At 39.3% G+C, this 57,671-nt stretch carries 45 protein-coding genes, 1 tRNA gene and 5 pseudogenes (1 of these 51 cut by a window edge); 18 read left to right on the forward strand and 33 right to left on the reverse strand.

The window, feature by feature from the left end:
• The 6 genes and pseudogenes from C1721_RS04055 to C1721_RS04080 form a co-directional block, all read left to right on the forward strand.
• Positions 1 to 405: pseudogene (locus tag C1721_RS04055) on the forward strand (gfo/Idh/MocA family oxidoreductase); the annotation flags it as partial.
• 2 nt (positions 406 to 407) lie between these two features.
• Positions 408 to 656 carry a hypothetical protein gene (locus C1721_RS04060; RefSeq protein ID WP_102407266.1) on the forward strand — a complete coding sequence of 83 codons (249 nt, stop codon included), beginning with the start codon at positions 408 to 410 and terminating at the stop codon, positions 654 to 656.
• Positions 657 to 669: 13 nt separating this feature from the next.
• The gene (locus C1721_RS04065; RefSeq protein WP_102407267.1) at positions 670 to 1,863 is read left to right on the forward strand and encodes a glycoside hydrolase family protein; all 1,194 of its coding nucleotides are present in this window, start codon (positions 670 to 672) and stop codon (positions 1,861 to 1,863) included.
• A gap of 231 nt (positions 1,864 to 2,094) precedes the next feature.
• Complete coding sequence (locus C1721_RS04070; protein ID WP_159063530.1) at positions 2,095 to 4,644, forward strand: hypothetical protein; 2,550 nt, start codon at positions 2,095 to 2,097, stop codon at positions 4,642 to 4,644.
• A 324-nt stretch (positions 4,645 to 4,968) separates the two neighbouring features.
• A complete protein-coding gene (locus tag C1721_RS04075; protein WP_102407269.1) occupies positions 4,969 to 8,064 on the forward strand; it encodes a SusC/RagA family TonB-linked outer membrane protein in 3,096 nt (1,031 codons plus the stop codon).
• A gap of 11 nt (positions 8,065 to 8,075) precedes the next feature.
• Positions 8,076 to 9,680 (forward strand): RagB/SusD family nutrient uptake outer membrane protein, encoded by a 1,605-nt coding sequence (locus C1721_RS04080; protein WP_102407270.1) that lies wholly within the window; start codon positions 8,076 to 8,078, stop codon positions 9,678 to 9,680.
• Positions 9,681 to 10,069: 389 nt separating this feature from the next.
• Here the strand turns inward: C1721_RS04080 and C1721_RS04085 are convergent, their stop codons facing one another.
• Both C1721_RS04085 and C1721_RS04090 read right to left on the reverse strand, forming a co-directional pair.
• Positions 10,070 to 11,290 (reverse strand): DcaP family trimeric outer membrane transporter, encoded by a 1,221-nt coding sequence (locus C1721_RS04085; RefSeq protein WP_102409228.1) that lies wholly within the window; start codon positions 11,288 to 11,290, stop codon positions 10,070 to 10,072.
• A 21-nt stretch (positions 11,291 to 11,311) separates the two neighbouring features.
• Positions 11,312 to 12,538, reverse strand: coding sequence for a DcaP family trimeric outer membrane transporter (locus C1721_RS04090; RefSeq protein WP_102407271.1), 1,227 nt, complete (start codon positions 12,536 to 12,538; stop codon positions 11,312 to 11,314).
• A 155-nt stretch (positions 12,539 to 12,693) separates the two neighbouring features.
• On the opposite strand from C1721_RS04090, the gene C1721_RS04095 reads away from it, so the two are divergent.
• Positions 12,694 to 14,058: a TrpB-like pyridoxal phosphate-dependent enzyme gene (locus tag C1721_RS04095; protein WP_102407272.1), complete on the forward strand. Its 1,365-nt coding sequence runs from the start codon at positions 12,694 to 12,696 to the stop codon at positions 14,056 to 14,058.
• A 92-nt stretch (positions 14,059 to 14,150) separates the two neighbouring features.
• Here the strand turns inward: C1721_RS04095 and C1721_RS04100 are convergent, their stop codons facing one another.
• Complete coding sequence (locus tag C1721_RS04100; RefSeq protein WP_102407273.1) at positions 14,151 to 14,678, reverse strand: DJ-1/PfpI family protein; 528 nt, start codon at positions 14,676 to 14,678, stop codon at positions 14,151 to 14,153.
• Positions 14,679 to 14,843: 165 nt separating this feature from the next.
• Between C1721_RS04100 and C1721_RS04105 the strand changes: the two genes are divergently transcribed.
• Complete coding sequence (locus tag C1721_RS04105) at positions 14,844 to 15,194, forward strand: winged helix-turn-helix transcriptional regulator (RefSeq protein WP_102407274.1); 351 nt, start codon at positions 14,844 to 14,846, stop codon at positions 15,192 to 15,194.
• A 124-nt stretch (positions 15,195 to 15,318) separates the two neighbouring features.
• On the opposite strand, the gene C1721_RS04110 is transcribed toward C1721_RS04105, so the two are convergent.
• The 14 genes and pseudogenes from C1721_RS04110 to C1721_RS04175 form a co-directional block, all read right to left on the reverse strand.
• The gene (locus C1721_RS04110) at positions 15,319 to 15,726 is read right to left on the reverse strand and encodes a DUF3836 domain-containing protein (protein WP_102409229.1); all 408 of its coding nucleotides are present in this window, start codon (positions 15,724 to 15,726) and stop codon (positions 15,319 to 15,321) included.
• Between the two features lie 164 nt (positions 15,727 to 15,890).
• Positions 15,891 to 16,097: a helix-turn-helix domain-containing protein gene (locus C1721_RS04115; protein ID WP_102407275.1), complete on the reverse strand. Its 207-nt coding sequence runs from the start codon at positions 16,095 to 16,097 to the stop codon at positions 15,891 to 15,893.
• Between the two features lie 15 nt (positions 16,098 to 16,112).
• A complete protein-coding gene (locus tag C1721_RS04120) occupies positions 16,113 to 16,754 on the reverse strand; it encodes a DUF2975 domain-containing protein (protein WP_102407276.1) in 642 nt (213 codons plus the stop codon).
• Between the two features lie 10 nt (positions 16,755 to 16,764).
• Positions 16,765 to 17,424 carry a DUF2975 domain-containing protein gene (locus tag C1721_RS04125; RefSeq protein WP_102407277.1) on the reverse strand — a complete coding sequence of 220 codons (660 nt, stop codon included), beginning with the start codon at positions 17,422 to 17,424 and terminating at the stop codon, positions 16,765 to 16,767.
• Positions 17,425 to 17,443: 19 nt separating this feature from the next.
• Positions 17,444 to 19,216: a signal peptide peptidase SppA gene (gene sppA / locus C1721_RS04130; RefSeq protein ID WP_102407278.1), complete on the reverse strand. Its 1,773-nt coding sequence runs from the start codon at positions 19,214 to 19,216 to the stop codon at positions 17,444 to 17,446.
• A gap of 333 nt (positions 19,217 to 19,549) precedes the next feature.
• Positions 19,550 to 20,221, reverse strand: a complete 672-nt coding sequence (locus C1721_RS04135; RefSeq protein WP_102407279.1) for a DUF2461 domain-containing protein — start codon at positions 20,219 to 20,221, stop codon at positions 19,550 to 19,552.
• Between the two features lie 58 nt (positions 20,222 to 20,279).
• Positions 20,280 to 22,478 (reverse strand): patatin-like phospholipase family protein, encoded by a 2,199-nt coding sequence (locus C1721_RS04140; RefSeq protein ID WP_102407280.1) that lies wholly within the window; start codon positions 22,476 to 22,478, stop codon positions 20,280 to 20,282.
• Between the two features lie 73 nt (positions 22,479 to 22,551).
• Positions 22,552 to 23,952, reverse strand: coding sequence for a tetratricopeptide repeat protein (locus tag C1721_RS04145; protein ID WP_234347296.1), 1,401 nt, complete (start codon positions 23,950 to 23,952; stop codon positions 22,552 to 22,554).
• A 2-nt stretch (positions 23,953 to 23,954) separates the two neighbouring features.
• The gene (locus C1721_RS04150; protein WP_102407281.1) at positions 23,955 to 25,352 is read right to left on the reverse strand and encodes a M56 family metallopeptidase; all 1,398 of its coding nucleotides are present in this window, start codon (positions 25,350 to 25,352) and stop codon (positions 23,955 to 23,957) included.
• Between the two features lie 23 nt (positions 25,353 to 25,375).
• Complete coding sequence (locus C1721_RS04155; protein WP_102407282.1) at positions 25,376 to 25,738, reverse strand: BlaI/MecI/CopY family transcriptional regulator; 363 nt, start codon at positions 25,736 to 25,738, stop codon at positions 25,376 to 25,378.
• A gap of 167 nt (positions 25,739 to 25,905) precedes the next feature.
• A pseudogene (locus tag C1721_RS04160) lies at positions 25,906 to 26,343 on the reverse strand (putative quinol monooxygenase); the annotation flags it as partial.
• A 465-nt stretch (positions 26,344 to 26,808) separates the two neighbouring features.
• Positions 26,809 to 26,889: pseudogene (locus tag C1721_RS16265) on the reverse strand (AraC family transcriptional regulator); the annotation flags it as partial.
• Positions 26,890 to 27,026: 137 nt separating this feature from the next.
• A complete protein-coding gene (locus tag C1721_RS04170; protein ID WP_102407283.1) occupies positions 27,027 to 29,447 on the reverse strand; it encodes a TonB-dependent receptor in 2,421 nt (806 codons plus the stop codon).
• Positions 29,448 to 29,470: 23 nt separating this feature from the next.
• Complete coding sequence (locus C1721_RS04175) at positions 29,471 to 29,722, reverse strand: hypothetical protein (RefSeq protein ID WP_102407284.1); 252 nt, start codon at positions 29,720 to 29,722, stop codon at positions 29,471 to 29,473.
• 141 nt (positions 29,723 to 29,863) lie between these two features.
• Between C1721_RS04175 and C1721_RS04180 the strand changes: the two genes are divergently transcribed.
• From C1721_RS04180 to C1721_RS04210, 7 genes are all read left to right on the forward strand, one after another.
• Entirely contained in the window at positions 29,864 to 33,790 is a 3,927-nt protein-coding gene (locus tag C1721_RS04180) for a hybrid sensor histidine kinase/response regulator transcription factor (protein WP_102407285.1), read from the forward strand.
• Positions 33,791 to 34,130: 340 nt separating this feature from the next.
• The gene (locus tag C1721_RS04185; protein WP_199830397.1) at positions 34,131 to 34,511 is read left to right on the forward strand and encodes an ArsR/SmtB family transcription factor; all 381 of its coding nucleotides are present in this window, start codon (positions 34,131 to 34,133) and stop codon (positions 34,509 to 34,511) included.
• Between the two features lie 69 nt (positions 34,512 to 34,580).
• Positions 34,581 to 34,811, forward strand: a complete 231-nt coding sequence (locus tag C1721_RS04190) for a thioredoxin family protein (RefSeq protein ID WP_102407286.1) — start codon at positions 34,581 to 34,583, stop codon at positions 34,809 to 34,811.
• Positions 34,812 to 34,822: 11 nt separating this feature from the next.
• Positions 34,823 to 35,227 (forward strand): nitrophenyl compound nitroreductase subunit ArsF family protein, encoded by a 405-nt coding sequence (locus tag C1721_RS04195; RefSeq protein ID WP_102407287.1) that lies wholly within the window; start codon positions 34,823 to 34,825, stop codon positions 35,225 to 35,227.
• 9 nt (positions 35,228 to 35,236) lie between these two features.
• Positions 35,237 to 35,950 carry an aromatic aminobenezylarsenical efflux permease ArsG family transporter gene (locus C1721_RS04200; RefSeq protein WP_102407288.1) on the forward strand — a complete coding sequence of 238 codons (714 nt, stop codon included), beginning with the start codon at positions 35,237 to 35,239 and terminating at the stop codon, positions 35,948 to 35,950.
• Positions 35,947 to 36,396, forward strand: a complete 450-nt coding sequence (locus C1721_RS04205; RefSeq protein WP_102407289.1) for an arsenate reductase ArsC — start codon at positions 35,947 to 35,949, stop codon at positions 36,394 to 36,396. Before C1721_RS04200 ends, C1721_RS04205 begins: the two co-directional genes overlap by 4 nt.
• Positions 36,397 to 36,441: 45 nt before the next feature.
• Complete coding sequence (locus C1721_RS04210) at positions 36,442 to 37,410, forward strand: permease (protein WP_102407290.1); 969 nt, start codon at positions 36,442 to 36,444, stop codon at positions 37,408 to 37,410.
• 297 nt (positions 37,411 to 37,707) lie between these two features.
• Here C1721_RS04210 and C1721_RS04215 read toward each other — a convergent pair.
• From C1721_RS04215 to C1721_RS04230, 4 genes and pseudogenes are all read right to left on the reverse strand, one after another.
• Positions 37,708 to 37,902: pseudogene (locus C1721_RS04215) on the reverse strand (tyrosine-type recombinase/integrase); the annotation flags it as partial.
• Positions 37,884 to 38,375, reverse strand: a pseudogene (locus C1721_RS04220) (site-specific integrase); the annotation flags it as partial. The pseudogenes C1721_RS04215 and C1721_RS04220, both read right to left, overlap by 19 nt.
• Positions 38,376 to 38,615: 240 nt before the next feature.
• A tRNA-Lys gene (locus C1721_RS04225) sits at positions 38,616 to 38,688 on the reverse strand.
• Between the two features lie 76 nt (positions 38,689 to 38,764).
• Positions 38,765 to 39,910: an AI-2E family transporter gene (locus tag C1721_RS04230; protein WP_102407292.1), complete on the reverse strand. Its 1,146-nt coding sequence runs from the start codon at positions 39,908 to 39,910 to the stop codon at positions 38,765 to 38,767.
• Between the two features lie 52 nt (positions 39,911 to 39,962).
• Here C1721_RS04230 and dacB point away from each other — a divergent pair, with 52 nt between their 5' ends.
• On the forward strand, positions 39,963 to 41,459 hold the full coding sequence (dacB, locus tag C1721_RS04235; protein ID WP_102407293.1) for a D-alanyl-D-alanine carboxypeptidase/D-alanyl-D-alanine endopeptidase: 1,497 nt from the start codon (positions 39,963 to 39,965) through the stop codon (positions 41,457 to 41,459).
• Here dacB and C1721_RS04240 read toward each other — a convergent pair.
• From C1721_RS04240 to C1721_RS04295, 12 genes are all read right to left on the reverse strand, one after another.
• Entirely contained in the window at positions 41,422 to 42,162 is a 741-nt protein-coding gene (locus C1721_RS04240) for a LytR/AlgR family response regulator transcription factor (protein ID WP_102407294.1), read from the reverse strand. The genes dacB and C1721_RS04240 overlap by 38 nt on opposite strands.
• 1 nt (position 42,163) lies before the next feature.
• Positions 42,164 to 43,231 (reverse strand): sensor histidine kinase, encoded by a 1,068-nt coding sequence (locus C1721_RS04245; RefSeq protein WP_102407295.1) that lies wholly within the window; start codon positions 43,229 to 43,231, stop codon positions 42,164 to 42,166.
• Positions 43,232 to 43,298: 67 nt separating this feature from the next.
• On the reverse strand, positions 43,299 to 44,519 hold the full coding sequence (locus C1721_RS04250) for an ABC transporter permease (protein ID WP_102407296.1): 1,221 nt from the start codon (positions 44,517 to 44,519) through the stop codon (positions 43,299 to 43,301).
• Between the two features lie 102 nt (positions 44,520 to 44,621).
• Positions 44,622 to 45,362: an ABC transporter ATP-binding protein gene (locus tag C1721_RS04255; protein WP_102407297.1), complete on the reverse strand. Its 741-nt coding sequence runs from the start codon at positions 45,360 to 45,362 to the stop codon at positions 44,622 to 44,624.
• Positions 45,359 to 46,594: an efflux RND transporter periplasmic adaptor subunit gene (locus C1721_RS04260; protein WP_102407298.1), complete on the reverse strand. Its 1,236-nt coding sequence runs from the start codon at positions 46,592 to 46,594 to the stop codon at positions 45,359 to 45,361. Before C1721_RS04260 ends, C1721_RS04255 begins: the two co-directional genes overlap by 4 nt.
• Positions 46,595 to 46,712: 118 nt before the next feature.
• Positions 46,713 to 48,029 (reverse strand): TolC family protein, encoded by a 1,317-nt coding sequence (locus C1721_RS04265; RefSeq protein WP_102407299.1) that lies wholly within the window; start codon positions 48,027 to 48,029, stop codon positions 46,713 to 46,715.
• 114 nt (positions 48,030 to 48,143) lie between these two features.
• Positions 48,144 to 48,695 carry a chromate transporter gene (locus C1721_RS04270; protein WP_102407300.1) on the reverse strand — a complete coding sequence of 184 codons (552 nt, stop codon included), beginning with the start codon at positions 48,693 to 48,695 and terminating at the stop codon, positions 48,144 to 48,146.
• A gap of 1 nt (position 48,696) precedes the next feature.
• The gene (locus tag C1721_RS04275) at positions 48,697 to 49,227 is read right to left on the reverse strand and encodes a chromate transporter (protein ID WP_102407301.1); all 531 of its coding nucleotides are present in this window, start codon (positions 49,225 to 49,227) and stop codon (positions 48,697 to 48,699) included.
• A 6-nt stretch (positions 49,228 to 49,233) separates the two neighbouring features.
• Positions 49,234 to 50,823, reverse strand: a complete 1,590-nt coding sequence (locus tag C1721_RS04280) for a S41 family peptidase (protein ID WP_102409232.1) — start codon at positions 50,821 to 50,823, stop codon at positions 49,234 to 49,236.
• Between the two features lie 23 nt (positions 50,824 to 50,846).
• Positions 50,847 to 51,320, reverse strand: a complete 474-nt coding sequence (gene coaD / locus C1721_RS04285; protein ID WP_102407302.1) for a pantetheine-phosphate adenylyltransferase — start codon at positions 51,318 to 51,320, stop codon at positions 50,847 to 50,849.
• On the reverse strand, positions 51,307 to 53,172 hold the full coding sequence (locus C1721_RS04290; protein ID WP_102407303.1) for a DNA topoisomerase IV subunit B: 1,866 nt from the start codon (positions 53,170 to 53,172) through the stop codon (positions 51,307 to 51,309). Before C1721_RS04290 ends, coaD begins: the two co-directional genes overlap by 14 nt.
• Positions 53,173 to 53,177: 5 nt before the next feature.
• Entirely contained in the window at positions 53,178 to 54,305 is a 1,128-nt protein-coding gene (locus tag C1721_RS04295; RefSeq protein WP_102407304.1) for a hypothetical protein, read from the reverse strand.
• A gap of 155 nt (positions 54,306 to 54,460) precedes the next feature.
• Between C1721_RS04295 and C1721_RS04300 the strand changes: the two genes are divergently transcribed.
• Entirely contained in the window at positions 54,461 to 55,411 is a 951-nt protein-coding gene (locus C1721_RS04300; RefSeq protein ID WP_102407305.1) for an SMP-30/gluconolactonase/LRE family protein, read from the forward strand.
• A gap of 310 nt (positions 55,412 to 55,721) precedes the next feature.
• Positions 55,722 to 57,671: the 5' portion of a ribonuclease R gene (gene rnr / locus C1721_RS04305; RefSeq protein ID WP_102407306.1), read on the forward strand. The gene runs 222 nt beyond the window's last position; 1,950 of the gene's 2,172 nt are visible here — the first part of the coding sequence; the start codon lies at positions 55,722 to 55,724; its stop codon lies off the right edge, out of view.

Below are 57,671 nucleotides of genomic sequence, written 5' to 3' on the forward strand. Positions count from 1 at the left end.
ACTCTTGAGCTGGCACAGGGATTATTGTATATGGAAAACCCGAAACCCGCACCGGGCATACAGCAATTGATCAATCAAATTGAACATAAGGTATTTGATAATATCTCTTTTGCCGGTCCTAGCTGGGTTCCTGAAACTGCTTCTTCCGTAAAGGGTGAACCTATTATGGATCATATCCAGACACATGACGGTTCCAACACTACCGGAGCAACTGTTGACGATGGTTCATTAGGCCTTGTATCGGCTTATTGCTCATCCGTAATTACCGGAGAACCTATTCAGAATCTGGTAGAGGAAGCCTATTATTCATCCGTTCTGGCATTACTTGGCAACAAGGCAATGGAAGAAAGAGCTGTGATTGAATTCCCCGAAGAATACAAAATACCTTATTCATTTGATGCATAATTATGAAAGACATTAATATTACAATAACGACGAAAAGGCAACGCACCGAAATATTGATATGGGGTGTTTGTTTTGTACTTGCTTTCTTGCTGAATATAATTTCTATTATCGTATTCGATACTGAATGGAAAGAACTATTCACACAACTGCTTTGGGTACTTTCTTTAAGTATTGGATTCTATTTCCTAACACTGGCTCTTCGGATAATTTATTGGTTAATTCGTTGCGCTTTCAGCAAGAAACAAAAGTAAATACGGATAGAAAATGAGACAAATATTATTTGCCTTCCTGATCATTGTGTTTCAGTCTACTATATTATGTGCTGGAGAATTGCAGAGCGTTGAAAATAACGATTGTTCCGTTATCGTTAAACCTGAAGATTTTGAAGGGGAAAACATATCGGAACAAATCTCCAACGCTCTGGATTTCATAAAAGAATGTAATGGTGGTACTATTCTGTTCAAGGATTCGCCTATCTATCTTATATCGGAAGCTATAGCTTTACCATCCAACACGAAAATGATTGTTGACGGATGCAAGATAAAACTGGCCGATCAGGTATTTGACAATATCATCCGTTCCGGAAATTTGGATATAGACGATAAAGATCCCAATGGTTATGCCAAACAGTTATTGCCTGCCCAAAACATCAAAATTATAGGGATGAACGGAGCAATAATCGAAGGTGCGGAAAATTTCTATGAAGGTATAAATCCTAAAACCAAAGTAAAAGAAAAGTGGCTGGGCGATTACTGGGGTTGGAGAAACTTCACAATACTGTTTTCTTATGTAGATGGTTTTGAAATATCCGGATTAAAAGTTCAAAAGACTCATAGTTGGGGGATTGTATTGACAAATGGATGTAAAAACGGCCATGTTAATAATATAGACCTGCATACTACAGTTAAAAACGGAGATGGAGTAAGTATTATTCAAGGTGGTTCCGATATAGTAATCGAAAATATCACAGGTGAAACATCTGACGATACAATCATCCTGGCAGCTTTTGACGAAACACGGTGGAGTAACAATAAATACGTATTCCCTCTTCTTCCTGTAAGATATTCGGATTATTCTTACGGAGGCGACATACATGACATTACCTGTCGTAATATTGAGGCATCGGGAGTACATCACGTAATGATTCTGTTGCCTTCGCAACCTAAAATTTACAATATCTATTGCTCCAATATAAGTGACGGACCAAAAGGAGGAAAAAGGAAAGTAGTACGTATCTACGGAAACGGACAGTATGGACAAGGCTTTAAACCGGGAAACATATACAATATCTTCATGAATGATATTCGTTCTTACAAAGCAGATATAGCACTGGAATTCCTTGCTCCTGTATACAACTCCCATTTCAACAAGATTACACAACTTAATCCAAAAGGCAAGGATGTTCAGACTGATCCGGGGAATATAAATGTAAAGATCACCAATTCTGTAAAAAAATAAGATAAAGAATAAAGCTGAAAATTACAGTAAACAATGAATAAATGTAAAAACCACATATTGTTTTTTTTTGTTTCACTGATATTCACGTTATCAGTTCCAGCTCTATCTGCAAAGAATTATTCTTTGCAGAAGAGAGCTGCGAATAACGAAAAATATAGCGTAACATTAACTGTTGAGAATGCTAAGAGTAATAAGAAAACCACAAAAATAATACAGAAAACGTCCTCTAAAGTGAAATTATTGACTCTGAAAGAAGGAGTAAATGAAAGAGTCAGCAATGATACCGAAACCGATCCTGATATAATATACAAAATAACCGTTCCGGAAAACGGGCAATACAATCTATTTGCAGATGTCGTAAGACATGAAGAAATCAAATCCGGAATGAAAGTAGAAACGCGTTTGGCAAAACTCCAGATAGATAATCAACGTGTAACCAGACGTATTGTTTCTAATCTTCATGAATATACAGGACACAACCTTGGCATATTCAATCTGAAACCAGAACAGGAACTTAAAATCTGGTTACCGGAGGGAATTTCTTTCCAGGCAATCAGGATAGAAAAATACATTCCATTTGAGGTACCGACAGAAGCAGCCAATTATGTTCCCGCTGTCACCCCTTCGGTAGACAGACCTCGCTTATGGGTTAACAAGGATAATTTATCCGAAATAAAAGCAAGACTGACAAAAGGAGAGAACCTTCCTTTATGGCAGGAAGTAGAAAAAAAAGCCAAAGAGCCATATCCATTCAAATTTGATATACGAAAGGAAATATTCCATCAGGACAAACTGGAAGACATAGCAATTATCAAAGCATTTTATTATCTCATGACAGGTGACCGCACTGTTGGGAACGAAGTTGTCCGTCTGATGACAAACTATTTATCTGTTCTTGAGTTCGGTAATGTCAGATATGGAGATATTACAAGAGAAATCGGGAAATCAATATATACGGCAGCTATTACTTACGACTGGTGCTATAATCTTCTAAGCGAAAATGACAAGCAGGTCTTATACGACAATATGATGCGTTTAGCTCCGGAAATGGAAATAGGATGGCCTCCTTTCAAAGAGAATGTCGTAAACGGACATGCAAATGAAGCCCAGGTTAACCGGGATTTTCTGACAATGAGTATTGCCATATACGATAAAGACCCCGAACCTTATCGCTATATTTCCTATCTGCTCCTAGAGAAACTACTGCCAATGAGAGCATTTGAATACCAATCTCCCCGTCATAATCAAGGATTTGATTACGGAGCATATAGGCATGGCTGGGAAATGCATGCGGCATGGTTGTTTTACAGGATGACAGGAGTTCGCATATTTAACGATAATATTGCCGACTTACGAAAATACTGGTTATACATGCGTCTTCCCGATGGATTAAGATTTTATGACGGAGACAAATTCGGAGCTACTCATGTAGCCTTTCCGGAAACATTATTGCTAGACTATGCGTACGCTAACGATCCTGTTACAAAAGGAGAGTTTGAACGTCGTGGCGGATTTAAAAGAGCGATAGACAATCCTGTTCTTTTCTTATTGCTAAACAATCCTGATTTAAAACCGGATACTTGTTTGGATTCTCTTCCGCAATCTATAGATTTCGGTCCGGTGCTTGGCAGTATGATTGCAAGAACCGGTTGGAACATGGACAAAACAAGCAACGATGTCGTTGCTGAAATCAGAGGCGGCGGTTACCACTTCGGAAATCACCAGCATGCTAATGCCGGATCATTCCAAATTTACTATCGCGGGCCACAAATTGTCAATCTGGGAGTATATATGGCTTACGGTACTCCGTATGATTTTAACTTCTATAAAAGATCGGTATCTCATAATATGATGTTAGTTAAAGATCCTGATGAGAAACTGGCACCCAGAACAAATATGAATGACGGAGGAAGCAGGTTTAACCAAAAAACTCCAAGAACCCCTTATGAAGTACAGAACGATCCTTGGTTTGATTATGGCACAGTGTTATCCACTGATTTTGAAGAAAATACTCAGAAGCCATCGTACAGTTATTTCAAAGCAGACCTTACTGCTGCTTATTACAGCAAAGTAAGTAACTATACCCGCAGTTTCTGTTTTCTTAATTTAAACCGGGAAGATATTCCGGCTGCGGTAATATTAGCAGATGATATGATCACTTCGAAAGAAAACTTCGAAAAATACTGGAAAATAAATACATTCAATGAACCTGTTCGCTCCGGTTCGAACATTGTGTTGCATAACGGTAGTAATGGATTTACAGGTAATACTTATATTAATATGTTACTTCCGTTACCTGAGAACAGAGAAATTGAAATTTCCAGTTTAAAAGATTCATCAACTGTATTAGGACCTCAATATCAAATAAAATCGACACGTCCTGAAGCAGGAGGTTACCAGGTAGTTGCATATCCGAAGGAAAATAAAAAGCAGAATCGTTTTCTTACAGTTTTCCAAATGACAGCAGATGACACAAAACCTCTACCTGTAGATTTTTCGGAGAAGGACGGTAAATATATCATTCGTCTGCAAGATCGGATAGTATGTATGAGTTCCGGTTATGAACAAATACAGAAACCATTTACATTAACCGTTGATCAGGATTCTGAATTTCAAATTTTAATTGCTGATCTGAAACCCGGATTTTGGAATATACAAGACGAGAAGAATAAAATTAATTTAAATTTCAAAGTAAAAGTAGGAAAAAACACGATCTTCTTCAAAAGTGGAAAAGGGAAATATACTATTACTCCGGGCAGATCTTATGAATTCGGCAAATAATCCCATATCTATTTAATTATCACAAATTTTCACCTAAGACAATCGAAGTTAAAAATGACGTAATATGAGGTTTATTTGGCTTGATTATAGCATTATTAAGGTTGAATAATCAATATTTTTGTCAATACAATGATGTGTCACAAACATTACAAATGTTTTACAGAATCTATTGATAGTTAAAAAAGAATAAACATAATATAATTAATATGAGTAAAAAATAAACAAATGTATTCCTGAAAAATAATGTTTTATACATTATCTAATCTGTCGATATTAACGATATCAATAAAACCGTAATCTAATTATTTATAATTGTATGACAATATGAAAAACTGCAAGAATCTTATTCTAGGAGCATTTGTTTGCTCGGCAATGTTGGAGGCATCCAGCGTTCCTGTTTTTGCGACTAATAATGAAACAGCGCAAAGCAGTGTGATTGGAATATTATCATCCTCTCCGACACAACAGAAAAAACTGCAAGGAAGTGTCAAGGATGAGTACGGAACACCTCTTACAGGAGCAAGCGTTGCTGTAAAAGGAACCACTAATGGAACTATAACAGATATTGACGGAAACTTTTCTTTGATGGCCGATCCCGGTTCAATAATCGTTATTACTTATTTAGGTTACCACCCTCAGGAAATCAAAGTAGATTCAAAAAGCAATTACAACATTGTGCTGATCGAAAATTCACAAATGATTGACGACGTTGTGGTTGTTGGATACGGTACAATGAAAAAACAAAATTTGACCGGCGCCGTATCAGCTGTCAGATTCGACGAATCAATAACCAGTCGTCCTACAATGAATCTGTCTTCCGCTTTAACAGGATTAAGTGCAGGTTTGAACATCTCTCAAACATCAGCACAACCCGGATCAGAAGAAGTTAGTATTCTGGTAAGAGGTAAAGGAACAATGAACGACGCTTCACCTTTAGTTATTATTGATGGTGTACCCGGAGCACTGAACGATGTTAATCCAAACGATGTGGAAAGCGTGTCTGTACTTAAGGACGCATCATCTTCTGCTATTTACGGTTCCAGAGCAGCAAACGGTGTTATTCTGGTTACTACCAAAAGAGGAAAAGAAGGCAAAACCAGTGTTTCTTATAATGGTTACGTAGGTTGGCAAAGTGCTGCGAAAGACATCGACTTCATAAGCGACATGGCTACTCACATGAGCCTGGTAAATGAGGCAGAAGGCTTTGAGAAATATCCGAGCAGCACGATTGACCAATGGAGAAAAGAATCTGCAGCGGGTAATCCACTATATCCGAACACCGATTGGTACGATGAAATGCTAAAGACCTCTATTTTAACGGAACATAATCTGACTGTAAGAGGAGGTAGTGAGAAAATGAATTATTCATTATCTCTTGGTTACCTGGACAATCAGGGAATTATTGATAACTCAGGTTCTAAAAAGTATTCATTCCGCTTAAATGTAGATTCCAAGGTAAACAGTTGGTTGGATATGGGAGCAAACGTGTTTGGTTCATGGAAAGACACCAAACCTATTGATACAAATACGTTTTTCAGCTATATCAGAGGTACAACTCCTGGAGTTATTCCTCAATATGAAGACGGACGCTACGGTGGAACAATGTTTAAAGACATGGTAGAAGTAAGCAACCCGAGAGCTTATGTTGATAACATACGAGGCAATTACCAACGGCAAAAGTTAGGACTGAAGTTCTATGGCAAGGTGAAGTTCCTGAAATTCTTTGAATGGGAAAGCAGCTTTGGCTTTAACTATGACAACAGATATAATTGGGAATATACAAACCCCTACTCTTTATGGGATTTCCAATCAGGCTATGAATATCAGCCCAAATCCAACATAGATAAATTAATGAATGGAACAAGAAGAGATTATTCAACCATACTGAATACCCTTTTACGTTTCAACTATTCACTGAATAAAGAGCATAACTTTGCCGTGTTAGTTGGTTTCGACCAGCAATATAACCGCATGGATAAATTCGATGCAAAGAAAAGCGATATACTCGGAAATGATGCCATATACATCATGGATGCCGGTGTTGAAAACGAAGCTATAACAGGATCGGGAACGGATGATGCCCTTCGCTCTTATTTCGGACGTATTAATTACGATTACAAAGGAAAATATCTATTGGATATCAACGCCCGTTATGATGGTTCTTCCAGATTTTCGAGAGATAACAGATGGGGATTCTTCCCGTCATTCTCTGCAGGTTGGAGACTTAGCGAAGAGTCTTTTGCACAATCTCTGAAAACTGTTTTTGATGACATCAAGATCAGAGGTTCATGGGGTAAGCTAGGTAACAACAGAATCGGAGACTATGCCTACCAAATTGTGTATGGTTCACAACTATATCCCTTTGGCGGACAACTTCAACAAGGTGTAGCACCGAAAGATTTGGCTAACAGCAAGATCAAATGGGAAACAACAGCAATCACCAATATTGGTTTAGACTTGGTTCTATTAAACAACAGACTATCTGTTAGTGCTGAATATTACAGCAAAAAAACCAGCGACATCCTGACACGTATTCCTATTCCATTGACAATGGGTAACTTCCAACCACCTTGGCAGAATATAGCAGAAATGACTAATAAAGGTGTGGAATTACAAGCTACATACCACGGAAACGTAGGAAAAGATTTCTCATACAGCATCAGCGGTAACCTGTCTACTATAAAGAATGAGGTAACCAAATTCAATGGCGACAAATCCATTGATAAAGCAAATATCATCATGGAAGGCAAACCGTACAACAGCTTCTATGTACTTGAAGTAGATCATATCATACAAGACCAGGCTGAAATAGACCAGTTACTGGCCGATGGATACACATTTGGTAGCGATATAGGCAGTACACCCAAACCCGGTGATTTCTTATATAAGAATACGAATGACGACAAAGTCTTCAATTTGGACGACCGTGTAGTTAAAGACTATTCGGCACTTCCTAAACTAACCTATGGTATCAGCATCAGTGCTGCTTACAAGGATTTCGATTTCAACATTGTAGGACAAGGCATAGGTAACGTAAAAGGCTATTGGGGTAATGACGGATTTAACACGTTCAATATCAACGAAGGCTTCCTTATAAGAGAAAATGTATTGAACCATTGGACTCCGGAAAACAAATCAACCGCATATCCACGTTTGCAAACATCAGGTTCAGCACTGAACACAGTATATAGCGATTATTGGTTATACAACACTTCTTATTTCAGAATCAAGTCCATACAAATTGGATATACTCTACCAAGAAGACTGACATCCACCTTCCTGGTTGACAGACTGAGAGTATATACAAACCTTGAGAATTACTTTACCTTTACAAGTTTCGACGGATACAACCCTGAAAACACAGGCATAGCTTATCCGTTAATGAAGCAATGGGTAGTTGGTTTAAACGTAACTTTTTAAATGAATAAGATATGAAAAAGATAATAACATCAATCATAGCATCTGTATTCTTCCTGTCCTCTTGTAGTGATTTTCTGGACAGGAACTCATTGGTCGGGCTGTCGGAAGGTGACTTCTGGAAATCGCAGGAAGATGCAATAATGGGTGTGAACTCATTATATAATACCAACCGTGAATTTACGAACAGTATCGTAATATATGGCATGATGGACGACTTCACAGATATTGCGTACCAATCATGGGCCACCGGATTAACTACCGGTAATTTCCCTACCAATGCCGTATTCTACGAAACCTCATGGGGTATATTCTATAAAGGTATCTATCGTGCAAACACGGCTATCAAGCAGATACCGGGTATTGAGATGAACGAGACAATGAAAAACCGCACATTAGGAGAAGCTAAATTCTTCCGCGGTTACTTCTACTTCAAATTATGGGATTATTTCGGAGGAGTGCCTCTTTATGACTATCCGATGAACATTGACGAAGCATACGAACCTCGTAACAGTGAACAGGAAGTATATGAATTTATCGTGAAAGACATGACTGATGCCATCTCTCTATTGCCTGAAAGTTATGGACAGTCAGATAAAGGACGCGCTACAAAGTGGGCTGCTCTGGCTATGAGAGGTAAAGCACATTTATGGGCTAAGCAATATGCGAAAGCAGCTGCCGACTTCAAAGAACTTATGGAGAACAGCGACCGGAAATTAGTGGATGACTATCATACATTATTCCGTGTAGCAGGAAACAATAACAGTGAAGTGATTTTCGACGTTCAATATGTAGCCGAATCCGGTCATGGAATAGCCACAGACCGTAACTACGGTAATGCAGGAGGAGCAACAAGCGGTTCACAACGTACCCGTCCTACTCCGGAACTGGTAAATGCTTTCGAAATGATTGACGGTACTCCTTTCGACTTCAAGAATTATAAAAATGCACAAGGAACAACTTTCGATCCGAACAATCCGGAAGACTGGAATGATGAAGCTTCTGTTAGAAAATTATTTGAAAACAGAGATCCCCGTTTACATAAAGCAATAATAGTTCCCTGGTCTGAATTTGAAGGTAAATCAGGAACTCTTCTATACAAATTCCCTGTAGACAAAACAGACCCTAATGCTCTTGTTCCGGTTTGGGCAAACGGTAGCTATTCATGGAGAAAGTTTGTAGAAACAGGTTCCGTATATACATTACAAGACAATATGCCTCTGAACTTCCCACTTATTCGTTTAGCCGACGTTATGCTGATGTATGCAGAAGCTCAAAACGAAGCAGTCGGAGCCGACCAGTCTGTATATGACGCAGTAAATACCGTTCGTAAAAGAGCCGGCGTAAAGGAACTTCCTGCCGGATTGAGCCAAAGTCAAATGCGTGAAAGAATATATCATGAAAGAATGGTAGAACTTTGCGGTGAAGGACAAAGATATTCAGACATTCGCAGATGGAAAATAGCTAAAGATGTAGTAGACGGTGTTTGGATGACCGAATTTACAGGTGTAAAAATCCGCCAGAGAGGTTTCCCTGACAACTACTACTTATGGCCGATTCCTCAGAAAGAAATGGATTTGAATCCTAATCTGGTACAGAACCCGGGATGGAGTGAATAAACTATGTAATTAGACAGGATTAGCATACAAGGGAAAGACCGTACCGAGAAATTTCATTTCCGGTGCGGTTCTTTTTTATAAATAGAACGGATCAACATTCAGGGATATTACTATAATAATCAATCGTTTAACATCAAAACTGAAAGGTTGAAGAGTTTAATTAAAAAAACATATCAATCTATCTATTTAAAGGATATATCTTTTGAACTTAAAAGTCCCGTCTTAACATTTCAAAAGAGCTGACTTTTGAAATGTTAAGACGGGACTTTTCATATCAAAGGTCAGCTCTTTTAAAAACCGTCCTCTGCAGGATGAAAATAAAAGACAATAATTAACAAACAAGCCGGTTATTCGGCCTGTTATGCAAAGATTGTTAAATAAATTATTCCTTAGAACATGAAAATACAAACTCCTAACAGACGATGGTTAGTGACGGAGTGAGTATTATATATCTTTCCTCCATCCTGCATATCCACGTCTCCATACCAAGCTAAAGACGGACTATATTCAATTCCTATCTTCCAATGCGGAAGATTATATGACATTTGTATGTTTGCAGTAAAAACCTGATCTACATCCAAACCTACACCGTACGTCTTACCAACCAAAGACTCCCCGGCTCCCATATTTTTCAAATATCCCAGAAAAAGTCCCGGTTTCCATTTTTTACCGTAAACAATATTCAGCCAGGTCATAGAATGACGATAGGGTGCATACTCTTGTTCTCCGGTACGAGGATCTACCGAAGTAACGCCATATCCTCCTAACATACACGTCTGAGTCAGGTTGGATGCCAACAACGTTTTTGCCATAACCAGCCAATTATCATTCTGATATTTCACATGGGCTTCTGCCGAGAGGGAAGTCACGCGTTCGCTCACCTTATAAATCTTACCATTTATTTCGTTCTGAGTACGAGGAACCAATGACAGAAGCTCCACTCCGGCACCTACCATCCAGCCGGGTTTCTTATAATCTACACCGGCATAGAATTCAGGTACACAACTGTTCTTGATATATTCCTCACTCTTTCCATTCGGGCCGGCAGACAAATATTGCAATTGCCACACCGCAGCTCCGGTAAGTTGCCAATTTCCATTCTTATAACGATAACGCAATAACGGACTACGATTAAATGGCTGGAAAGGTGCTCCGGTAGAAAGATTCAGCATCTGAGGAAAAACTTCACCGAACAAAGGATGCCATGTCTGACCAATCAGTACCGAAGATTTCCCCCAATCCAGATTCACATAAGCATGGCGAACACGCAATACCGCCCAATTACTGCCTGCGCCTCGAAAATCGCCTTCTATCTTCACAGAGGTAGCTGCTTTACCAATATCAGGCCCTGTAATATCAATTCCCAACCGGGAATATAGCAGATAAAAACTACCGTTAGCCGTTGCATTCAAATCTTTTCCATCAGCGTCAGGAGCAATATCCTTCGGATATAAATGAAACAGGCCGTCTACAATTTCTGCATTTGCACGGGAGTTATAGAACAAATCTCCCCTCACCTGCCCATAGAACTTATATGTAAAGTCTTTCTTTTGCGCATATATTGCCGTAAAAACAAAAAATCCGAGAAAAAGAAGCAAATAATGTCTCATCATCATTAAATCATTATCATTCTAAAAATAATACATCACTAACCCCAAGATACGATGATTAGTGACAGAATGCGTATCTTTTACTTTGCCCGATCCGGAATCAATCGTACCATACCAGGCAACAGACGCCGAATATTCCAATCCGATCTGCCAATGCGGTAAATTATAAGACAGATTAATATTCGCAGACAGCAACTGGTCAATATCCAATCCCATGCCGTAAACAGTAGTTGGTGTAACTAGCGATTTATTTGTGCCCATATTCTTTGTGTAGCCAAGAAACAACGCTGGTTTCCATTTCTGTCCATACGTAAAATTAACCCACGTGGTGGAATGACGGAAAGGAGTATATTCCTGTTCCCCATTCGCCGGATTTATCGCGCTTATTCCATATCCGCCTATCAGAGCAGTATGATCCAGGCAGGAAGCCATCAGGCTTTTGGCTGCAAAAGTATAGTTTTTTCCGGTATATTTAAGATGAGCCTCATAAGATAATGCAGTCATTCGCTCGTTTACTTTATAGGTCTTGCCCTGCCACTCTGCAGATGTACGCGGCTTCAACGAAATCAAATGTCCACCGGCTCCCAGCAACCAGTTGTTAGCCGAATAATCGGCTCCTATATAAAACTCGGGCACACAGCTATTCTTTATATAGTCTTCACTCATCCCATTCGGTCCACTTGAAAGATATTGCAATTGCCATAAAGCGGAAGCTGTTAAATTCCAACCATTCGTACGATACTGATAACGTAACTGAGGACTCCGGTTAAAAGGTTGGAAAGGCGCTCCGGTAGACAAATTCAATATATCAGGAAACACAGCCCCGAACAAAGGATGCCATGTTTGTCCGATAGTCACATTGCTCTTTCCCCAATCTAATGCAACATAAGCCTGTCGAACACGAAGCACCGTAGTATTACCTGAGAACCCGCCAAAGTCTGTTTCAACTTTGGCAGAAGTACGCGCTTTGCCGATATCCGGTCCTGTTACATCTATGCCCAGACGAGTAGTAAAGGTATAAAAACTGCCATTGGGAACGGCATTCAGATCTTTTCCATCCGCATCCGGTTTAACATCCAATGGATACAGATAAAAGTTTCCATCTACCGGAGCCATATTTGCACGGGTGTTATAAAATAAATCACCTCGTACGAAGCCATAGAATTTATACGTAAAGTTTTTTCGTTGTGCCGATACAGAAAATAAAAATATTGATACTGTAATCAGTACAAGTATTAGCCGTTTCATTGCTTTTCAGTTTGCTATTTTTATCAGAATCAGGGCACAAAGATATATATTTTTGTTTATTCAATTTGAAGAATGAAATATTATTTGTTCCTTTGCTTCCAAGTTGTAAGGTTTTTGGCCCAATATGATTAATAATGTAAACTACATATAGAATTATGAGTACTAAGAAATTTTTACTGCAAGAAAAAGATATACCGACTGCATGGTATAACATCGTTGCCGACATGAAAAACAAACCTCTTCCTATTTTAAATCCGCAAACCAAACAACCATTGAAGGAAGAAGATCTGTATCCTTTATTTTCCAAAGGTGTTTCTCACCAGGAAATGAATACAACAGATACGTGGATTGAAATACCGGAAGAAGTTCGCGAATTATATAAAGTATGGCGTCCTACTCCATTAGTCCGTGCTTACGGATTGGAAAAGATGTTAGATACTCCCGCACATATTTATTTTAAGAATGAAAGCGTTAGTCCGATTGGATCGCATAAACTGAATTCAGCCATTGCACAAGCCTATTATTGTAAAAAGGAAGGTGTAACAAATATCACCACCGAAACAGGCGCAGGCCAATGGGGCGCAGCACTCTCATATGCGGCAAAAGCATTCGGTCTGGAACTGGCTGTATATATGGTAAAGGTTAGTTATCACCAAAAACCATACCGTCGCTCCATTATGCAAACATTCGGCGCACAGGTAATCGCTTCACCCAGCATGAGTACGAAAGCCGGCCGCAAAATATTAACCGATCATCCGAACTATCAAGGAAGTCTGGGTACGGCAATCTCCGAAGCTGTAGAACTGGCCATGCAAACACCCAACTGTAAATACACACTGGGAAGCGTACTAAATCATGTTATGTTGCACCAAACGGTTATTGGCCTTGAAGCCGAGAAACAAATGGAAATGGCGGGAGAATATCCGGATGTAGTTATCGGCTGTTTTGGCGGCGGTTCTAATTTTTCGGGAATTACTTTCCCATTCCTGCGTCATAAGTTGACAGAAGGCAAAAATATCCGTGTTATTGCCGCAGAGCCGGCATCCTGTCCGAAACTGACACGCGGGCAGTTCCAATACGATTTTGGAGATGAAGCCGGTTACACTCCGCTTATCCCGATGTTTACATTAGGACATAATTTTGCTCCGGCAAACATTCACGCAGGCGGTTTACGTTATCATGGAGCAGGATCTATTGTCAGCCAGCTGATGAAAGACGGCCTAATGAATGCGGCAGATGTCAAACAGTTAGATACATTTAAAGCTGCAACGATGTTCGCTCAGGCAGAAGGCATTATTCCGGCTCCGGAGTCTTCCCATGCCATTGCAGTTGCTATTCGCGAAGCCGAGCAAGCCAAGCAAGAAGGCAAGTCCCGCACGATACTGTTCAATCTATCCGGCCACGGACTAATCGACATGGCTGCTTATGACCAATATCTGGCTGGTGATTTAGGCAATTATGAAGTCACCGACGAAGAAGTAGCAAACAACTTGAAAGACTTGGAAAAGATTATTAAATAGTCTTTACTGAAAAGGTTAAATAAATTAGTCAATAGCACAAGCAACAAGGTTGGAAAACCTGTTTGCTTGTGCTATTTCTCCTTAATACCTGTTTATTTAAGCGCCTCTATTACTTGCGGCATCATTGTCCACACCGTATTTTCACTTTGCGCAGTATAGAAATTACCATCTATTTCAGACTTTTCATCTGTTGCCTTTCCATTCTGTATAGCTGGCTTTGCAAGCGGATGAACAGCCAAATTCTTTCCTTTTGTGATACCTGTAAAATCAAACATCATAGCGGCAGCGCAATGGCCGATCATTAACTTGCCTTTTTCACCAAATGCTTTGATCACTTCCATCAAATCAAGATTGTATTGCTTTCCGGCATTATCCTTAAATACAGGAACAGCATCACCACAGGCAAACACCAAAGCGTCATACTCATCCTCATGCCCTTTTAAATTGGCAATTACATCATCAGCAAACAAAGTGATTCCTGAATTTGTCTTGATTTCTTTATTCTCTGCTACTGCATACACTTTGTATGGAATATGATTCTCAAAAAACGCTTCCAAATACTGAAATAAACCGAATCCATTTACCGGATTTACTGCTAAAACTGCGACTTTCTTTGCCATAACTTTAATTATTAAATGAAACAATAGTTATTTTTCGTAAGTTTATTACTTTTGTAACGCAAATATATGGCTACTTGTTCACAAAAACAAGAACGAACCTCATAATAAGGAACTTACATAGAAGTAACTATTATTGAATTTCAACTGAATACAAAAACTTAAAAAATGAAAAACTTTCATCCTACAGGAAATTGCCCTATACGCGATGTGTTAAGCAGATTGGGAGACAAATGGTCAATGCTTATCTTGATTACTCTGAATGCAAACGGAACGATGCGCTTTAGTGACATTCATAAAACAATTGATGATATTTCGCAACGTATGCTCACTGTAACACTCCGGACATTAGAAACAGATGGTTTAGTGGAAAGAAAAGTTTATGCGGAAGTGCCTCCACGCGTAGAGTATCGTTTAACTGAAATAGGATACAGCCTCATTCCCCATATTGAGTCATTGGCCGGATGGGCATTGGATCACATGTCCGTTATATTGAAGAACAGAGGAATAGAAGCGTAAGTTATTGCTTAATTCTTCTCTCCGGCGATATACCCGACTAATAAAAAAACGGCACAAATAACGAAGACTCACGTCTTTTGCTATTTATGCCGTGTTGTGTGTTTATGAATAACTTATCAATCTATTATGAAAAAATTGTATCGTAACTGTTTTGTGATATACTCATGGATTGTACATTCAGACTGTAATCTTTCTTTTTCTTATTCCACATACCATATACAGTATTAATGTCGCCGTTATTATCATACTTGTAGGTTATTAAATAATAAGGTTCCCATTCTTCACTATTTTTGTTCCAGCGGTAAGCTTTCTTTTCAGCCACCTTGCCGGCGTCATTATAAGTGAATTCATATCTTACTTCTTTATTCAAAAGTCCGTCTTCCTGAGAGAAAATAACTTTTGAAATTACTTTTCCATTCTCTTCTTTCGTATCATAAAGATAATTACGTGGAGACACTGCACTAACAGTCAAGCTGCAAATAAATGTAACAGCTAAAACAATCAAACTTTTACTAATTACTAATGCTTTCATATTATTATTTTTAATAAGGTTAATATCAAATTGACGTGCAAATGAAAGTACTTTTTGGGAATCAACCAAATAATATCTGACAAATTGATAGCAAATATCAAACATTTAACAAATACAAACCATTAACAGATTCCATCAAACGCCTCAATACTTACAATTTATAACTAATCACATTTATATTCCAATATATCAGCAGGTTGACAGTCCAATTCCTTACATATTGCTTCGAGAGTGGAGAAACGAATAGCTTTTGCCTTTCCCGTCTTCAAGATGGAAAGATTAGCAGGTGTAATACCAATACGATCAGCCAGTTCACCCAAAGAAATCTTCCGTTTTGCCATCATCACATCCAAGTTTACTATTATAGACATAAATCTCCTCCTCTTTTAAATTGTAAGTTCTTGTTCTTCTTTCAATTTGACACCCAGAGCAAAAATCTCCGCAAAAAGGGCAAAGAACAAAGCAATAAAGAAAGTTTCATGCTGGAAATGGAAATTAGCAATCCGATAGCCGGGAACAGTGATTCCGCTATCTTTTACCAACAAGAAATAATCCAGACCAGATGTTACATTCTGCAGTACAGCAATAACGACCAGCAACCAACAGATTACCCATAATCGACGCACATTCAGAGGAATAAATATCTTTCCTTTTTGTACATCCAAAATAAAGCGAATAAAAGAAACGCCTCCCCAAATTATCAGTGCAAGCAACAACGGAGTTAAAATAAACACAACCGTCATTGATGCTATTGTGTACGCATTGGATTCTTCAAGTTTCATAGAAACCGTACTTGATTCATAAGGAATTTGTTTGCCTGACACCAAATGCAAAGTATCCGGGAAACTATAATTCACAAGCGGTTCCAAGTTTACTTCTACGCGATGCATTTCTACTTCCGACTTTTCTTCCTGATCAAGAGAAGCACTATTCCAGCCATCCCTAACGCCCCACATTCCATCCAGCAAAAAAAGCATAAAACAAACGGTTAGCAAAATGCTCAACACTGTTATACTACTCTTTCTCATTTTTTCATCTTTAAATCGTTAGCTCCTGTTCTTCCTTCATTTGCAAGCCAATCGCAAAAATACGGGCAACCAGTAAGGCAATCAAACCCATTATCAAACCCATCGATTGAAAGTCACACCAATAATTATGCTGATAACCTTCCAGTTCAAACAAATGGCTCGCCATCCAATAATTGGTAATCATATAGGCTTGCATTGCAACAAAAGAAATCAACAAATTGCGTCCTATCAGATTCAGGCGGCGTACATTTGCCCAGTCAAATATAACCTCATGATTAATTGCATTGATCAACTTATAAAACTGGATAATTGCTTTTGCTATAAAAAAGAGGCCTATCAAGGTCAGCAGACCGCCAAAACGTACCAATCCCATTTTCTTAGAGTCCACCCAAACCAATGTTTTTATTTGGGAGGAGGAATACCATTTCTGATCCTTTTGGTTAAACACTTTGTCGGAAGCGGAAGTTAAGGATTTAGGCCATAAATTGAGAGCCACCGGACTTAATATATCCATACTGTTTTCTCCTTGTTCGTGTGCCTTTTCCGTCTGCGATACGCCTGCCTTAAAACCATCCACAAAACCGTTGCACATCATATAGATAGTCGGGACTAAAGACAATCCGACAAAAAAGAATATCAATATACAAATCAAATTCAATTGCTTTTTCATAATTCACAGCCTTTATTTATTACAAACCGCTTATATCAAATGGCATACGGGCAATAATGCCGGATTCCGTTTTTGCTCTCTGAATAGACATGAACAAGTTGAATTGTTCTTCTCCCAACATAGATTTAACCATCGAAACTTTCGCTTCATCCATCTTTTTCTCAAGGAACTTAGTAATGAAATCTTTCGGGCCATCAGCTACCGTCACAGAATAATCAGTCAATTCGGCTAATGTTGCAGCCTCTTTAATGGCGACATCCATGCCACCAATCTGATCAACCAAGCCTCTCTCCAGAGCTTGTTCTCCGGTCCATACGCGTCCCTGCCCAATTGAATCAATTGCCGTTTTGCTAATTCCACGACCATCAGCACAACGAGTCAGGAATAAATCATAAGTATGCTCAACACTTCGTTGTACCAATGCTTTTTCATCTTCACGCATCGGACGGCTCATGTCGCCCAAATCGGCATAAGTATTCGTCTTTACAATATCAGTCGTGACACCTACTTTCTCAAACGTTCCGGTAAAATTACGGATCACACCGAACACACCGATTGAACCGGTCAGAGTTGTACGTTCAGCCACAATCTTATTGGCAGCACATGAAATATAGTATCCGCCGGAAGCCGCATAATTACCCATAGAAACCACTATCGGCTTTTTGGCTTTCAGTTCCACCACTTCCTTCCATATCTGTTCAGAGATATAAGCGCTTCCTCCGGGAGAATTTACACGGAATACTACAGCTTTTACATCATCGTCATTTTTCAGTTTACGCAATTGCTTTGCCATTTCTTCGGAGATTATTTGCTCATTGGCAGCAAATGGAGAAGAAGCATCCTCATCCTTAATTTCACCCTCAGCATAAAGTACGGCAATCTTATTTTTGCTATCTTTCTCTTTCACCTTAATAGAAGCAGCTTTAGATACATCAGCCGTTTTCAGTTTCTCTTTCACGTCCTGGCCAGCCATTTCTTTCACACAGTTCTCTACTTCATAACGATAACGAAGACCATCGGCCAGATTATATTCAATAGCATTAGACGCCTGTCCCAAAGCCAATCCTTTATCCAAATAGTCATTTAACCTGGCAGGAGAGATATTACGGCTTTCCGTAATAGCAGAAGTAACATTTCCCCAGATGCTATTCAAAAAAGAAGTAAGTTGTTCGCGGTTAGCATCACTGAATTTCTTCAGGAAATACGGTTCAACGGCACTTTTATAAGTTCCCACTTTAAAGATATAATGCTCAATGCCCAATTTCTCTGCCAGTCCTGTAAAGAACAGTCCCTGTGATGCAAGTCCTATAAGACCGACATCTCCCAGTGGATTCAGAAATACAGAGTCGGCCACGCTACAGAGATAATAATTTCCTTGCGAATAACTGTCGCCATAAGAAACAATAAACTTACCACTTTCTTTAAAGTCCAACAGTTCCCGGCGGATAGCTTCAAGACCGGCGAATCCTCCGCTAATAGAACCGGCCTCCATATAAATACCTTTAATATTATCATTCGTCTTCGCACTGCGGATAGCTTTAATTATATCCGATACTGCCAGCTGTTCATCAGCTTCTCCCATCAATCCCGCAAAAGGATTTTTAACCGCCTTATCTACCAAATTACCATTCAGTGTAAGTTTAAATACAGTGTTCTTTTCAGGCTTGTATTCAGAACTGTCGGCACTGGCAGCTATCCCTAAAATTATAAAGACAGAACCCAACATAAGGATTCCTGATGCAATCAATACACCTAATGTGGATGCAAATACTGTTTTGAAGAATTGTTTCATAATGTGTAGTATTTTGTTTTACATATAATATTTATCGTTTTTCGATATGCAAAAGAATATATTATTTTTTATTCCACCAAATATTTTTATCGTTTTTCGATAATTTTTTTTCGAATTACACATAGAACACTGTTGTAATGAGAATTCTCAAAATAAGTTCCATTCGGAAGAAAATAAAATTCCTCTCGAGAGAAATTCAAATTTCTTCCGAAAGGAACTTATTTTACATATAGAGCGAATCTAAAACATTTAGCGGACCATCCTGATGTTTTAGAAAAAAGATCGGGATGATTTAGTAAAACCATCCCGATCATATTTTAATAAGAATATATTTTAAATACGTCCTAAATATTCATCTACCGTATAATTTAAGAAACGATTAAAAGGCAATAGCAGTTTAAAACATTCCACCGATTTATTCAACCAATCTTTACTCTTGAAAAAACTATCCGGCTTCACCGAAACAACACTAAAATCTTTATGCTTCAAAATATATCCATAAGGAGAATCCATTGGATAACCCACAGGCATACGTTTCAGCATTTCGCCTTCCAGTACGGGAAAAGTATTTTTAAATACCGGTTCTTCCAAGATAGCTGTAAATTCTTCAATATGGTCATATATATCCTGACGCAATTTCTTAAGCAACGCAGGCGGAGGACACCAAACGCCTCCCGACAACAGACAATTACCCGGTTCCAGATGTATATAATAACCACCACGTTCGCTAGCCCTTCCACCTAAAGCTATGTAAGCCGCAAAATGTGCCTTATAGGGAGTTTTATCCGGAGAAAAGCGAATATCCCGGTAAATACGGAAAAGGCATTCTTTGGCTTCAACTCCGGCCACTTCGGGATCAAACAATGCAATCTGGTTTATCAGCATTTGCACTTCATCAATGAAACCCTGGCGCAAAACGTCATAACGTTCTTTATTGTTTTGAAACCAAACCCGATTATTATTCAGTTTGAGTTCTTCCAGAAACTGTAATATCTCTGCATTCATATTCTTAATTCTTTTACATGACTAATCTAAACGGCTCGAATACAAATGTAAGAGAAAATCAGAAATAATATCCCAAGCTCATATAGAATTGCAAATTATTATTCCGGTTAGACATACTGAAATTTGCGCTTAACGGACCTGCAAAACTATTATATGCATATCCCAGACTGCCGCCAAAAATATGTTGTCCTTTAAAGAGATTGAAAAAGTTATCGTCGGTTATCCCATAATTCGCTATTAAAGAAATATAGTTGTTCTGGCTAATCCGTTGGCGGAAATGCAAACGGGCAAACGTAACGGTGTTATCGAATATCTCTATGTGCGAGATGCCGGCAAACGGAAGTTGCTGAGCCAAATAACGATCCGAAACTTCACCTCCCACCACATTTTTGAAAGGATAAGCAATATTGCGCCCAATCATAACGCGTCCATATACCGACGGAATCAAACTAAAATGGGAAGTGACGGGCAATACTGCCTGAAACTGTAATCCTAATGCAGAAAAGGGCGTATGTCCTTTATAATTAACGAAATTACTTGTGTAAATTGAATAATCCGCCTTTAATGAAACGCCTTTGGAAGGGAAATACTGACGATCCAACGTTTCGAGATGGGCTAAAGCAAAATAACTTATAAAACCTTCCGGCCTGATTTCATACCGTTGATCTTCACCTGTGTATAAAAAAGAATTGTAATCAAAATAGTCATAGCGCACTCCGGCTTGGAATTTAAAGTTCAACCAGTTCACATCCGTATAGCCAAACTCCGCCCAATGATGCCGATATGATGTATTAAATATTTTCTCGCCCCGGTTATATATATCCAGATCCTGATAAGTAAACATATAAGCAAGATCAAAATGGCGGAGCGGACTCCGTTCTATTGTATAATCCAGTTTGGCATAAGACTTTTTCCCAACCCGCCCGGTAAAAGCCAGCTTGGAATGATAACGCGCCCGATAGTCTAGAGTTGCATTCAGTAGCACCGCCACAATTTCTTCGGTATCAAAACGCAATCCGACATTTATAGAGCTAATGGATTTCTCCTGTACTGTAAATACTAAATTGTCTTGTCTTTCTCCGGTTAGTTTATAACTCACATTAGAATAAGCGTTCGTACCTACCAATATGGCCATAGCCTGCTGCAACTGCTGTATAGTAATCGTACTATTCTCTTTCAGGCGCGTAATGTCGGTCAACCATTTTTGATCCCGGGGATCAATTCCTTCAAAATGAATATGACGGATGTATAAAGTATCGGATGGCGACACTGGATATGTATTGGTATTTGCCCGGTAGTTTGGTTTTTCAGTAATTCCTATTTCCTGTTTCAGGGCCATCAGCTTATCCCACTGTTTCCGGGCGGCTTGTTCTCCACGATCTATTAACGTGTCTAACGCTGCCGGGCTAAAACTTGCCGAGTTATACGGTACCGTATTCGGGCGAATCAATATATCCGTACTATCTTTATTTGCCTTATATTTATCGAAGCCATAAAGTCCGACAATTTGTCCTACTACGTCACTTGGCGTATTAATGCCGTTAAAATCTTTCAAATCGCTGGTACCTAAATCGACTCCGATAATAATATCGGCCCCCATATTACGCGCTACGTCCGCCGGATAATTATTCAGCAACCCGCCGTCCACCAGCACCATGCTATCTAAACGTACCGGAGTAAACACAGCCGGTATCGCCATACTGGCGCGCATAGCAGTGGGCAAACTGCCACGGTGAAACACCTGCTCATGTCCATCCACAATATCTAAAGCGACACAAGCAAAAGGAATATGAAATGAATTAAAATCGACCGAATCATGATAACCGATAGTGAGGTTTGAAAATAGATTCTGGAGGTTTTGCCCTTTAATCACGCCGCTTATATAACGGCCTTTTTTTTCTTTTCCGAAAGGAAGGGAAATAATATAACGTTCGGCATTTTCCTTTTCCGGAAATGACAAATTACTTCGTTTCACTTTATCACTCAGCAACATCTGCCAGTCAAGCGAGCTAACCATGCTATCTATCTCCGCCGGAGCATATCCTATAGCATACAATCCTCCAACAATAGCGCCCATACTGGTGCCTGCTATATAGTCAACAGGAATACCCGCTTCCTCCAGCACCTTCAAAACACCAATATGAGATACTCCTTTCGCACCGCCGCCGCCTAAAACCAGACCTACCTTTTTACGTTCCGTCGCCATCGACGGCAGAGCAAAAAGCATCAATAACAAAAAGATAAGACATTTCTTCATCTACGCGATCTTTGCAACAAATGTAACTGCTTTACGCGAGATCTACAAGGTCTGTTTGACTACAATATGTTTCCTAAAGCAAACCGTCCGGATTTTCCGGTATCTTATTTATCAGTTCACGAATATCGAAAATGGAAATCGTAGATTTCTTTCCGTCGGGAGACAGCATTGTTTCCTCATTTGCATTCCGGAAAAACATATCTTCATAAACAGATTGCAACGCCTTTCGATAGAAGAAAAGCCCAACGACATCTTTTCCACTTTCCAGATACTTATTTACATAAAGTACTAATATAAACAATCCTTGTTGACGTTCTTTCGGCCCCGGATAATCTTTTACATCCAGACTTACATACATAGTGGCAATCTTAAACAATATATCCAATTTATCCGGATTATCTTTCCAGTAACGATAATACAATTGTACCGCTTCTTTATACCGTTTATCCTTTTGAAGCGTTTCTCCCCGGTAAAGAAGCAACTTAGTAGCGAGTAACGGATCGGGCGCTAACCCTTCTTCTGCTTTATCCAACAAAACATATGCCCTTTTACGATCATAGGTTTTGCCCAGTGACGAACCAAGCAGCAGATTCACTTCCACCGAAGTAGTATCTTTACTATAGGCAAGCTCCAAAGGCCCTATCGCATCCATATACCTGCCGGCATAATAACGGGAAGCGCCTCCGTATTTCAACGTGAAATAAGAAGAATCTCCTGCCGCAAGCAAGTTGGCATATAACGTATCGGCATCGGCATATTTTTTATTCATATATAATGTCATTGCTTTATTTTGCAGCAGTAAGCGGTTCTCCGGATTATAATATAAAGCCGTATCACAAATAGCCAATGCCTCACTTACATACGGATCACCCAAGCGCAACATCGTATTGATTAAAGCGCTTGCCAGACCGGCATTTTCACGATTCAGATTATATGCCTGGAAATAACATATGGCTGCAGCGGGATATTTCTCCATTCGTGTATAACAGTCCGCCACATTACGATACAACGCAGAGCTCTCACCGTCATTATCCATCAACTGATGATATTTATCTATCGCCTGCTCATAGTCGCCCAACTGATAGTACAAGCGGGCAAGCTGATAATTGGCATAAAAGTTCGTACTGTCACTAGCCAAAACTTTGCCATAATAAAGTTTCGCATCTGTTACCCTTCCCAAACTAACGGCAGTGCGTGCCAATGCATTCAACATATCAATATTTGTAGTATCCATGTCAAAGCAATACTTATAATAGGTGTAAGCCCGGTTATATTTCAACAAACCCTCGTAGGCTTGTCCTATTGCAGACATTACCGCAAAATCGGCAGAGTCGGCAGGTGTAAGACTATCCGCATGCGCCACTACGGCAGTAAACTGTTTTCTGTTCACCAGCTCCTGTAAAGACAAAGACTGGGCTTGTCCTGCCTGGAAGAATCCGCAAAGCAGAACAAATAAAGATACAAACCGATTCATAATTATGATAATCTAAAGGTTATAGGAACTGTATATTTAACCCGCACCGGACGGCCGCGTTGATGCCCCGGTCTCCAGGTGGGGAATGCGTTGATTACGCGCATTGCTTCTCTGTCCAGTAACGGATCTATTCCGCGGACAACTTCCGCATCGCATATTGAACCATCTTTATTTACTACAAAAGAAACTATCACGCGTCCCTGCATCCCGCTTGCTTGTGCTTCTACCGGATATTTTATGCTTTTCCCTATATATTGCAACAGAGCCGCATCTCCTCCGGGAAATCTTGGCATTTCTTCCACCACAGTAAAAACCTGATTGTTCACATTGTTTTCATTTTTTTCAGTTGCCAGAGCAAAAGGAGGAAGTACTGTAGGTATCTTTTTCTCATTCAGTCCGGGAAACAATTCTTCCATACGGCTCACCAGTCGTAATGCATCCATATTTGAGTATAGCTGCGGAGAAGATTCATTCATGCCCCTTTTATTCAATATCTCAGCTAAAGAAAAATTACGTGCTACCATTTCAATATTGCTCAGCAGCATAAGCATGCCGGCCAGTGGTATAAACATCACGTATTTAGTACGATTTATACCATGCGAACGTTGCTTGTTCATCATGCTGATACGATTCTTCAGATGCAACACATTAAAACTGTTATATAAGTCTGACGATTGCCGGTGGCTATGCGCCAATCCCAACAAATGATACTGATAACTTTTGCTATCGTAACCGGATTGTATCACTTTATTGTCGGCCAGATATTCCAGATTATGGCGCACTTCCCTTTTTAAGAGCCATACAAAAGGATTTACCCAACAAAAAATCACCATCAACTCACTTATCATAACATCTATCGAATGCCATTGAAAAACATGAGTACGTTCATGCGTCAGTATCTCATCCGTTTCTTTTTCCGAAAGGCTGTCGGGACACAGAAAAATCCAGCGGAAGAAAGAGAAAGGTCCGGCATTATTATCCAACTGCCTTACATCTACATTATGAATCCTAACCTTCGGACTTGAATAAGCCAACCATAATATACTGGACAGTTGTACCAAAAAGCGGATTAATAAAACAAACACGCCAACTGCATACATTCCCAATCCACACGTACACAGTACCTTTCCCCAATCTACGGCAACATTGGAAGCCTTAACAGTAGTTTCCGGCAGTATAACCGAATTATACAAGTAAATTACGTCTGCAATCGGAGCTTGATCCTTCAACCACTCTTGAATATTCAGCAACGGATGCAACAAAGCCAGAGCAAAGAAAGCCAACAAAGTAGTTCTCCGTAGCTTAAAGAAAGTATCTTTATAAAAAAACAAACGATAGAAGGCGTAAAAGAGTATGACCGCTACATTCACCTTCATAAAGTAGGCAAATTCCAGATTCATGGTATGTAAGATGTATTTAAGGTTTATTCCTTTTCGTTCTCAATCATATCGATAATATCTTTCAGGTCGTCCCTGGAAATCTTCTGTTCTTTGGCGAAGAAAGATACCATCTCCTTATAAGAGTTTTTGAAATAGTTACCCACCACACCGCTCATAAACACGCGCTTGTATTCGCTCTGTTCAATTTTCGGAGTGTATTCATACGTGTTACCGTATTGTTTTTTCTTCACATATTTCTTCCGTTCCAAATTCTTGATAATAGAAGCCAATGTAGTATAAGGAGGCTTCGGTTCAGGATACAATGCCAAAACATCCTTCACAAAGCAAGGCCCCAATTTCCAAATACAGCGCATGGCTTCTTCTTCTTGATGTGTTAATTTCTCCATGATTATTATTCTTTTACGATAATATTTCAAATCTACGATTTATACGTAAAACAAACAACTATAAGGAGATTAATTAGAATTAATTAACAGGGAAGGAAGATTTTAATGACGCTGCGCAACAATAAAGCCAAAAGCAAATTAGTGATTTAGCCATTATTAATAGTTGTTTATTGAATGAAGTTATTGATTCGGTTCGCAGGATTAAGTTCCAGCTGATCGGAGAGTGTCAGCTCTTTGACCATGTGCAGCGTTCCCTGTTTATATTTTTGAAAATGTTCCGATGCGATATGTGATTCATAAGCTTCTCTGCTCGCGTAAGTTTCAAGGATGGTTATCCTGCACGGATTCTCTTTCTCACAGACGGCATACATAGTTAGCACACCAGGTTCGGTTCGCAGAGAAACTTCGCCCACTTCTACTGCATATTTCATATATGCTTCGAGATATTCCGGATAGACCTCTATTTTCGACAGGCGCACAATACCGTCAGCTGTCATCGGTAGTTTGGCACACATGCCGGGCTGCTTATCCAGATTCAGGCATTTACCGGTTACCTCACCCGTCGCAAGGTAGGAATAAGTCGGAAATTCAAACAGCACAGGACTGCCGTTTTCACCGATATGGTAATCGAAAACGACCGACTTATCGACCACCGTACTGCATGAGAATAGGAGAACCGATAGCATCCAGGCAATCAATAATAACTTTTTCATAACGTCATCCTTTTATTTGTCGATTGGCTTTAAGAAAATAAATCGGCAGGCAGCTCAAACCAATCCATGATAATTCCAACTTGTCTAAACGATGGCAATTCCATAGAATCCTCGTTGTTTGTACTTTCGTCAAAATCTTTGAATGCAAATGTGTTTTTGGAGACAAACACATCGGGATTACTTGTATCTTCATCATAGTTTCATATCTTTTATCATTTAATTAATGATGTGAACAAAGGTAGTACAGCTTATCTGTTATGACATTAGATAAATTACCGATAAAACTACCAATTTTACAGATTTTCAATACCCTACCTGTTTCTGCTGCTCTGCATTGTATCGATCGCCAACGACTGGAATAACAGAATTTTGAGGAGTCAAATCACTCACTTTAGCAAAATTTCGTTTGAAAGTGGCCAGACTATGTCCTGTGTAACTTGTATAGGTTCAGATAATAAGCTGATTAACCTCTCTCTTGCTAATTCTTTCACAAGTATAAAATTTAAAAGTGAATATTGATAACCAGGCCGAAGCCTTGTTTGATTCTATATGCTGTTACTTTTTTATTTTCTGTTTTAAAAATTCGTTCCTTCAAACAAATCTCTATTATCTCTTGATTGTTGCTGACTCTTCTTATAATTGTTAAATGTATAACTAATAGATAATGTAATTACCGGATAATGCGGGCGAATACGGGTTATGGAATTCAAATCTGATGTCAGAATAGTATTTCTGTAACGGGCAGAATTGAATATATCGCGAAACGACAGTGTGGATTGCAGGTTAGGACTGAACAGTTGTTGTCGTACTGCTAAATTTACAAACCAGAAAGATTCGGACCTGCCTTGCGTGTTCACAGTAGGCCCAACAAAATTACCATCTAATTGAATACGGGTGTTTTTATGAATACGGAAAAGGTTATTGATAGTAATATCATAGTTTGTACTGGTTTCTTTTTTGCCTCCGGAAAGCAGATTGTTTACGACCTTATAATAGTAAATATTGCCATTCACATTGAGATCCCACCATTTATTCAATTTGAGTTGGGCATTGAGTTCAAGCCCTAAAGCATAATCGTTTCCGACATTAGCCATCGAGTCTAACGTTACTCCGGCCTCATACGGCACACGAAGCCGTTCGATCTTGTCTGTACGGGAACGATAAAACAAACTGGATTGCAATATATGTTCCTTCAGATTTTTTTTATAAGTGAGTTCAAAAGAGTTTATATATTCGGGGCGAATATCAGGATTTCCAATTTCAGCTGTATAAAAATCACGGTAGGTAATGTAAGGTTCCATAAAAAACAGTTCGGGGCGATTGGTACGATAGGAGTATGCAAATGTAAGTTTTTGGTCTTTTGGCATATTATATCCTATATGTACTGAAGGAAATATCTCAAATTTATTTACTGTGCGATTTGCTCCTTTGATAGAGCTGCGCAAAACACGATGGGTATGTTCTCCTCGAACACCAACTTGAGCATCAAATGTTTTATAACTATCTGAGCCGATCAGATAAACAGAATGGATTCCTTGTTGAAAATAGAATGTATTGTAGATATCGTTGCGCCAATAGAATTCTTGCTTTTCCGGATTCCAAAATTGCATGCTATAGTCCCCGTCTTCCAGATAGGAATGATATTGATAACCGCTTTCAAGTCGCCCAGTTTCACTATATGGTAGCGTATAGTCTATATTTCCATGTACTGTCCAACGTATTTCGTCTTCCCAGGCACGATGTCCATGCTCACGTTGATTATCCTTATTGAAAAGATCACTCTGGAAGTATTCAAGAGGATCGCCTTCGTATCCGACCATAAAACTCCCGGAAAGTTGATGTCCATCGTTGCTAAATTTATGTAAAAAACCGGCTTTAGCATTGTTTACGGTCGAATGAAGATCAAAGTCATCATGACTGTTATAACTATAAGAATAAGTATTTCCGTTAGAGTGAGTACTGGTTTCGGCATAATTTAAATTCCCTTCGCGAGTAAACTTGTCATATACAATTTGTAATTCTGCATTAATAGAAGTCTTAGGCGTGAAAGCATAAATAAAACCTCCACGCAAACCATAATGATAATTTTTGCTTTTTCGAGGGCCATCAGATATAGAGACGGTGGAGACTTCGTTCACCATAGTCCCTTTACTTTGATAGAAATCACTTTCACGAATTGGCTGATTCCAATGCCCCGCTAAAAACCACTGAAATTTATTATATTGTTGTGATAACAAAAAGTCGGCTCCATTGGAAAGAGCTGTACTTCCATAAATATTAACCATTCCGTTCATGCCTTGTTGTGTATTTCTTTTAGTAATGATATTAATCATACCGACTTCTCCATCAGTGTCATAACGGGATGAAGGAGTGGTGATTACTTCTATATTTTCAATTTGTCCTGCAGGAATTTGTTGTAAAGCTTGAGTTCCGGAATAAAAACTCGGTTTCCCGTCGATATAGACTTTAAAGCCACTACTGCCCCTGAAAGTAACTTCACCATCTACTCCTACGCGAATGGAAGGCGTATTTTCGAGAATATCAACAGCTGTCCCTCCGCTTCCCATCAGATTATTTGAAGCTTCAATAATTTTTTTGTCTAATTTATAAATGATTTGTTTTTTCGAAGCTTCGATTACAACTTCCGCTAGGCCTATTTCCAAAGGCTGTAACTCAATAACTCCCATATCCAATCTCGTTGTCGAAGTATCGACAAGAATTGACTCTTTTTTTAAAATATCATACCCGATTAATCGGATCATCAAAGAATATTCTCCTTTTTTTATGTCCTTAAAATGGAAATGACCATCCGGTTCGGAATAAACATGGCTTACGACCATAGTAGTACTTTTATCCATCAGGATAACATCAGCCATGTCAATAGGGCTACTTGTAATCTTCTCTTGAACTATGCCTTCAATTTGTGCAGCAGTTATATTAAAGACGTTTATACAAAGAACAAGCACGATGAGTGTCAGAATATTAGCACGTTTCATATTCTTGATATTTAATAATGTTTCTAATAATTTTTGCCAACAGGAATATGCACATCAGATACAGAAAGATTGCATTCACGATTACCTTGTTTTCCTGATTGGGCATCCGGATGATGGTCATTACCTAAAATCTGATATTCGGGAACAGATATATTCGTATTGGCAGAAAATAAGACTTCATATTCTAAGGCAATTGTTGTTTGATCTGTATTCTTGTTTCTATTTATACATGCGCAAAATATTGTGCAAATAAGAAGTAAGACTATATTTTCCATATTTTAATTATTTGATGCAAATATAGAGGACCTTATAACACCTCAAAAACACTTAAAGCAAAGTGATTAAATATGGCACAAAATGAGACAGTATTGTCATTGTTTGTTTATATTTGTATGGCATAAACATCTGTTAATATTATGACAAGATTCTATACGCTCTTGAGCTGCCTTTTACTGCTTGTTCCTAATTCGTCTGCATTTAATTTACGAAAAGCTGCGTTAAGGAATGGAGGTGGTGTGATTAACTCGGTGTTTCAGGATAAAGATGGACTGATATGGATAGGTACGAACAGCGGGCTAAATACATATGATGGCAAAGATGTGATTTCATTAAATGGATATAAAGGAATTCAAAAAATAGATGGGAGCCCAAAAGGAGATGTTTTTGTGGAAACACTCTATGGATTGTATGTTATAAATACCGCTTCAAACACAAAAACGGCTTTCGAGATGTTTAATAATGTATCTTTTTCAGCCGTTGATAGTAAAAGTACTAGTTTTATTATTCAGGGTAATGGATTTGTATATTATAAACCTCATCTTCAAGAAAATTATGATAACGTTATCATTCCAGAACTAATAGCTACAAAAATAAAAATCTTTTTTGTTGATGATAATGATATACTGAGAATTCTGACAGATGATGGATGTTTGAGAAGTTTTGAAATATCATATAATAATGAACTTGTATATCTGAAAGAGAAACCAGAAGTAAGGTTGTCTTCAAATGTATCATTCTGTTTTACGGATGAGGGTACCATTTTCTTTATTGATGAAGAATATATTTTTTACAAGTTTGATATAAAGAACAATAGCACTTCCTATATTTCTAATGTAAAATCTTTGCTTGCTGATAAAGGGAAGATAACTGCAGGTGTTGTTTTCAAAAATGAGTTTTATTTTGGAACGGAATCAGGACTTTTTCAAATAATAAATAATCATGTAAAACAAATTCCAATAAAAGGCGGAGTAAGCAGTATTGTAAAAGATCGTTTTCAGGATTTAATATGGATAAATACTTTAGGAGATGGTCTTTATACCTATTCTTTTGAACCATACTTTATTAAATCATATCTATTCTCAGATTTGTGTCCTGAGATGTTAAGACCTTCAACTGCAATTTGCTTGGATAACCAAGGTGCTCTCTGGATAGGAACAGAAGGGACGGGTGTTGTCTTATTGCCAGACTATAGTCTTGATAAAGAAATAAACGTTGTAAAAAAAATATCGAAAAACAACGGATTACCCGACAATAATATCTATTCATTCCACGAGTCAAGACAAGGGCTTTGGATCGGCTGTCAATCAGGACTAGCATTTTATTCATATAAGAACAAAAATATATCTGTACTACACAATGTCTTAGCCACCGACATCCGTGCTATTTATGAACAAGACTCTACTCTATGGTTAGCTTGTTATGAGAAAGGAATTGTGAAAACGTCAGTGGAATATAAAGATGGAGTACCTCAAATCCGGCATATACAATTATATTCAGCGAGCAACCAAGATGATGCTTCCAACCGTTTTTCATCCATATATGCAAATAGAGAAAAGATGTTATTTACCAATACTGGCAATGGCGTTTTTGAAATGAAGGATGACAAACTTAAAAAAGTCAAACTAACAGACAAAAGACTTAAAGCTACTAATCAGATTACATCTATAAACGAGTTTGATTATATGGCCGCTACTGATTTCGGTTGTTTTCGGTTTTCTCTAAATGATGATTCGATAAACAATATATCTATTTTAAATGACATAACAAGCAAGGATATACTTTCCGGTAATTGGGGAGACTACTGGTTAAGTACGGATAATGGCTTGATTATATATAATTTGAAAAAAAACAGTATTCAGTCTATTGACTACTCCTATGGATTTCCCGTTTTTGAATATAATAATGGGGCATCGTTTAAAGATATAAAAAACAACAAGTTGTTTTTTGGAGGAATCAATGGGTTTACAGCTATTCAATATAATGATTACGATGAGGCAATGGATTACATGCCAAGGCTTTCTCTTGAAAGATTGTCTTTGTTTGGAATTAATAAGAGTATCAATGATTTCAGAAAAAAAGGATCGGATCGACTGATCTTCAAATCAGATGAAAATGTATTTTCTCTATCCTTTAGAGCATTAGATTATGTCAATGGGAACAATTACATCTATTATTACAAAATAGGAAATGGACCTTGGGTAAATAATGAAAATTCAGGAACGATTTCTTTTACGGATATTTCTCCGGGCACTTATGATCTCTATATAAAGTACTATAATAAAATGCTAAATAAAGAGAGTTATGCTCAAAGTATTTCCATAAAGGTACTTCCCCCTTGGTACAAATCTGTTTATGCTTATATTGTTTATTTCTTGTTGGGATTATTGCTGGTGTACCTTTTTGTGTATGTTTTATCAAAACGAAGAAAGAAAGCAAAGAAAGAAGAAATTGCCCAAGCAGAACAACGGCGGAAAGAAGATATCTATGAAGCTAAATTGGACTTTTTCATTGATATAGCCCATGAATTTTGCACTCCTTTGACTTTGATTTCGGGACCATGTAATCTTATTCTCAATCAGAAGAACATTTCTCCATCGGTTCAGAAATATGCAGATATAATAAAACGAAACGCCAAACGTATGAATTCACTGATAAGCGATTTGATGGAGTTTAAACGAATGGAGATTGGATACAAATTACCAGAAATAACAGAACTGAATGTCTCGGCTGTCGCTAATCGCGTGATTGGAGCATTTAAAATAAACGTGCAGGGACACAATATTCGAATAGAAAAACGATATGCTGTAGATCTTAACTGGAATACAGATGAAAAATTCCTGACTACTATCTTGATAAACCTGATATCAAATGCTGTGAAATACTCAAATGATGATGCAGTTCTAGTCGAAATGAACGTTGAGAATGAATCGCTTATTCTTAAAGTTACCAATAAGGGGAAAGGTATAGTAAAGGAAGATATGGATCGCATCTTTAATCGTTTTTTAATCTCTTCCAATGAAAAACAAAGAGGTTGGAAACAGAACGGATTAGGGCTTACTGTTACAGGGAGTATGGTGAAACTATTGTCTGGAAGCATAAGCGTTATTAGTATTCCTGATGAATATACAACATTTGTTGTAAATTTACCTTTCTTGGAAATCAAGAGCAAGACATCCCGTAACACGGATTTTAATGAAGGTTTAGATGATGTGATTATACCAGAATTTGGAATCCTACAACCAAAGTATACATATAAAGACGGAAGGTTTACAGTTGCAATTATAGATGATGATCCCGAGATGCTTTGGCTCATATGCGATATACTTTCTGATGAATTTAATGTGTTACCGGTAAGAAATTCGTCAAAAGCAGTCGACATTCTTACCCAAAAACATAGCGACATTATCCTGTGTGACATGATGATGGACGATATAGATGGTATTAAGTTGGCTAAAATTTTAAAAGCAGATAAAACCACTTCCCACATCCCTTTGATTATTGTATCTGCGGCTCATGATATTGAAATACAAACGAAAGCCTTAAATGCAGGAGCTGAAATATATATAACAAAGCCTTTTGATCCTAAACACCTAAAAACAACTATAAAACGGCTTTTAGGAAGGAAAGAAGACTTAAAAAATTATTTCAATTCTCCATTAAGTGCATATGAACTGGATATGGGGAAACTACAGCATACAGAACATCGCAAGTTTTTGAGAAAGGTGTACGGAATAATCAGTAAGAATATACAAAACAAAGAATTATCCCCTGACTTTATTGCCTCCGAATTAGGAATGAGCCTCCGCACCCTCTATCGCAAGTTAAAGGAAGTAACAGATAAAGGATTATTAGAGATTATCCGGGAAGGCAAATTAGTAGAAGCGGAAAATTTGTTGCTTAAATCGAAATTTACAATTGACGAGATCGTATTCAAATCCGGATTCTCAAGCAGAGCCAGCTTTTATAGGGCATTTACCAATAAATATGGTTGTACTCCGACAGAGTTTGTCGAGAAAAATCGATTAAAAAATACCTACGAATCAAATATCAGGCTTAGTTTTTGACATAATAGATGAAAAACACTTGCTTTTTACCTATCGACAGAAAAAGGAAATCCCTGATTTCTAAACGAGATCAGGGATTTACATTGAATTTCTTCTCTTTCTTAGCTTCTCTTGTGATCCGCTTGGGTTATGAACCAAACGTTATTTTTTCCTCAATATCAGTACTTTCAAAAATTTTGGCTTTGCAACCGTCACGTTTTAGCCCTTAAAAACGGTTTGCTGTTATCCAGTGTCTGTCTGCCAACATCTTGGTTCAAATGTACGCATTATTTTTGAATTTTGCAAGTGATTGATAATGAATATATATATACGCTTGCACCTTGCACTGAAAAAAAATATAATGAAATTTGCCATCTTGAATATTGTTCGTATATTTGCGAACAATATTCAAGATATGGAAGAAAAGAAAGATTATACGGTTACGCAAGAACAGTTGGCGAGATTTGCTAAAGCATTGGGACATCCTGCTCGAATTGCCATTATGCACTTTTTAGTAAAGCAGAAAACGTGTTATTTTGGGGATATTCACGAAGAACTTCCTATTGCTAAAGCAACGGTGTCCCAACATTTGAAAGAGTTGAAAGATGCAGGGCTTATACAAGGAGAGGTGGAAACGCCTAAAGTAAAATATTGTATCAACCGAGAGAATTGGCAACTGGCTCGTGAACTCTTTAAGGAGTTTTTCGGGCAATGTATCTGTAAATCGGGGGAGTGTTGCTGATAATCCCCTTTTTTAATATCAATGTTCGTTGTTTTGCGAATTACGTTTAATATAATAAATTTATAAATTATGGAGATTAAAGTATTAGGAACAGGTTGCGCAGGTTGTAAGGCTCTGTATGCAACAGTTGAGCAAGTAGTAAAAGAATTAGCTTTGGAAGCAATAATAACCAAAGAAGAAGATTTGATGAAGATTATGGAATACAATGTAATGACACTTCCGGCTCTTGTCGTGGACGGTAAGGTAGTGGCAAAAGGCAAACTTTCTGCCAAAGAGGTAAAAGATGTATTAACCAAGTAAATCAGAGTGTGATGAAACGCTTTTTATTCCTTACTATTGCTTGTTTGTTTTCTATTTGGGGAATGGCTCAGATTGCGACAGACACCTATATGGAAGTTCTTTATTTTCATGGAAAACAACGTTGTGTAACTTGCAAAACCATTGAGAGATATACGAAAGAAGTAGTTGATACAGATTTGGCGGAATTGGTCAGAAATGGTAAACTTCGTTTCAAAGAAGTAGATATTTCAACACCTGAAGGCGAAAGACTGGCAGAGAAATATCGTGTAAGCTGGTCATCTCTCTATGTAAATAAATGGAAAAACGGCAAAGAAGAACGCAACGATATGACACGTTTCGGTTTTCAAAATGCCCGAAACAATACAGCGGCATTCAAGAAAGAATTAAAACAGAAAATCAACCAGTTGCTAAAATAACACAGTTTTATGGAATACTTACAAACATGGTTGGATAATAGTGAAATACCTATTATCACCGTTTTTCTACTCGGTCTGTTGACTGCTGTAAGCCCTTGCCCATTGGCAACCAACATTACCGCTATCGGATTTATCAGTAAGGATATAAATAACCGCAACCGAATATTTACAAATGGTATTCTATACACTTTAGGGCGTGTATTGGCTTATTCTGCATTAGGCGCAATACTTATCGCAATACTCCGAAAGGGTGCAGATATGTTTGCCATACAAAAAGGTATCAGCGAATGGGGAGAACTGCTACTTGCTCCTGCTTTGATGTTAATAGGGTTGTTTATGCTATTCGGTGATAAATTGCAATTACCAAAGTTCGGATTTTCCGCTACTGAAAAGACAGAAAAACTAAAAGGCTCATGGGGTAGTTTGTTGCTGGGGATATTGTTTGCCATGGCATTTTGTCCTACCAGTGGATTATTTTATTTTGGCATGCTTATTCCCATGTCGGCTATGGAAAGTGAGGGGTATTTGCTACCTGTCATTTTTGCATTGGCAACAGGGCTTCCGGTTATGCTTGTTGCTTGGATTTTGGCATACAGTGTAGCAGGGATAGGAAAGTTTTATAATCGTGTGCAAACTTTTCAGAAGTGGTTTAATTATATGGCAGCTATACTGTTTATCTTGGTTGGCATTTATTATGGATTGATAAATTTGGGTATAATATGAAAATTTTGATTTTATGCACAGGAAATAGTTGTCGCAGCCAAATGGCGCATGGCTTCCTGCAATCGCTTGATAAGAATATACAAGTGTTTTCGGCTGGTACACATCCGGCAGAGAAAGTTAATCCTTTGGCTGTTGAAGCAATGGCAGAAGTTGGTATTGACATAAGTAGACATATTCCTACCAATGTAACTGCTTATTTAAGTGATACATGGGATTATGTGATAACAGTATGCGGTAGTGCTAACGAAACGTGTCCAGCTTTTGAGGGTAATGTAGGGAAACGGTTGCATATTGGTTTTGATGACCCCTCGGAAGCAATAGGAACAACGGACTTTATCAGAAGTGAATTTGAAAGAGTGCGTAATGAAATCAAGAATGAATTTGCCAAATTCTACATTACAGAGATAAAAAAACAAGAACTGCCTAAATGTGCTTGTAACCGCTAATTTTTTAGGTAGCTTGTTCGTATTATTACAAACAATAATAGGATTATGATACAAAGATTTGCAGATTGGCTGGTGTATGGCATCTTTGGCTTAGATGCTTCGACAGCTTTAGGAGAAGCTATTAACTTCTTTTTTTATGATACGATAAAGATTTTGATATTATTATTTTTTATCAGCGTGATAATGGGCATTATAAATGCCTATTTCCCGATAGAACGTTTGCGCAATTATTTGACCTCTCGTAAACTATATGGATTGCAATATTTCTTTGCTGCCTTATTTGGTGCTATTACCCCATTCTGTTCCTGTTCTTCCATACCGTTGTTTATCGGATTTGTGAAAGGGGGCATTCCTTTGGGGGTAACATTTGCCTATCTGATAACCTCGCCTTTGGTGAATGAGGTTGCTGTTGCCATGTTTATCGGTACTTTTGGGCTGCGCATTACTACTATCTATGTGATTAGCGGTATTCTGTTGGGTATGGTAGGCGGATTTATTTTGGGCAAGATGAAATTGGAACCTTATTTGAGTGATTGGGTAAAACAAATTCAGCAAAATTCAACTTCCGACTCTGGAACATGGGAAAAAGAGCATACTCCGTTCTTTAGACGATTACCGATTATCATGCAAGAAGCATGGGGCATTGTCAGAGGTGTACTTCTGTATATACTTATCGGTATCGGTATCGGTGCATTTATGCACGGCTATGTGCCGGAAGGATTTTTTGAGCAGTATATGTCTAAGGATAATTGGTTTGCAGTTCCTTTATCAGTAGTGTTTGCAGTTCCAATGTATGCCAATGCTGCCGGAATAGTACCGGTAATTGAAGTTTTTGTAGCTAAGGGTATCCCCATAGGAACTGCGCTTGCTTTTATGATGGCAGTTGTTGGGCTGTCATTGCCCGAAGCTACGCTGTTGAAAAAAGTAATGACTTGGCGGCTGATAGGGATATTCTTTGGATTGATAACCTTATTTATTATTGTATTAGGTTATCTTTATAACATTGTGTTATAGCGCAATATGTTGTGAGTATGGAGTATGCAGCAATTAAAAGCTACGTTAGTAAATTACTCTTTCAGATACAGACCGAAATAAATATTTCTAATTCTGACGAATGTATAGGGATTGACAGGGCATTACACATGATGCGAGTTTTATTTTCTTTCCGCAAGTAATTATGCGCTTATAATAAATAAACCATTCAGTATTTCAATCAATATTGAATGGCTTATTGTTTTCATTCAATCCTGCTATATTGAAATCTTACTTTCAATCAATCAAGCCTTGCTGTTATCTGACGATAACATGGTTTCAACGGCTGGCTGTCCAGTGTGGAGTGTCCAACTTTTGAGTCAACATTTCCATGTCGTTATTTACCTTTAAGTCAGTAATCCTCGCATAAGTTTGAGTGGTTCGGACATTGGTATGACCTAAAATCTTAGATACTGTTTCAATGGGTACACCATTGGCGAGCAGCACCAAAGTAGCGCACGAATGTCGTTTAAAGGAATATCTGATAATTGATATTCTTTCTTAATAAATTCTACTAAATATCGAATAGTGGTTTCATACCGTTGAACAGTTTTACTAACAAAGTCTTTGCCTATCAACTTGCGACTTTGTTCGTTATGCTCCCTGAATACCTGTAATAGTGTTTTGCTATCTTCGTCCACACCATAAAACAACTTTCTTACGAGATCGACAGTAATAACCTTGCCAGAAGTTTCCAGTTCTCTATAAATTTGGTGAATGCGTGAACGTGTGATTTCTAAATAGTGATTCAGTTCTACCGACATACGGTCTTTTCCTTTTGAATTTTCTTTTGCCTGATTCCACAGGTTTACAGGACCGCTTCTTTTGATAGAAACATCTACCATACAGCCGTTTACGGTGATTCTCACGCACACAGGTGTTTCTCCGTTCTTTAATAATTTGGCTTTCTTGATAAAGAACAAAACAGAAAATGATTTTCTAGCCATTTATACACCGTTTTTAGAGTTACAAAACTATGTATTTTCTTCCAAAGAATCACTATTCAAAGCACTATTAATCTGCGAGAAAGATACAAACTCATGGGACTTTTTCGAACTAAATTTAGTCCCACGATTTATCCACCGATAATATGCTTGAAACGGCTATTTTCTGCTACCTGCTAGAAAAAAGAAATCCCCGATAACGTTTTATTATCAGGGATTTGCTTGATTATTCTTTTTATTTAGTGATCCGCCTGGGGTTCGAACCCAGGACCCCATCCTTAAAAGGGATGTGCTCTACCAGCTGAGCTAGCGAATCAGCCTATGCGTTACTTTCGTAATGCGGGTGCAAAGGTAGGTGTTTTTTTTATATATGCAATATTTCATGCGTTTTTTTACGTATCATCTCTCTTGTTTTTTCCCAAGTCGGAGTGTTTTTCAGGTTTATCGTCTACAATTATATCATTTTCCATTAGAATAAAACGTTTATAATAAGAGAGAAAAAGCGTAGTAAGCGGTAAGGCAATAATCAAGCCTATAAATCCTAACAATGTTCCCCAAATAGATAAAGATAATAATATAATGGCCGGATTCAAACCCATCGCTTTCCCCATGATACGGGGAGTAAGGTATAAATCTTGTATACATTGAACGATTCCTAACACTAAAATACCCAATCCGAATATTACCCAGAAATTTTCTCCCGTCTCGGCTGCCTTAAGTAAACTTAGCAATATCATCGGAATAATACCGATAGTTTGCAGATAAGGTATAAGGTTCAATACTCCAATGAACAGCCCCAAGACAACTGCCAGCGGAAAACCGACAATCTTAAATCCGATAGCCAGCAAAACGCCTACACACAGTGCTATTAATGACTGCCCCCGAAAATAGCGGTTCATACTGTATTCTACATCATCCGCCAGGCCTTGTATAAAAGGACGATAGCGGGAAGGTATCAAATGTATCCAGCCATTGGCTATTCGTTCGTAGTCTAACAGGATAAAAATAAAATACAGGAATATAACAAAGACGATCGTTATACTAAACAGTACGGAGAATGTGTTGGTAAGCAGCAGCCACATCTTGGGTGCTATCTGTTTAACTGCATTCTCTATGTTCTCTTTGCTTAATAATTGTGCCAGTTGTTCAGGATCAATATTCTTTTCAATAAATTCAGTCCAAGCACGGGGAATCATTGGAATATGATCGTATGTGTTATGCTCTTGTATTAATTCCATCGTGCGGTTTATCTCTTGCGTGATGGAAGGAACGAGGATCACAAATAACAAAGTTGCAACCAAGAGCGTGGAAACCAACACGGCTATGATCGAAAGGATACGGCTTTTCAGCTTTATCTTATACTGGAAAAAACGGACAAACGGTTGCATCATATAGGCTAACAGCCATGCGATTAAAAAGGGCAACAGGGCATTGCGCAACAAAGCTATCAGGTAAATAATGCCGGCAATAATCAATATGCTGAATACTATGCGTACTACTCTGTCAAATGTAAATGGTTTATCAAACAAGGGATTCATATTTAATTTTTATCTTTGTTGGCAAAGATAAAATAAAGTAATCTAGATTGACATGATACACAATAAAATATTAACTCTTTGCTTATTAATTTGTTTCCAAATATTGGCAAAGGCTCAAGTTCCTTATCCCGTTAAGGAGCTTCTGAAAGCGCCATATATGCAAGGAGCTTCTTTCTCCCTTGTCATGAAAGAAGTACAAACCGGTAAAACAATCTATGCGTATAATGAAGACCTTCATATATCTCCAGCGTCTGTATTGAAAACGGTATCTACAGCTACCGCTCTTGAGGTTCTGGGTGAAGATTTCCGTTTTCCTACCACACTGGAATATGACGGTTTTATTGAAAACGGTGTACTAAAAGGCAATTTATATATAAAAGGAAGCGGCGATCCTTCTCTTGGCTCTTCACATTGTGGGCCGGAAGCTAATTCTTTCCTTTCTTCGTGGATAGATGCTATTCATAAAGCCGGAATCAAAAAAATAGAAGGAGCCGTTATTTCCAACGAAAGTATTTTCGATTCAGAAGGTTCTTCCATTAAATGGTTACGCGAAGATATGGGGAATTATTATGCGCCGGGAAGCTATGGCTTGTCGGTGTTTGATAATATGTACAAGCTATCGTTCAAGACCGGCAAGGCAGGAAGTCGCCCCGAAATAACAGGCAGCACACCCGACGTTTCTTTTATCCGTTTCCATAATTACCTAACAACCATGCCCATATCTTCCGATAGCGCCTATATAGTTGGAACTCCTCTTTCGCCGGAACGTTATTTATATGGCACGCTTCCTGCAAACCGGGAAAATTATTCATTAAAGGGCGATATTCCGGACCCAGCTTTATTCCTTGCTTCTTATCTGACCGACTCGCTTAACAGGGCGGGTATTCCGGTTTCCGGTTCACCATCCTGCTATCGCATAGAAAAAGAAGAAGGAAGATGGAATGACGATGCAAAAACAACAACAATCGTAACAACTTATTCGCCTACTTTAAAAGAAATAGCCGGCATAACAAACCACGTTAGCCATAACCTGTTTGCCGACGCTCTTATAAAAACAGTAGGATTACAATACGTACCCAAAAAGGATGAAGTGATTTCTTCTTTTGAACGGGGCATACGCGTTACAAAGGAATATTGGGAGAAAGCCGGATTAGACACTTTCCCGTTATGGATATACGACGGCAGCGGATTAGCTCCCGGCGATAAAGTATCTGCCCGTTTCATAGGGGATATGCTGGTTTATATGGCTACAAAATCAAAAGCACCGGAGGCTTTTATCGCATCTCTGCCTCAACCGGGATTGGAAGGTTCTGTCCGTAATTTCCTGAAGGGGACAAAGCTACAAGGGAATTGCCGCCTGAAAAGTGGCGGAATGACACGTGTAAGAAGCTTTGCCGGCTACATCTCGATGAATGGAAAGATGTATGCTGTTGCGGTCTTTTCCAACAACTATTCGTGCAGCATGGCCAAAATGACTAAAGGGCTGGAGAAGTTGTTTCTACAGTTAACAATTACGGCAACAACGACCTCTGCCCCAAAAACTCCATAAATTTCTGTTTATAATTATCGGAAATCGGAATATATTCTTTACCAAAAACAATGCGGTTTCGTTCTATCACCTTTATTTTCTCCGGCTGGACGATAAATGAGCGGTGTACCCGGATGAAATGATCGGCAGGCAACATCTCTTCCATTGATTTCATACTCATAAGCGAAAGAACAGGGCGCGGCTCATCTTCCACAAATATTTTAATATAATCCTTTAATCCTTCTATATAAAGAATTTTACAGAGTTCTATCTGTACCAGTTTATACTCTGTCTTGACAAAGATAGATTTAATGGAGGGCGGAACTGTTTGCGGAGCGTCTTTTCCGGCTTCATTACTATTTAAAAGTTCATACCATTGCAAAGCTTTGTTTGCTGATTTCAGGAAATCCGGATAACTGATAGGTTTCAACAGGTAGTCGAGTGCATTTACCTTATAGCTGTCTAAGGCATATTGCTCAAAAGCCGTTGTAAAGATGACCCGTGTATTTCCTTCCAGCATTCGTGAAAACTCCATGCCGCTCAGTTCCGGCATCTGAATATCCAGAAACAGCAAATCGACCGGTTGTTTATTCAGCTCCGGCAATGCGTTAACCGCACTATTATATTTACCGGCCAGCTCCAGAAACGGAGTCTTGTTGACATAACTTTCAAGTAAACTAATTGCCAACGGTTCATCATCTATAATTGCACAGGTCAGTTTCATATCATAATTGCAATTCTAAGGTACAACAATATATCTCTCCTTCTTGCCCATACGTAAATACATGACGGGCAGGATAAAGCAAATCCAGACGACGCCGGAGATTCTGCAAACCGATACCCGAGCCGCTTTTATCCTTCGTTGAGTCTTTCGGGAAGTAACTATTACAGATAATTCCTACAATACGTCCTTCTTTCGGATGTATATCTATATGGATAAAAGAGGGCTTACTGTTGCTAACACCGTGTTTAAAAGCATTCTCTATCAAAGAAATAAACAGCAAGGGGGCAACAAGTGTATCCGTCGTTCCTTCCCGGATATCTGTTTTCAGCTCCACATGTTCCGGCAAGCGTATACGCATCAGTTCCACATAATTACGGACGAAATCCAAATCTTTCTCCAAGGGGACTAACGGCTGACTGCTCTCATAAAGCACATAGCGAAGCAAACGGCTCAGATCGTGGACTGCTCCTTGTGCCCGTTCCGGGCTGAAAGCGATCAGGCTGTAAATATTATTCAGCGTATTAAACAGGAAATGCGGGTTCAACTGGCTTTTCAGATTTTGCAATTCGGCCTCAGCACGGCTCTTTTCCAACTCTTGCCGCATAGATTCTATTTCATACCATCCTCCGGTCATCTTTATGGCAACACTCAATCCGGCTACCAGCATATAGAATATGGCATTGATAAAGAAGAAGCCTACCATTTCTTGCAAAGCGCGTTCTCTGGGAGGATGAGACATTAGCGGAGGTGGAAGCAGATGCATTAATATATGTACGGCTATCATCACGGCAGCTATAAGCAATACGTTACTTATAAAAAATTTCCACATCTGCCGGGTAAACAGAAAGCGTTTCACCAACAAAAAGTAATTTACATAGAAAACAACCATAAATGACAAAGGAGGAATTATGGAGCGAATGTAATTCACGACAGTAAGTTCCTGTTGCTCTTTACCCGTAAAAAAGAAAGGCAGGCCAAAAAGTATCGCCCATGCAACCACATGGATAATTAACCCTACGCGTTTAAAAGGCGGGCGTGACGGAATTGATATGTTGTCTATTGTATTCATACGAACAAAGATAATTAAATACCTTTTAGATATGACCGGGAACTAAATAAAATGCTGTATATTCCCTTTATTCATAGCGTATTGCTTCTATAGGATCAAGTTGTGCCGCTTTCTTTGCCGGATACCAGCCAAAGAATACTCCGGTAACCGTACACACGGCAAATGAAAGTATAACGCTCCATGGCTGAATATAGATGGAGAAATGGGCAACCCCGTTCACAACCAGGGCTGCCCCAACGCCCAAGACTACACCTATTAATCCTCCTGTTACACTTATCAGGATTGACTCTATAAGAAATTGCGCAAGGATGTCAATGCCTTTGGCTCCGATACTCATGCGAAGACCTATTTCACGGGTACGCTCCGTTACACTGACATACATTATATTCATAATTCCAATTCCACCTACAAGTAATGAAATACCCGCCACAGCCGCCAACAACACGGTCATCATATCCGTAGTGCTTGTCAACATCGTACTCAACTCCTGCTGGCTACGGATGGTAAAGTCATCTTCATCGCTATCCTTCAACTTATGGTTGCGACGGAGTATTTCAGTAATCTCGTCAATTGCCTGATCGGTGTAATCTTCCTTAAGGGCCGAACAGGTTATGCCTTGCAAATGGGTAATGGCCAGGATCTTTTTTTGAATAGTTGTGTATGGAGCTAATATTAAATCGTCCTGGTCCATTCCCATGCTATTATATCCTTTGCTTTCCAGTACACCAACAATACGGAAAGGAAGTTTTTGAAATCGTATCACCTTGCCCACCGGATTCTCTCCGTTGGTAAAAAGGTTATCTATAACAGTTTTTCCCACCACACACACTTTGGCGGCTGTTTGTATATCTTGTTCGGTAAACATATCGCCATCTTGTATTTTATAGCGGCGTATATCCAGATAATCCGGACTAACGCCATATACCGTAGTAGGTGTGTTATTAGCGCCATAAATAGCCTGCCCGCTACTGTTTACCGATGGAGAAGTATAAGAAATGAAACGGGTTTCATCTACAATATCTTCATAATCTTTAAGTTTCAAGGTTTCCATGGCAGAGGCGTCCTGACGAACACCGCCACGCATATCGGCTCCGGGTTGAATCATAATCATATTGGAACCCATCTCACTGATTTGTGCCTGTATGCTGCGTTTTGAACCTTGTCCGATAGCAAGCATTGTAATAACGGAGGCAACACCAATGATGATCCCGAGCATAGTCAGGAAACCACGCAATTTATTGTTGGCTAATGCCCTGAGTGCTATCTTTATCAAATTCGTTCCGTTCATTATAAAAATATGCTAATATGTTAATATGCCAATGCGCCAATTTAATATGTTACTGCCGTACAGCCTCATTTCTTATTGGCCTATTTGCACATTGAATAATTATTAATCATCGTTCTTCGGCAACCGGGCCAAAGCTTCCGCTGCACTTAATATATTGTTATTTTCCACATCGGAAGTGACATGCCCGTCACGCAAGGTTATATTACGACTGCTGTACTGAGCAATTTCCGGGTTGTGTGTCACAAAAATGATAGTGCGTCCTTCGGCATGCAATCTCTGAAAAAGTACCAATATCTCGTAACTTGTACGGGTATCCAGATTTCCGGTAGCTTCGTCGGCAAGAATCACGGCGGGATCGTTCACCAAAGCACGGGCGATAGCTACACGCTGCATTTGCCCTCCGGACATCTGGTTGCTTTTATGTTCCAGGCGGTCGCCCAATCCAACGGCTATCAAGGCATTTATCGCCTTCTCTCTCCGGGCTGTAGCATTGTAGGACGGATTATACATTAATGGAAGTTCTACATTCTCCACAGCTGTGGTTTTGGGCAACAGATTATAGTTCTGGAATACAAAACCTATCTTCCGGTTACGCAACGTAGCACGGGCATTTTTTCCCATCGTACGAACTGATACGCCATCCAGATAATACTCGCCTTTCGTGGGAGTATCAAGGCAGCCCAACGTATTAAGCAAAGTACTTTTACCAGAGCCGGATGTTCCCATGATAGTAACGAACTCTCCTTCACAGATAGTAAAGGAAACGCCACGCAGAGCATGCACAGTTTCATCGCCGACCTGAAAGTCCCGCTTTATATTATCCAGTTTTATAATTTCTTTCATTTCGCTTTATTATTCTTCTTGTTGCTTCCCGGAGGGCCTGGCATAAACGGGCTCTTTTCTGTAGTTTCGGCAACCACAGGAACATTTGCTACAGAAGCGAAGTCTACAACTACATCTTCCCCTTCTTGTACGCCGTCCGTTATTTCCGTATTATTACCGCTGGCCGAACCAATTGTAACAGCGCGAGGTTCCAGGTTTTGTCCATTCTTCACCCACACCAGACGTTTACCCGCCGAAGCTTCCATATTCGCATTCGTTACTGTAATGTCCATCGGTGTTAACAGGCTCTCGTCGGGAATAAAACGGAGTGATTTTGTCGGAACGGTCAACACATTCTCCCGTTCCATCGTATAAATAGTGATATTAGCCGTAAGACGGGGTTTTAACTTCAAATCCGGATTATCGGCAGTGATAACCACTTCGTAAGTTACAACCGTGGATGTAGACGAAGTTGTACTGCTTCCGCTACTGCTGCTACTGTCTCCCAAACGAACCTGTTTTACATTGCCTTCAAATACATCATTCGGGTAAGCATCCACCGTGAAGCTTACACGTTGTCCGTCTTCAACCATACCTATATCGGCTTCATCAACATCGGCAATAACCTGCATTTTAGTCAGGTCTGCCGCGATAGTAAACAATGTCGGCGTTTCAAATCCTGCGGCAACAGTTTGCCCCTCTTCAACGGCTCGATTGATAACAACGCCATCTATCGGACTGGTAATAGTTGCATATTCCAGATTACGGTTTACTTTTACCATAGAAGCCTGGCTCTGCTCATAAGCAGCTTTTGCCTTTTCGTAATTGTAAGTTGCCGTTTCATAGTCGGAATCACTTATAAGTTGTTTCTCATAAAGGACTTTACTACGCGAATAATTCTTTTGCTGATATTCAAATTCGCTTTTGCTACTGGCAAGTTGAGCCTGTGCAGAGGCTAGTTCCGCTTTCAGGTTCACTTTATCCATTTCAGCAATTAATTGCCCGGCTTTTACAACATCGTTGTAGTCTGCATACAGCTTGTCGATAATACCGGACACCTGTGTACCGACTTCAACTTCGGTAACCGGCTCTACAGTGCCTGTTGCTGTCACTGTATTCGTGATAGAGCCACGGCTCACTTTAGCCGTTTCCAGCTTGATACCACCTTTCGACGACTTGCCTGTAAAGAAATAAACGCCTCCTGCTACAAGCAATATAACGGCAATACAGATAATCAGTTTCTTCTTATTCATATATAATTCGTTTTATTTCCATTTAATAATGACCGCTTCTTTAAAAAGGCCCCTGCAGCCTGAACTGCAGGGAATCCTTAAAACAAAGAGAGTGGAGTGTATATGATAATAAGTGGTTTTAATAACTATCATCAACAGGCTTCTTTTGATAAATATTCAACAGCTGAATACTCATCACTGCCATATATTTTGATTGCAGCACTTCTTGTTGAGCCGTTAGATAGTTGTTCTTCTCCGTCAACAATTCTACTGTATTTTTCATCCCCAAAAAGAATTGTTCTTCTGTTAGCTTATAGCTTTCAGACACATATCTAAGGCGTTCCGAAGCAGAAGTATATTGATTCTGCGCCGATGTAGCATCCAGATAAATGCCTTCAACGGTCTTCAACAGTTCTTTTTGCGTATTAAGCAATTCCAATTGACTGCTGGTAATGGCAAGCTTTGCTTTATTATACGCTGTTTTATTCTCACGGTTGCTGAAAATAGGAATGCTTAAGGTCAGTCCTACACTTTCATTGAATTTATTCCAGATTTGACTGCCGAAAGCATAATCTGTTCCGGATAAGTGCCCGGTTCCAATGCCGGCATTCATCGAAAGAGAAGGAAGATAACCGGCACGGGCTTTCTTCTTTTCCAGCTCGGCTATATCAATGGCGAACTGACTGCTCTTTATTTCCGGCATTACTGCCAAAGAGGTGTTATATATGGTTTGCTTCTCCGGTAATGGAAACATGACCTCTTTGTCCGTTATTTCGGGAGCAGCCAACTCAATATCTGCATTAATATCTAATTCCAGTAATTGTTTCAATTGCAACTTATAATTATCCAGATTGGTCTGCGCTACTACCAATTGGTACTTATCCGTACTATATTGGCTCTCCAACTGGGCAAAGTCCACACGTGATATAGAGCCGGCTTTCAATAACTCTTCCGCACGGTCACGTTGGGCTTTGGAAACTTCCACCGTGTTCTCGTTGATGCGTATAGCCTCCATTGCATAAAGCACTTGCATATAAGTTTGCACAAGCGAGATTTGAATGTCGTCTTCACTCTGTTCAATAGTAAGTTCATCTACTTCATTCTGTATCTTCTGTTGCTTAACCGCATTCGTGCGGCGTCCACCGTCAAACAATGTCCAGTTTGCATTAACACTATAGTTTCCGGTATAACTATTATTGCTTACAGCATCCGACGAAGGGTAATTAACGTATCCTTGAGTAACAGAAGCAGAGAGAGAAGGAAACATTTGCGCTTTCGCCTGTTTTGTGTCTTCTATTCCGGAAAGATGGGATACTTTACTCTTTTTCACCTGAATATTATGTTCAAGGGCGTAATTCAGGCAATCGCGGAGTGTCCATTTTCCGGATAAGTCTTGCGCATTCATTCCGGCAGAAAGAAGCAACAGAGACATGAATATGATTGTGAATGATTTCATACGCTTCGTTTTGCAATTTTGTACACTGCAAAACTACATTCACCTATTTTCTCTTGAAAATGGAATAGAAGAAAGGGTAACTTTCACCGATTAAGAGGCGCTTTCTGTCGATATCTACCAATAAAGCACAATTCCGGCAACACCGGCAAGCAGAATCATAAGGATCGGATTTACTTTAAATTTCCAGGTAAGCAGAAAAGCTGCGCCAAAAATAAGGAAGCTCTTATAATCAATGAAGTTTTCATGGTTCATTAACAATAAGGCGGCAGCGGCAATCAAGCCGACAGTAGCCGGACGCAATCCCAGAAAGGCGGCAGATACATATTTATTGTTTCTGAACTTGGCGAAAAAGTAAGATATTATTAATACCAGAATAAATGACGGCAAACAGACGGCGAATGTCGTCAGACAAGATCCCAATATACTCATGGCCGGCGAATATCCTGCATTATGAATAGCCGTATATCCGATATATGTAGCGCTGTTAATGCCGATAGGGCCGGGAGTCATCTGTGAAATGGCAACAATGTCAGTAAATTCCTGGGATGAAATCCAGCCATATCTGTCTACTACATCCGACTGGATCAGCGAAAGCATTGCATATCCTCCACCAAAACCGAATATACCGATTTTCAAGTACACATAGAATAACTGTAGCCAAATCATATCAACCCTTTTTAATCTTTAATCCGTAATACAGACCACCGATAATAGCAGCCAGAATAATCCATACAGGTGAAACGCCTGCAAGCCAAATCAGTAAAGCTGCTCCAATAGGAATAATAAGCTGCACATAGCTCAGTTTTATGGAACGGGCTGTTGTAAGACAAGGAACAGCGATTAAAGCTACTACTGCCGGACGCAACCCCTTAAAAGCCTTCTCTACCCAGATATTGTCTTTCACTCCCGTAAAAAACAAAGCAATAAGCAACATAATAAAAAAAGAAGGAAGAATGGACCCTAAAGCACAGACAATGCTGCCTCCGGTTTTCTTAAGTTTATATCCGACAAAGATGGAAATATTTACGGCAAATATGCCGGGAAGAGATTGAGCCACAGAAAAAATATCTATAAAATCTTCTTTTGACAGCCAACCTTTGTCCACAACCTCACGCTGGATCAGCGGCAGCATGGCATAACCACCGCCTATCGTGAATGATCCGATCTTTACGAATGTAATAAAAAGAGTCCAATACATTGTTGCCTATTTAGTCAGTGTTTTATTATACACATCCGGATCATTAATGATACGAAGCGCCTCCTGATAACTGTTATTATCATCATTTATAATCTGGAAATATTGTGACATATCATATAAGTCTCTTGCGATAAGCGCTTTTATCTGGAGCATAATCAAGGGCTTTGAGCGATTATACTGTTCCTCATTAAACTCTATATTCTCTTCTTTCGCCATATTTAAAAGCTCTTGCATGATTTCTTCCGTAATATCAAAATCTTGTTTGTACTGTTGGAACTTATGATAGCGTTTATTTAACTCCGACCTGTTCTGATCCAGATAATTCATAGCAACACGATTCACCAGGCCGGAAGCAACAAGTTTCCGATGGTAATCGGTGTAGCGTGTCGTATCCACCGGAATAAACAAATCCGGCATGATGCCTCCACCTCCATATACAATTCGCTTATTAAGCAAAGTATTATATTTCATTGAATCCGGGAAATGAATACTGTCCGCGCTCATCAATTCCCCACGGTTATAACGATCTATCAGATCATGGTGATATTGTTCCAGTTTTCCGTTCTCGTATGGCTTCTGGATACAACGTCCTGTCGGTGTATAATAGCGGGCAACGGTTAAACGAATCATAGAGCCATCAGGTAGCGGAATAGGTTTTTGCACCAGACCTTTGCCAAAGGTACGGCGTCCAACGATAACACCTCTGTCCCAATCCTGAATAGCACCGGATACAATTTCACTGGCAGAAGCAGAAGCCTCATCTACCAGCACAACCAGACGTCCTTCTTCAAAGCCGCCACGAGCAGAGGCTTTCGCTTCTTCACGAGCCTGTTTGTTTCCTTCGGTATAAACAATCAGCTTGTTATTGCCAAGGAACTCATCAGCCAATTCAATTGCGATATTCAGATATCCTCCGCCATTACCTTGCAAGTCCAATATAAGATTCTTCATACCTTGTTTCTTGAGCTTAGCCAGAGCATCGCGAAACTCATCTGCCGATGAAGCGGCGAAACGGTTCAATTTTATATAACCGGTATTCTTATCTGCCATGTATGCAGCATCCAGACTATATACGGGGATTTTTCCACGTGTAATTTTAAACTCAATCAATTCCGGATTTTTATCACGAAGAACCTTCACCCGCACGTCAGTACCTTTCGGTCCGCGAAGACGCTTCATAATATCAGTCGTCTTCATCTTTACCCCTGCAATCAAGGTATCATCCACCATAATAATACGGTCGCCCGCCATCAATCCAACTTTCTCAGAAGGGCCGCCGGGAATTACCTGAATGACATACAATGTATCTGTCAGCATATTAAACTGGATGCCTACACCATCGAAATTGCCTTGTAACGGTTCATTCATCTCTTTGGTTTCTTCGGGATCCATATAGTTGGAATGAGGGTCAAGCTTATTCAACATGCCTACAATAGCATCTTCCACCAATTTACTATCATTTACCGGATCTACATACAAATTAGAGATAGCGTATAATGCAATTGATAATTTCCGGGCCTCCTGATTTGCATTTTGAGCTCCGGCAGAAGTAAAAACAACAGCTGCTATGAGCAGAGAGAATATAAATTGCTTCATTTGTTTAATAATTTCCTGATTCATTAATATAATTCTGTTTCTTTAGGGACAAATTGAGAGATATCTTTGCCATATCGCAATAGTTCACGTACAATACTAGAACTAATATGCGTATGTTCCGGTTCTGTAAAAAGAATAAAAGTTTCAATGCCTGTAAGTTTACGATTCACATCGGCAATTGTCTTTTCATATTCAAAATCGTTCACCGTACGGATACCACGTAATATGAATTGCGCACCTACTTCGCTAGCAAAGTCCACTGTCAACGAATTATATGACATTACAGTTACCCGGGATTCATTCTTATATAAATTACGAATCGCTTCCAACCTTTTCTCAAGAGAAAAATAGGTCAACTTCTTATCATTTATGCCAACAGATATGATTATTTCATCTACCAACGATAATCCCCGTGCCACTAAAGACTGATGTCCTATGGTGAAAGGATCAAATGTTCCGGGGAATAGCGCAATGCGCTTATTTTCAGCTGATGACATCTTCTTCTACAACTAGATTATCTATAATGAAATTCTGCCGTTCCATTGTATTCTTTCCCATATAGAACTCAAGCATTTCTTTTACCGCATCTTCCTTCTTCATGGTAACCGGGTCTAAACGTATGTCTTTCCCGATAAAATGCCTGAACTCATCAGGAGATATCTCTCCCAGACCTTTGAATCGGGTAATTTCGGGATTTTTGCCTGCATTTCTAATTGCAGCCAAACGTTCTTCTTCCGTATAGCAATACCAAGTCTTCTGCTTATTCCGCACACGGAAAAGCGGAGTCTGCAAAATATACACATGATTCCGCTTTATCAGGTCAGGGAAGAATTGCAAAAAGAATGTAATTAAAAGCAGGCGGATGTGCATGCCGTCCACATCAGCATCGGTAGCAATAATCACTTTATTATAGCGCAAACCTTCCAAGCCGTCTTCTATATTTAAAGCGGCCTGTAACAGATTGAACTCTTCGTTTTCATAAACAATCTTTTTGGTAAGCCCGTAACTATTCAAAGGTTTTCCACGAAGGCTGAACACCGCCTGGAAATTCGGGTCACGGCTTTTGGTAATAGAACCGCTTGCCGAATCGCCCTCCGTAATGAAAATACAGCTATCCTCCGTGCGGTCGCCTTTAGGGTCATTAAGATGAATACGGCAATCCCGGAGTTTCCTATTATGCAAATTCGCCTTCTTAGCACGTTCACGAGCCAATTTGGTGACACCGGCAATCGCTTTGCGCTCTTTCTCCGCTTCTAGAATCTTATGCAACAAAGCATCCGAAGTTTCGGCATTCTTATGCAGATAATTATCCAGCTCTTTCTTTATAAAATCTCCAATAAACTTAGCAACAGTAGGGCCTTCCGGTCCCATATCCTTAGAGCCTAATTTGGTCTTTGTCTGACTTTCAAACACAGGCTCTTCCACTTTGATACTGATAGCGGCAACGATGCCCGCACGAATATCGGAGTATTCAAAATTCTTATTATAATATTCTTTAATAACGCGTCCTACAGCTTCGCGGAACGCGGAAAGATGTGTACCTCCCTGTGTTGTGTGCTGCCCGTTCACAAAAGAATAATATTCTTCACCGTACTGGTTACTATGGGTAATAACCAATTCTATATCCTCACCGGTCAAATGGATAATAGGATACAAAGGCTCGGTTGTCATATTTTCGTTCAGCAAATCAACTAAACCGTTACGGGAATAAAATTTCTTACCATTATAAATAATAGTAAGGCCTGAGTTCAGGAAGACATAATTCTTAATCAGGCTTTCTATGAACTCATCTTTATACTGATAGTCCGTAAAAATCTTCCTGTCCGGAATAAAATAGACAGACGTGCCGTTCGGTTCATCGGTAGGTTGTATTCCTGATTCTTCGGTAATGATCGCCTTGCTATATTCCACGCGCTTGCATTCACCGTCACGATAGCTTGTAATTAAAAAATAACTGCTTAAAGCATTCACCGCTTTTATGCCGACCCCGTTTAATCCTACAGACTTTTTAAATGCCTTGCTGTCATATTTAGCTCCTGTATTCATTTTGCTGGATACATCAACCACCTTTCCTAGAGGAACTCCGCGTCCATAATCACGAACAGCCACAGAGCCTTCTTCTACAGTAACCTCTATCGTTTTACCATATCCCATCATATATTCATCGATAGAGTTATCCAGCACCTCCTTCAACAACACATAAATACCATCATCCGCATAACTTCCGTCTCCCAGTTTTCCGATATACATACCCGGGCGACGACGGATATGCTCCATCCAATCCAGGGTTTTAATATCGTCATCGTTATACTCCGTAGGTTGTTGTATTGTCGAATTCAGCTCATTCATAATTATTATAAGTTTTTAATATACGCTCTTCTCGATTTATGATGTTCCCTTTTAAAATAATCCCATTGGGCTTGTACGGCATTGTTTGTTTCCAATTCAGGATTACTTTCCGCATAAACAGCGCCCACTTTCTTATATACGGGTATCAAGTCATTAAACAATAACGCATTCACACCTTTGCTTTGATATTCAGGAAGTACGCCGGTCAGATACAAGTCTATTACCTTTGGTTTACTCTTTAATGCCCTTAACAAATAAATCCATCCAAACGGGAACATATGCCCTCTTGCCTTTTGTAATGCTTTCGACAGGTTCGGCAACGAAATTCCAAAGCCCACTACCGAGTCATCTTCTTCCTTCACGATAAGAGTGACCAGATCGAAACGGAGCATCGGGATATACATTTTGATATAATAATCTATTTGTTTCTCTGTAAGCGGCGCGAAACCATATAAAGGAGCAAATGCCGCATTTAACGTATGGAACACCGGACGAGCATAAGGCATGATTTCTTTCGCATTCTTAAACTTCATCACCTTTAGCCCATACTTCTTCTTTACAATCTCTCCGATACGCAGATGTTTCTCCGGCACACCCTCGGGGATATAAATCTTAAACTCATGCCAATCCTGGTCTTTCCTGAATCCGATACGTTCTATTTGTTTCGGGTAATAAGGATAATTATAAATGGTTGCCATTGTTCCGACCTGATCGAAACCTTCTATCAACATCCCTTCATGATCCATGTCTGTAAATCCCATTGGTCCGTGAAGTTCATTCATTCCTTGCTCCCGTGCCCATTTTTCTACCGCACCAAACAAGGCATCCACCACTTCGTCATCATCAATAAAATCTACAAATCCGAAACGAGCTCGTTTTTGTCCCCAAGTTTCATTACTTGGCCTATTTATCATTCCGGCAATACGTCCTACAATTTTACCCCCTTTGTAAGCTAAAAAATAGATCGCATCACAAACCTCAAAAGCCGGATTCTTCTTTTTGTCCAACGTAACCATCTCTTCTTCTATCAAGCCTGGTACGTGATAAGGATTGTTTTTATATAAATCTATATTGAACTTAACAAACTTCTTAAGTTCGCTCTTTTTAGTTACTTCTTTTATTATTATGTCCATCCATATTCTAATTTGAACGGCAAATTTACATAAATAAATTGATTGTGTAAATAAATAATGCCCGTTCGATGTTAAACAAAACTATAAGTTTTAGTATGTTTGCAGAACAAAATCAAGGCAGGCAATAGTATCTTATACAAACATTACTTACTTATATGAGACATCTACTATGTTTTTTATTACTTTCTTTTTTTATATTCTCAGGTAGTTCATGTATAGACCATCCTCAAATTTACACAGCCGAGAAAGTTTTTGAAATAGATGCCACCACAAGCGGAAGTTCTATCTGGCATCCTGACCGTCGCAGCCTTTTCTGGATAGACATGCAGGAAGAAACTCTTTATGAATATCTTCCGGAAACGAAAGATTGCAATACCTGGAAGTTTAACCGGACGCTTTCAACCATTGTTCCGGAAACAGACACCACGGTAATCGTCGCTTTTCAGAACGAAATTGCCCGTATAAACCTAAATAACCAGAATATCACCACCGTTGCCTATATTCCGGATAAAAACGGAACTCTGAGCTGTAACAACGGAGAATGTGATCCAGAAGGCCGCCTTTGGGTAAGTACAACAAACCTGAAAGGGACGTCCAAAGCCAGTTCTCTATATTGTATTTTATCTGACGGGACTGTGACAGCAAAGCTTACCGATGTTTCCATTTCGAATGGTATCGTATGGTCTGCCAACAAAAAATATATGTATCATAACAACGCTTCAACCGGACGAATTACCCGTTACCGGTACGATGTAAGTAACGGAGATATTCTATATGATGGCACCGCTATTACAATCTCTTCCAAATATGGCTCGCCCAACAGCATGACAATAGACAGCAACGATAATTTATGGATTGCTTTGCAAGGCGGTTTCGGAGTATATTGCTATAACCCATACACCGGAGAGTTGTTGGCCAAAGTAGAAGTTCCCGCCCCGAATGTAACCTCTTGTGCATTCGGAGGAAAGAACATGAATGAATTATACATTACGACAGCCCGCAACGGACTATCGGAAGAAGAACTGAAAGAGTATCCTCTAAGCGGCAGTCTTTTTCATTGTATGCCAAACGCAAAAGGGGTTACAACGAATCGTTTTCATAATTAAGAGAATAGGCATTCCACCACTCCGGTTCTTATCAATCTAAAATGTTTCACATTATTTCAAGCCGGTGAAACTTTTGTTCCATCGGGATGAAACACTTGTTCCATCAGCATGAAACATTTGTTCCACCGGCATGAAACACTTGTTCCTCCAGCATGAAACGTTTGTTCCGCCGGCATGAAACAAAACAGAGCACAATTTATTATAAATGTAAACAGGATATCAATTATATTTATTTACTTTGTAAAAGAGTTATATTATCTAAGTAACGCGAATGTAAAAAGATACATATCTTTTTTTTAATTGTAAATATATGACAAAGAATAAGTCTGGAAAAAAGAATGACAAAGTAAAGAAAGACAATAGAAAAGGCAAACGAATGAAAAAAGAAGCAATGATCCATGCTATCATTTCAGCCTTTCAATCTTCTCCTAAAGAACCTTTCAACTATAAGCAAATAAGTAAAATCATTGGACTGGAAAATCAGGTACAAAGGCTACAAGTTGTAGACATCCTGTATGATTTGGCCGCCGAAGATTTCATAACAGAAATAGACCACGGACGCTACCGTCTTAATAATTTAGGCACGATTGCCATAGGGACATTTGCACGCCGTAGCAATGGAAAAAATTCATTTATACCGGAAGACGGAGGAACACCCGTATTTGTTGCCGAACGTAACTCCGGTCATGCCATGGACGGAGACAAAGTAAAAGTACAGCTTTTTGCCAAACGCAAAGGAGCAGAGCCGGAAGGTGAAGTTGTAGAAGTGCTGGAGACAAAAGAGCGCACTTTCGTAGGTAAACTGCAAGTCTCAGGTAGCTTCGCTTTCTTGATTACTGAAAACAAAACGCTTGCCAACGATATTTTCATTCCAAAGGAAAAGCTAAAGGGCGGAAAAAACGGAGACAAAGCAATCGTCCGTATCGTAGAATGGCCTGAAAATGCCAAAAACCCGCTAGGTGAAGTAGTCGATATACTAGGCGTTGCAGGACAAAACACAGCAGAAATGCACGCTATTCTGGCCGAGTTCGGTTTACCTTATAAATATCCGGAAAGCGTGAAAAAGGCAGCCGATAAAATACCCGATGTTATTTCTCCCGAAGAGATAGCCCAACGTGAAGACTACCGTAAAGTCCTTACTTTCACTATAGACCCTAAAGACGCGAAAGACTTTGACGATGCCCTTTCGGCTCAACGTCTTGAAAACGGTAATTGGGAAGTGGGCGTTCATATTGCCGATGTTACGCATTATGTAAAACAAGACGGGATAATAGACAAAGAAGCGGTAAGCCGCGCAACATCGGTTTATCTGGTAGACCGCACGATACCCATGCTGCCCGAACGTTTGTGCAACCAAATATGCTCCCTTCGTCCGGATGAAGAAAAACTTTGCTTTTCCGCTATTTTTGAGTTAAACGAAGATGCAGAAGTGAAGAACTCACGCATCCGCCGTACGGTTATCAAGAGTGACCGCCGCTTTGCTTATGAAGAGGCCCAACAAGTTATCGAAACCGGAGAAGGAGACTGCAAAGAGGCTATTCTGGTATTAAATGCTTTAGCAAAAAAGCTGCGTGAGAAACGTTTCAAGAACGGAGCGATTAACTTCGACAGATATGAAGTAAAATTTGAAATAGACGAATACGGCAAACCGATAAGCGTTTACTTCAAGGAATCAAAAGAGGCCAATAAGCTGATTGAAGAGTTTATGTTGCTTGCCAACCGCACGGTCGCCGAGTTTATAGGCCGTCCGCCTAAAGGAAAGACAAAGAAGACGTTTGTATATCGTATACATGAGTTACCGGACCCCAATAAAATGGAGAACTTCGCCAGCTTTATCCGGCGCTTCGGCTACAAACTGAAAACGGAAGGAAATAAAGGCGAAGTATCTAAAGGCATCAATAGCTTACTTGATTCCGTACAAGGCAAGCCGGAAGAGAACCTGATTGAAACGGTAGCCATCCGTGCCATGCAGAAAGCCAAGTATTCTACAGACAATGTAGGACATTATGGCCTGGCATTCGATTATTATACACACTTTACCTCTCCTATCCGCCGGTATCCGGATATGATGGTACATCGTCTGCTTGAGCGTTATATGGAAGGAGGACGCAGCGTAGCAAAAAACAAATACGAAGAGCTTTGCGAACATTGTTCGGAAATGGAACAAGTGGCAGCCAATGCCGAACGCGCCTCAATAAAATACAAGCAGGTTGAGTTTATGAGCGACAAACTGGGCATGGTGTTTGACGGCGTTATTTCC

The sequence above is a fragment of the Parabacteroides bouchesdurhonensis genome, from assembly GCF_900186615.1.
Taxonomy (GTDB): domain Bacteria; phylum Bacteroidota; class Bacteroidia; order Bacteroidales; family Tannerellaceae; genus Parabacteroides; species Parabacteroides bouchesdurhonensis.

Excerpts from the sequence above, each read along its gene's own strand:
- C1721_RS04060 (WP_102407266.1), top strand. The coding sequence starts at position 408 with ATGAAAGACATTAATATTACAATAACGACGAAAAGGCAACGCACCGAA.
- C1721_RS04065 (WP_102407267.1), top strand. The coding sequence starts at position 670 with ATGAGACAAATATTATTTGCCTTCCTGATCATTGTGTTTCAGTCTACT.
- C1721_RS04075 (WP_102407269.1), top strand. The coding sequence starts at position 4,969 with ATGAAAAACTGCAAGAATCTTATTCTAGGAGCATTTGTTTGCTCGGCA.
- C1721_RS04080 (WP_102407270.1), top strand. The coding sequence starts at position 8,076 with ATGAAAAAGATAATAACATCAATCATAGCATCTGTATTCTTCCTGTCC.
- C1721_RS04085 (WP_102409228.1), bottom strand. The coding sequence starts at position 11,290 with ATGAGACATTATTTGCTTCTTTTTCTCGGATTTTTTGTTTTTACGGCA.
- C1721_RS04090 (WP_102407271.1), bottom strand. The coding sequence starts at position 12,538 with ATGAAACGGCTAATACTTGTACTGATTACAGTATCAATATTTTTATTT.
- C1721_RS04095 (WP_102407272.1), top strand. The coding sequence starts at position 12,694 with ATGAGTACTAAGAAATTTTTACTGCAAGAAAAAGATATACCGACTGCA.
- C1721_RS04100 (WP_102407273.1), bottom strand. The coding sequence starts at position 14,678 with ATGGCAAAGAAAGTCGCAGTTTTAGCAGTAAATCCGGTAAATGGATTC.
- C1721_RS04105 (WP_102407274.1), top strand. The coding sequence starts at position 14,844 with ATGAAAAACTTTCATCCTACAGGAAATTGCCCTATACGCGATGTGTTA.
- C1721_RS04110 (WP_102409229.1), bottom strand. The coding sequence starts at position 15,726 with ATGAAAGCATTAGTAATTAGTAAAAGTTTGATTGTTTTAGCTGTTACA.
- C1721_RS04115 (WP_102407275.1), bottom strand. The coding sequence starts at position 16,097 with ATGTCTATAATAGTAAACTTGGATGTGATGATGGCAAAACGGAAGATT.
- C1721_RS04120 (WP_102407276.1), bottom strand. The coding sequence starts at position 16,754 with ATGAGAAAGAGTAGTATAACAGTGTTGAGCATTTTGCTAACCGTTTGT.
- C1721_RS04125 (WP_102407277.1), bottom strand. The coding sequence starts at position 17,424 with ATGAAAAAGCAATTGAATTTGATTTGTATATTGATATTCTTTTTTGTC.
- sppA (WP_102407278.1), bottom strand. The coding sequence starts at position 19,216 with ATGAAACAATTCTTCAAAACAGTATTTGCATCCACATTAGGTGTATTG.
- C1721_RS04135 (WP_102407279.1), bottom strand. The coding sequence starts at position 20,221 with ATGAATGCAGAGATATTACAGTTTCTGGAAGAACTCAAACTGAATAAT.
- C1721_RS04140 (WP_102407280.1), bottom strand. The coding sequence starts at position 22,478 with ATGAAGAAATGTCTTATCTTTTTGTTATTGATGCTTTTTGCTCTGCCG.
- C1721_RS04145 (WP_234347296.1), bottom strand. The coding sequence starts at position 23,952 with ATGAATCGGTTTGTATCTTTATTTGTTCTGCTTTGCGGATTCTTCCAG.
- C1721_RS04150 (WP_102407281.1), bottom strand. The coding sequence starts at position 25,352 with ATGAATCTGGAATTTGCCTACTTTATGAAGGTGAATGTAGCGGTCATA.
- C1721_RS04155 (WP_102407282.1), bottom strand. The coding sequence starts at position 25,738 with ATGGAGAAATTAACACATCAAGAAGAAGAAGCCATGCGCTGTATTTGG.
- C1721_RS04170 (WP_102407283.1), bottom strand. The coding sequence starts at position 29,447 with ATGAAACGTGCTAATATTCTGACACTCATCGTGCTTGTTCTTTGTATA.
- C1721_RS04175 (WP_102407284.1), bottom strand. The coding sequence starts at position 29,722 with ATGGAAAATATAGTCTTACTTCTTATTTGCACAATATTTTGCGCATGT.
- C1721_RS04180 (WP_102407285.1), top strand. The coding sequence starts at position 29,864 with ATGACAAGATTCTATACGCTCTTGAGCTGCCTTTTACTGCTTGTTCCT.
- C1721_RS04185 (WP_199830397.1), top strand. The coding sequence starts at position 34,131 with ATGAAATTTGCCATCTTGAATATTGTTCGTATATTTGCGAACAATATT.
- C1721_RS04190 (WP_102407286.1), top strand. The coding sequence starts at position 34,581 with ATGGAGATTAAAGTATTAGGAACAGGTTGCGCAGGTTGTAAGGCTCTG.
- C1721_RS04195 (WP_102407287.1), top strand. The coding sequence starts at position 34,823 with ATGAAACGCTTTTTATTCCTTACTATTGCTTGTTTGTTTTCTATTTGG.
- C1721_RS04200 (WP_102407288.1), top strand. The coding sequence starts at position 35,237 with ATGGAATACTTACAAACATGGTTGGATAATAGTGAAATACCTATTATC.
- C1721_RS04205 (WP_102407289.1), top strand. The coding sequence starts at position 35,947 with ATGAAAATTTTGATTTTATGCACAGGAAATAGTTGTCGCAGCCAAATG.
- C1721_RS04210 (WP_102407290.1), top strand. The coding sequence starts at position 36,442 with ATGATACAAAGATTTGCAGATTGGCTGGTGTATGGCATCTTTGGCTTA.
- C1721_RS04230 (WP_102407292.1), bottom strand. The coding sequence starts at position 39,910 with ATGAATCCCTTGTTTGATAAACCATTTACATTTGACAGAGTAGTACGC.
- dacB (WP_102407293.1), top strand. The coding sequence starts at position 39,963 with ATGATACACAATAAAATATTAACTCTTTGCTTATTAATTTGTTTCCAA.
- C1721_RS04240 (WP_102407294.1), bottom strand. The coding sequence starts at position 42,162 with ATGAAACTGACCTGTGCAATTATAGATGATGAACCGTTGGCAATTAGT.
- C1721_RS04245 (WP_102407295.1), bottom strand. The coding sequence starts at position 43,231 with ATGAATACAATAGACAACATATCAATTCCGTCACGCCCGCCTTTTAAA.
- C1721_RS04250 (WP_102407296.1), bottom strand. The coding sequence starts at position 44,519 with ATGAACGGAACGAATTTGATAAAGATAGCACTCAGGGCATTAGCCAAC.
- C1721_RS04255 (WP_102407297.1), bottom strand. The coding sequence starts at position 45,362 with ATGAAAGAAATTATAAAACTGGATAATATAAAGCGGGACTTTCAGGTC.
- C1721_RS04260 (WP_102407298.1), bottom strand. The coding sequence starts at position 46,594 with ATGAATAAGAAGAAACTGATTATCTGTATTGCCGTTATATTGCTTGTA.
- C1721_RS04265 (WP_102407299.1), bottom strand. The coding sequence starts at position 48,029 with ATGAAATCATTCACAATCATATTCATGTCTCTGTTGCTTCTTTCTGCC.
- C1721_RS04270 (WP_102407300.1), bottom strand. The coding sequence starts at position 48,695 with ATGATTTGGCTACAGTTATTCTATGTGTACTTGAAAATCGGTATATTC.
- C1721_RS04275 (WP_102407301.1), bottom strand. The coding sequence starts at position 49,227 with ATGTATTGGACTCTTTTTATTACATTCGTAAAGATCGGATCATTCACG.
- C1721_RS04280 (WP_102409232.1), bottom strand. The coding sequence starts at position 50,823 with ATGAAGCAATTTATATTCTCTCTGCTCATAGCAGCTGTTGTTTTTACT.
- coaD (WP_102407302.1), bottom strand. The coding sequence starts at position 51,320 with ATGTCATCAGCTGAAAATAAGCGCATTGCGCTATTCCCCGGAACATTT.
- C1721_RS04290 (WP_102407303.1), bottom strand. The coding sequence starts at position 53,172 with ATGAATGAGCTGAATTCGACAATACAACAACCTACGGAGTATAACGAT.
- C1721_RS04295 (WP_102407304.1), bottom strand. The coding sequence starts at position 54,305 with ATGGACATAATAATAAAAGAAGTAACTAAAAAGAGCGAACTTAAGAAG.
- C1721_RS04300 (WP_102407305.1), top strand. The coding sequence starts at position 54,461 with ATGAGACATCTACTATGTTTTTTATTACTTTCTTTTTTTATATTCTCA.